The sequence below is a fragment of the Algoriphagus winogradskyi genome (assembly GCF_900182815.1).
Classification (GTDB): domain Bacteria; phylum Bacteroidota; class Bacteroidia; order Cytophagales; family Cyclobacteriaceae; genus Algoriphagus; species Algoriphagus winogradskyi.
This window is the reverse complement of sequence record NZ_FXUA01000004.1, coordinates 230,686-288,356: the sequence shown is the minus strand read 5'-3', so window position 1 is coordinate 288,356 and position 57,671 is coordinate 230,686. Positions and strand designations below refer to the sequence as shown.

The 57,671-nt window shown below is 38.8% G+C and carries 56 protein-coding genes, 2 tRNA genes and 1 riboswitch (2 of these 59 only partly in view); of the genes, 28 read left to right on the top strand and 30 right to left on the bottom strand.

Annotated features, from left to right (window positions below; genetic code table 11):
- From QOL76_RS12710 to QOL76_RS12660, 11 genes are all read left to right on the top strand, one after another.
- Window positions 1-570 carry the end of an argininosuccinate synthase gene (locus QOL76_RS12710; RefSeq protein WP_283413344.1) on the top strand. It extends 624 nt beyond the left edge of the window, so 570 of the gene's 1,194 nt are visible here — the last part of the coding sequence; the start codon falls outside the window, past its left edge; the stop codon is at window positions 568-570.
- Window positions 563-1,531 carry an N-acetyl-gamma-glutamyl-phosphate reductase gene (gene argC / locus QOL76_RS12705; protein ID WP_283413343.1) on the top strand — a complete coding sequence of 323 codons (969 nt, stop codon included), beginning with the start codon at window positions 563-565 and terminating at the stop codon, window positions 1,529-1,531. The genes QOL76_RS12710 and argC overlap by 8 nt, the downstream gene beginning before the upstream one ends.
- Window positions 1,532-1,688: 157 nt before the next feature.
- On the top strand, window positions 1,689-2,834 hold the full coding sequence (locus QOL76_RS12700; protein ID WP_283413342.1) for an aspartate aminotransferase family protein: 1,146 nt from the start codon (window positions 1,689-1,691) through the stop codon (window positions 2,832-2,834).
- A gap of 3 nt (window positions 2,835-2,837) precedes the next feature.
- Window positions 2,838-3,809: a Rossmann-fold NAD(P)-binding domain-containing protein gene (locus tag QOL76_RS12695; RefSeq protein WP_283413341.1), complete on the top strand. Its 972-nt coding sequence runs from the start codon at window positions 2,838-2,840 to the stop codon at window positions 3,807-3,809.
- A gap of 13 nt (window positions 3,810-3,822) precedes the next feature.
- A complete protein-coding gene (gene argB / locus QOL76_RS12690) occupies window positions 3,823-4,623 on the top strand; it encodes an acetylglutamate kinase (protein ID WP_283413340.1) in 801 nt (266 codons plus the stop codon).
- Between the two features lie 18 nt (window positions 4,624-4,641).
- The gene (locus QOL76_RS12685) at window positions 4,642-5,712 is read left to right on the top strand and encodes a M20 family metallo-hydrolase (protein WP_283413339.1); all 1,071 of its coding nucleotides are present in this window, start codon (window positions 4,642-4,644) and stop codon (window positions 5,710-5,712) included.
- A gap of 2 nt (window positions 5,713-5,714) precedes the next feature.
- Window positions 5,715-7,049, top strand: coding sequence for an argininosuccinate lyase (argH, locus tag QOL76_RS12680; RefSeq protein ID WP_283413338.1), 1,335 nt, complete (start codon window positions 5,715-5,717; stop codon window positions 7,047-7,049).
- Between the two features lie 110 nt (window positions 7,050-7,159).
- On the top strand, window positions 7,160-8,701 hold the full coding sequence (locus QOL76_RS12675; RefSeq protein WP_283413337.1) for a SulP family inorganic anion transporter: 1,542 nt from the start codon (window positions 7,160-7,162) through the stop codon (window positions 8,699-8,701).
- Window positions 8,698-9,345, top strand: a complete 648-nt coding sequence (locus QOL76_RS12670) for a carbonic anhydrase (protein ID WP_283413336.1) — start codon at window positions 8,698-8,700, stop codon at window positions 9,343-9,345. Before QOL76_RS12675 ends, QOL76_RS12670 begins: the two co-directional genes overlap by 4 nt.
- A gap of 94 nt (window positions 9,346-9,439) precedes the next feature.
- Window positions 9,440-9,548, top strand: a riboswitch (SAM riboswitch).
- Between the two features lie 167 nt (window positions 9,549-9,715).
- Window positions 9,716-11,020 (top strand): O-acetylhomoserine aminocarboxypropyltransferase/cysteine synthase family protein, encoded by a 1,305-nt coding sequence (locus QOL76_RS12665; protein ID WP_283413335.1) that lies wholly within the window; start codon window positions 9,716-9,718, stop codon window positions 11,018-11,020.
- Between the two features lie 8 nt (window positions 11,021-11,028).
- Window positions 11,029-12,084: a homoserine O-acetyltransferase family protein gene (locus tag QOL76_RS12660; RefSeq protein WP_283413334.1), complete on the top strand. Its 1,056-nt coding sequence runs from the start codon at window positions 11,029-11,031 to the stop codon at window positions 12,082-12,084.
- Window positions 12,085-12,128: 44 nt separating this feature from the next.
- Here the strand turns inward: QOL76_RS12660 and QOL76_RS12655 are convergent, their stop codons facing one another.
- Window positions 12,129-12,572 carry a DUF2147 domain-containing protein gene (locus QOL76_RS12655; protein ID WP_283413333.1) on the bottom strand — a complete coding sequence of 148 codons (444 nt, stop codon included), beginning with the start codon at window positions 12,570-12,572 and terminating at the stop codon, window positions 12,129-12,131.
- Between the two features lie 80 nt (window positions 12,573-12,652).
- On the opposite strand from QOL76_RS12655, the gene pdeM reads away from it, so the two are divergent.
- The 10 genes from pdeM (at window position 12,653) to QOL76_RS12605 (ending at window position 22,115) form a co-directional block, all read left to right on the top strand.
- Window positions 12,653-13,309, top strand: coding sequence for a ligase-associated DNA damage response endonuclease PdeM (gene pdeM / locus QOL76_RS12650; RefSeq protein ID WP_283413332.1), 657 nt, complete (start codon window positions 12,653-12,655; stop codon window positions 13,307-13,309).
- A 49-nt stretch (window positions 13,310-13,358) separates the two neighbouring features.
- The gene (locus QOL76_RS12645; protein WP_283413331.1) at window positions 13,359-14,249 is read left to right on the top strand and encodes a cell division protein FtsX; all 891 of its coding nucleotides are present in this window, start codon (window positions 13,359-13,361) and stop codon (window positions 14,247-14,249) included.
- A 4-nt stretch (window positions 14,250-14,253) separates the two neighbouring features.
- Window positions 14,254-14,466, top strand: coding sequence for a DUF3098 domain-containing protein (locus tag QOL76_RS12640; protein ID WP_283413330.1), 213 nt, complete (start codon window positions 14,254-14,256; stop codon window positions 14,464-14,466).
- A gap of 9 nt (window positions 14,467-14,475) precedes the next feature.
- Complete coding sequence (locus QOL76_RS12635) at window positions 14,476-15,270, top strand: undecaprenyl-diphosphate phosphatase (protein WP_283413329.1); 795 nt, start codon at window positions 14,476-14,478, stop codon at window positions 15,268-15,270.
- A gap of 1 nt (window position 15,271) precedes the next feature.
- Window positions 15,272-15,961, top strand: coding sequence for a tRNA pseudouridine(55) synthase TruB (truB, locus tag QOL76_RS12630; protein WP_283413328.1), 690 nt, complete (start codon window positions 15,272-15,274; stop codon window positions 15,959-15,961).
- Between the two features lie 88 nt (window positions 15,962-16,049).
- The gene (locus QOL76_RS12625; RefSeq protein WP_283413327.1) at window positions 16,050-16,973 is read left to right on the top strand and encodes a bifunctional riboflavin kinase/FAD synthetase; all 924 of its coding nucleotides are present in this window, start codon (window positions 16,050-16,052) and stop codon (window positions 16,971-16,973) included.
- Between the two features lie 11 nt (window positions 16,974-16,984).
- On the top strand, window positions 16,985-17,680 hold the full coding sequence (locus tag QOL76_RS12620) for a CoA transferase subunit A (protein WP_283413326.1): 696 nt from the start codon (window positions 16,985-16,987) through the stop codon (window positions 17,678-17,680).
- Window positions 17,681-17,734: 54 nt separating this feature from the next.
- Window positions 17,735-18,394, top strand: a complete 660-nt coding sequence (locus tag QOL76_RS12615) for a 3-oxoacid CoA-transferase subunit B (RefSeq protein ID WP_283413325.1) — start codon at window positions 17,735-17,737, stop codon at window positions 18,392-18,394.
- A gap of 93 nt (window positions 18,395-18,487) precedes the next feature.
- Complete coding sequence (gene gldC / locus QOL76_RS12610; RefSeq protein ID WP_283413324.1) at window positions 18,488-18,826, top strand: gliding motility protein GldC; 339 nt, start codon at window positions 18,488-18,490, stop codon at window positions 18,824-18,826.
- Between the two features lie 322 nt (window positions 18,827-19,148).
- On the top strand, window positions 19,149-22,115 hold the full coding sequence (locus QOL76_RS12605; RefSeq protein WP_283413323.1) for a TonB-dependent receptor: 2,967 nt from the start codon (window positions 19,149-19,151) through the stop codon (window positions 22,113-22,115).
- A 501-nt stretch (window positions 22,116-22,616) separates the two neighbouring features.
- Here the strand turns inward: QOL76_RS12605 and QOL76_RS12600 are convergent.
- The 3 genes from QOL76_RS12600 to QOL76_RS12590 form a co-directional block, all read right to left on the bottom strand.
- A complete protein-coding gene (locus tag QOL76_RS12600; protein ID WP_283413322.1) occupies window positions 22,617-26,036 on the bottom strand; it encodes a HEAT repeat domain-containing protein in 3,420 nt (1,139 codons plus the stop codon).
- Window positions 26,037-26,217: 181 nt separating this feature from the next.
- Window positions 26,218-26,292, bottom strand: a tRNA-Glu gene (locus QOL76_RS12595).
- 47 nt (window positions 26,293-26,339) lie between these two features.
- Window positions 26,340-26,411, bottom strand: a tRNA-Glu gene (locus QOL76_RS12590).
- A 190-nt stretch (window positions 26,412-26,601) separates the two neighbouring features.
- On the opposite strand from QOL76_RS12590, the gene gap reads away from it, so the two are divergent.
- Window positions 26,602-27,612, top strand: a complete 1,011-nt coding sequence (gap, locus tag QOL76_RS12585) for a type I glyceraldehyde-3-phosphate dehydrogenase (protein ID WP_283413321.1) — start codon at window positions 26,602-26,604, stop codon at window positions 27,610-27,612.
- Between the two features lie 6 nt (window positions 27,613-27,618).
- On the opposite strand, the gene QOL76_RS12580 is transcribed toward gap, so the two are convergent.
- The 6 genes from QOL76_RS12580 to QOL76_RS12555 form a co-directional block, all read right to left on the bottom strand.
- On the bottom strand, window positions 27,619-28,680 hold the full coding sequence (locus QOL76_RS12580) for a VOC family protein (protein ID WP_283413320.1): 1,062 nt from the start codon (window positions 28,678-28,680) through the stop codon (window positions 27,619-27,621).
- Window positions 28,681-28,699: 19 nt separating this feature from the next.
- Window positions 28,700-29,407 (bottom strand): TIGR04283 family arsenosugar biosynthesis glycosyltransferase, encoded by a 708-nt coding sequence (locus tag QOL76_RS12575; RefSeq protein ID WP_283413319.1) that lies wholly within the window; start codon window positions 29,405-29,407, stop codon window positions 28,700-28,702.
- Window positions 29,400-30,023: a DUF6134 family protein gene (locus QOL76_RS12570; RefSeq protein WP_283413318.1), complete on the bottom strand. Its 624-nt coding sequence runs from the start codon at window positions 30,021-30,023 to the stop codon at window positions 29,400-29,402. Before QOL76_RS12570 ends, QOL76_RS12575 begins: the two co-directional genes overlap by 8 nt.
- Before the next feature lie 108 nt (window positions 30,024-30,131).
- Complete coding sequence (locus tag QOL76_RS12565) at window positions 30,132-30,725, bottom strand: TIGR04282 family arsenosugar biosynthesis glycosyltransferase (protein WP_283413317.1); 594 nt, start codon at window positions 30,723-30,725, stop codon at window positions 30,132-30,134.
- Window position 30,726: 1 nt separating this feature from the next.
- Window positions 30,727-31,779 (bottom strand): arsenosugar biosynthesis radical SAM (seleno)protein ArsS, encoded by a 1,053-nt coding sequence (gene arsS / locus QOL76_RS12560; RefSeq protein WP_283413316.1) that lies wholly within the window; start codon window positions 31,777-31,779, stop codon window positions 30,727-30,729.
- A 3-nt stretch (window positions 31,780-31,782) separates the two neighbouring features.
- The gene (locus tag QOL76_RS12555; protein ID WP_283413315.1) at window positions 31,783-32,115 is read right to left on the bottom strand and encodes an arsenosugar biosynthesis-associated peroxidase-like protein; all 333 of its coding nucleotides are present in this window, start codon (window positions 32,113-32,115) and stop codon (window positions 31,783-31,785) included.
- Window positions 32,116-32,295: 180 nt separating this feature from the next.
- Here QOL76_RS12555 and QOL76_RS12550 point away from each other — a divergent pair, with 180 nt between their 5' ends.
- Window positions 32,296-32,931, top strand: a complete 636-nt coding sequence (locus tag QOL76_RS12550; RefSeq protein WP_283413314.1) for a peroxiredoxin — start codon at window positions 32,296-32,298, stop codon at window positions 32,929-32,931.
- Window positions 32,932-33,003: 72 nt separating this feature from the next.
- Here QOL76_RS12550 and QOL76_RS12545 read toward each other — a convergent pair whose 3' ends face one another.
- The 6 genes from QOL76_RS12545 to QOL76_RS21280 form a co-directional block, all read right to left on the bottom strand.
- Window positions 33,004-33,288 carry a DUF1330 domain-containing protein gene (locus tag QOL76_RS12545; RefSeq protein WP_283413313.1) on the bottom strand — a complete coding sequence of 95 codons (285 nt, stop codon included), beginning with the start codon at window positions 33,286-33,288 and terminating at the stop codon, window positions 33,004-33,006.
- Window positions 33,289-33,362: 74 nt separating this feature from the next.
- On the bottom strand, window positions 33,363-34,751 hold the full coding sequence (locus QOL76_RS12540) for a TolC family protein (protein WP_283413312.1): 1,389 nt from the start codon (window positions 34,749-34,751) through the stop codon (window positions 33,363-33,365).
- Window positions 34,748-36,103, bottom strand: coding sequence for an HlyD family secretion protein (locus tag QOL76_RS12535; protein ID WP_283413311.1), 1,356 nt, complete (start codon window positions 36,101-36,103; stop codon window positions 34,748-34,750). Before QOL76_RS12535 ends, QOL76_RS12540 begins: the two co-directional genes overlap by 4 nt.
- 5 nt (window positions 36,104-36,108) lie before the next feature.
- Window positions 36,109-37,818 carry a peptidase domain-containing ABC transporter gene (locus QOL76_RS12530; protein WP_283413310.1) on the bottom strand — a complete coding sequence of 570 codons (1,710 nt, stop codon included), beginning with the start codon at window positions 37,816-37,818 and terminating at the stop codon, window positions 36,109-36,111.
- Window positions 37,811-38,488 carry a TetR/AcrR family transcriptional regulator gene (locus QOL76_RS12525; RefSeq protein ID WP_283413309.1) on the bottom strand — a complete coding sequence of 226 codons (678 nt, stop codon included), beginning with the start codon at window positions 38,486-38,488 and terminating at the stop codon, window positions 37,811-37,813. The genes QOL76_RS12530 and QOL76_RS12525 overlap by 8 nt, the downstream gene beginning before the upstream one ends.
- A gap of 98 nt (window positions 38,489-38,586) precedes the next feature.
- Entirely contained in the window at window positions 38,587-38,985 is a 399-nt protein-coding gene (locus tag QOL76_RS21280; RefSeq protein ID WP_377918710.1) for a DoxX family protein, read from the bottom strand.
- 78 nt (window positions 38,986-39,063) lie between these two features.
- On the opposite strand from QOL76_RS21280, the gene QOL76_RS12520 reads away from it, so the two are divergent.
- A complete protein-coding gene (locus QOL76_RS12520) occupies window positions 39,064-40,602 on the top strand; it encodes a BCCT family transporter (protein ID WP_283413308.1) in 1,539 nt (512 codons plus the stop codon).
- Here the strand turns inward: QOL76_RS12520 and QOL76_RS12515 are convergent.
- Genes QOL76_RS12515 through QOL76_RS12505 form a run of 3 tightly spaced genes read right to left on the bottom strand, consistent with a single transcriptional unit; the run spans window position 40,596 to window position 41,761 of the window.
- On the bottom strand, window positions 40,596-40,970 hold the full coding sequence (locus QOL76_RS12515) for a DUF983 domain-containing protein (RefSeq protein WP_283413307.1): 375 nt from the start codon (window positions 40,968-40,970) through the stop codon (window positions 40,596-40,598). The two genes, QOL76_RS12520 and QOL76_RS12515, sit on opposite strands and share 7 nt — an antisense overlap.
- A 60-nt stretch (window positions 40,971-41,030) precedes the next feature.
- Window positions 41,031-41,237, bottom strand: coding sequence for a hypothetical protein (locus QOL76_RS12510; RefSeq protein WP_111610136.1), 207 nt, complete (start codon window positions 41,235-41,237; stop codon window positions 41,031-41,033).
- A gap of 5 nt (window positions 41,238-41,242) precedes the next feature.
- Window positions 41,243-41,761 (bottom strand): DUF4920 domain-containing protein, encoded by a 519-nt coding sequence (locus QOL76_RS12505; RefSeq protein ID WP_283413306.1) that lies wholly within the window; start codon window positions 41,759-41,761, stop codon window positions 41,243-41,245.
- A 223-nt stretch (window positions 41,762-41,984) separates the two neighbouring features.
- Between QOL76_RS12505 and serA the strand changes: the two genes are divergently transcribed.
- Window positions 41,985-43,877, top strand: coding sequence for a phosphoglycerate dehydrogenase (gene serA / locus QOL76_RS12500; RefSeq protein ID WP_283413305.1), 1,893 nt, complete (start codon window positions 41,985-41,987; stop codon window positions 43,875-43,877).
- A gap of 53 nt (window positions 43,878-43,930) precedes the next feature.
- On the opposite strand, the gene QOL76_RS12495 is transcribed toward serA, so the two are convergent.
- The 3 genes from QOL76_RS12495 to QOL76_RS12485 all read right to left on the bottom strand — a co-directional run bounded on the left by QOL76_RS12495 (window position 43,931) and on the right by QOL76_RS12485 (window position 46,697).
- Window positions 43,931-44,392 carry a DinB family protein gene (locus QOL76_RS12495; RefSeq protein ID WP_283413304.1) on the bottom strand — a complete coding sequence of 154 codons (462 nt, stop codon included), beginning with the start codon at window positions 44,390-44,392 and terminating at the stop codon, window positions 43,931-43,933.
- A gap of 6 nt (window positions 44,393-44,398) precedes the next feature.
- Window positions 44,399-45,226, bottom strand: coding sequence for an N-acetylmuramidase domain-containing protein (locus QOL76_RS12490; protein WP_283413303.1), 828 nt, complete (start codon window positions 45,224-45,226; stop codon window positions 44,399-44,401).
- A gap of 76 nt (window positions 45,227-45,302) precedes the next feature.
- Window positions 45,303-46,697 carry a DEAD/DEAH box helicase gene (locus tag QOL76_RS12485; protein WP_283413302.1) on the bottom strand — a complete coding sequence of 465 codons (1,395 nt, stop codon included), beginning with the start codon at window positions 46,695-46,697 and terminating at the stop codon, window positions 45,303-45,305.
- 216 nt (window positions 46,698-46,913) lie between these two features.
- On the opposite strand from QOL76_RS12485, the gene QOL76_RS12480 reads away from it, so the two are divergent.
- Window positions 46,914-47,576 (top strand): SGNH/GDSL hydrolase family protein, encoded by a 663-nt coding sequence (locus QOL76_RS12480; RefSeq protein ID WP_283413301.1) that lies wholly within the window; start codon window positions 46,914-46,916, stop codon window positions 47,574-47,576.
- A gap of 11 nt (window positions 47,577-47,587) precedes the next feature.
- Window positions 47,588-48,079 (top strand): GyrI-like domain-containing protein, encoded by a 492-nt coding sequence (locus tag QOL76_RS12475; protein WP_283413300.1) that lies wholly within the window; start codon window positions 47,588-47,590, stop codon window positions 48,077-48,079.
- A gap of 75 nt (window positions 48,080-48,154) precedes the next feature.
- On the opposite strand, the gene QOL76_RS12470 is transcribed toward QOL76_RS12475, so the two are convergent.
- The 4 genes from QOL76_RS12470 to QOL76_RS12455 form a co-directional block, all read right to left on the bottom strand.
- Window positions 48,155-49,822: a DUF6909 family protein gene (locus QOL76_RS12470; RefSeq protein ID WP_283413299.1), complete on the bottom strand. Its 1,668-nt coding sequence runs from the start codon at window positions 49,820-49,822 to the stop codon at window positions 48,155-48,157.
- 129 nt (window positions 49,823-49,951) lie between these two features.
- Window positions 49,952-50,530 carry a peptide-methionine (S)-S-oxide reductase MsrA gene (msrA, locus tag QOL76_RS12465; protein ID WP_283413298.1) on the bottom strand — a complete coding sequence of 193 codons (579 nt, stop codon included), beginning with the start codon at window positions 50,528-50,530 and terminating at the stop codon, window positions 49,952-49,954.
- A gap of 35 nt (window positions 50,531-50,565) precedes the next feature.
- Complete coding sequence (locus QOL76_RS12460) at window positions 50,566-50,805, bottom strand: DUF3253 domain-containing protein (RefSeq protein ID WP_283413297.1); 240 nt, start codon at window positions 50,803-50,805, stop codon at window positions 50,566-50,568.
- 9 nt (window positions 50,806-50,814) lie between these two features.
- Window positions 50,815-51,357 (bottom strand): class I SAM-dependent methyltransferase, encoded by a 543-nt coding sequence (locus tag QOL76_RS12455; protein WP_283413296.1) that lies wholly within the window; start codon window positions 51,355-51,357, stop codon window positions 50,815-50,817.
- Between the two features lie 80 nt (window positions 51,358-51,437).
- On the opposite strand from QOL76_RS12455, the gene QOL76_RS12450 reads away from it, so the two are divergent.
- A complete protein-coding gene (locus QOL76_RS12450; protein ID WP_283413295.1) occupies window positions 51,438-53,444 on the top strand; it encodes an LTA synthase family protein in 2,007 nt (668 codons plus the stop codon).
- On the opposite strand, the gene QOL76_RS12445 is transcribed toward QOL76_RS12450, so the two are convergent.
- From QOL76_RS12445 to QOL76_RS12430, 4 genes are all read right to left on the bottom strand, one after another.
- On the bottom strand, window positions 53,445-54,635 hold the full coding sequence (locus tag QOL76_RS12445) for a hypothetical protein (RefSeq protein WP_283413294.1): 1,191 nt from the start codon (window positions 54,633-54,635) through the stop codon (window positions 53,445-53,447).
- Window positions 54,635-55,864: a YaiO family outer membrane beta-barrel protein gene (locus QOL76_RS12440; RefSeq protein WP_283413293.1), complete on the bottom strand. Its 1,230-nt coding sequence runs from the start codon at window positions 55,862-55,864 to the stop codon at window positions 54,635-54,637. The genes QOL76_RS12445 and QOL76_RS12440 overlap by 1 nt, the downstream gene beginning before the upstream one ends.
- Window positions 55,865-55,964: 100 nt before the next feature.
- Window positions 55,965-57,335, bottom strand: a complete 1,371-nt coding sequence (locus QOL76_RS12435) for a glycosyltransferase family 2 protein (RefSeq protein ID WP_283413292.1) — start codon at window positions 57,333-57,335, stop codon at window positions 55,965-55,967.
- A gap of 85 nt (window positions 57,336-57,420) precedes the next feature.
- On the bottom strand, window positions 57,421-57,671 hold the end of the coding sequence (locus tag QOL76_RS12430) for a hypothetical protein (RefSeq protein ID WP_283413291.1). It continues 1,309 nt past the right edge of the window; 251 of the gene's 1,560 nt are visible here — the last part of the coding sequence; the start codon falls outside the window, past its right edge; the stop codon is at window positions 57,421-57,423.

The following is a 57,671-nucleotide window of genomic DNA, read 5'->3' as shown; positions in this document are numbered from 1 at the left end:
GAGCCTCTGGAAGTAATATTGTCATTTGAAAAAGGTGAACTTAAGGGTGTTGATGGAAAACAATTCGATGATTCTGTTGAAGCCATCCAATCACTTCAAGCTTTGGCAGCTCCTTATGGAATCGGACGTGACATTCACGTTGGTGATACAATTATCGGTATCAAAGGACGCGTAGGATTTGAAGCTGCTGCACCATTGATCATCATCAAAGGTCATCAGTTGCTAGAGAAGCACACACTTACGAAGTGGCAGCTTTTCTGGAAAAATCAATTAGCTGAATTCTACGGTAATCACCTACATGAAGGTCATTACTTAGATCCAGTGATGAGAAACTTGGAAGAATTCATGGAAAGCACTCAGACTTTCGTGACTGGTAACGTTCGTGTTCTCCTTCAGCCTTACCGTTTTACTTTACTTGGAATCACTTCTGACCATGACCTGATGTCCAACAAGTTTGGCAGCTATGGTGAAATGAACAAAGGCTATACTGCTGAAGACGTGAAAGGTTTCACCAGAATTTTGGGTAACCAAACATCGATTTTCCATAAGGTAAACTCTGACAATGACTAAAATAAAAACAGCGATCATAGGCGCGGCAGGATATACGGGAGGCGAATTACTTCGTCTGCTAGTTCATCATCCTGCTTGCGAATTGGTCTACGTACATAGCAATAGCCAAAAGGGCAAAAAAGTGTCAGAGGTTCATCCGGATCTAATCGGAGATTGTGATCTAGTTTTCACAGATGAAGTTCAAACCGAAGGAATTGACGCTGTTTTCTTGGGTTTGCCACATGGTCAGACCAAAGGGTTTTTAGAGCAACACTCCTTTTCCTCTGAGACAGTTTTGATCGATTTGTCCACTGATTTCCGCGACGAGTCGAATGGCTTTACGTATGGTCTTCCTGAAGTAAATGCTGCAAAAATCAAAAACGCAAAGAAGATCGCTAATCCAGGCTGCTTTGCCACTGGAATACAACTAGCATTGCTTCCAGCTATCGCAAAAGGCTGGGTGAAAAGCACAATTCAGATCTCCGGAATTACTGGAAGTACAGGTGCTGGGAAGAAACTTGCTGAGACATCTCATTTCAGCTATAGATCTTCAAATATGTCTGTCTATAAGCTTTTTACGCATCAGCATCTAAAGGAAATAAACCAGACTTTCAAGCAGCTAAATACAAGCTTTTCTTCTGAGATTCTATTTGTTCCATATCGTGGGAATTTCCCTAGAGGTATCTGGATTACAGCTTATTTCCCATTCGAAGGAACTCAGGAAGAAGCTGTAGCAGCTTACAAGGAATTCTATAAAGATGCTGCATTTACACATGTTTCTGACAACGACATTGACATGAAGCAAGCTGTGAACACAAATAAAGCGATTGTTTACGTGCAGAAAGAAGCGGGTCAATTGGTGATTTATTCTGCTATTGACAACTTGCTTAAAGGAGCTTCAGGACAGGCAGTTCAGAATTACAATTTGGCATTCGGACTTGAGGAGAGGATGGGCTTGAATCTAAAAAGTATAGCGTTCTGATTAGATAATAGACGTTAGACACAAGATTCAAGATTTGATAAGTGATACTTTATTATTCATCATTTCTCATTTAACATTCATTATTCTCCAACCTAGAAATTGATTTACGAAGTTCTAAACAAAGCCTTAAATCGTATTTCGTCAATCGTAATTCAACATGAAATTATTCGATGTATATCCCCTGATCCCGGTGACCATAGCAAAGGCTGATGGAGCAAAACTTTGGGACGAAAAAGGACAAGAATATATAGATCTCTATGGAGGTCACGCCGTGATTTCCATTGGTCACACACATCCACACTACGTGCAGCGTATTAAAGATCAGTTGGATCAAATCGCTTTTTATTCAAACTCAGTGCAGATTCCAATTCAAAAGGAATATGCTGAAAAATTGGGTGTGCTTTCAGGTTATCCTGAGTATGAGCTTTTCCTTTGTAATGCCGGCGCTGAAGCAAACGAGAATGCAATTAAGCTCGCATCGTTTGCAACTGGAAAATCTGGCTTTATAGCATTTTCTGGAAGTTTTCACGGAAGAACATCTGGTGCTGTAGCTTTAACAGATAATCCTAAAATCGTTGCTCCTTGTAATGCACGTGAGGATTTTCATATCCTTCCTTGGGAAGATTTAGAGGCTGTAGAAGAGGCTTTGAAATCAAATGAAATAGCTGGGATAATCATCGAAGGCATACAAGGTGTAAATGGAATTCAAGTTCCAAATGCAGAATTTCTTCAGGGCTTAGCTTCACTTGCCAAAAAATATGAGGCAAAATTGATTTTGGACGAAGTTCAGTCAGGATTTTGTCGTACAGGAAAATTCTTTGCACATCAATTAGTAGATGGAATAATTCCCGATATCATTAGCATGGCAAAAGGAATGGGGAATGGATTTCCTCTTGGTGGAATCTTGATCTCTCCTGAGTTCAAAGCCTCTTACGGACTTCTCGGGACTACTTTTGGAGGCAATCATCTCGCATGTGCAGCTGGCCTAGCAGTAGTGGAAGTTATTGAAAAAGAAAACCTTCTCGAAAATGCCACAACGCTTGGTGAAAAGCTTTTAACCGAATTGAAAGGAATCCCTGGAATCACTGCTATTCGCGGCACAGGCTTGATGATCGGTATCGATCTTGACCGTGAAGCGGGACCGGTACGATCTGAATTAGTGAAGAAATACCACATGTTCACAGGAAGTGCCGCAGGAAAGAATACGATAAGACTCCTGCCTCCTTTAAATATCGAGTGGAATCAATTAAATTCGTTTATATCCGCATTAAAAGAAATCTTAAGTCAATCCCCTACCAGTTAACTAATGGCCAATATTATCCAGCCACTACAGCACTTTACAAAATTTGAATCCTTCGAATTAGGAAACCAATTAATTGAACAAGCTTTAGCATATAAGGCAAACCCAGCCCTTGATAAGGCGAAAGGTGAAGGAAAACGCATAGGATGTATTTTCTTAAATCCATCCCTGAGAACGCGTGTATCCACGCAGTTAGCAGCTATTAACTTGGGAATGGAGCCTATTGTGTTAAATATGGATAAGGAAGGTTGGGCATTGGAGATGCAGGAAGGTGCAGTAATGAATCGCGGCACTGTGGAGCATATTAAGGATGCAGCAGCAGTTTTAGGCTCCTATTTTGATATCTTGGCTATTCGTGCTTTCCCTTCTTTGACAAATAAAGAGGAAGACATGAGTGATTTCACCTTTTCTCAGTTTGTGAAGTATTCTGGAGTTCCTGTAGTAAGTCTTGAATCAGCCACTCGTCACCCTCTTCAAAGTTTGGCTGATCAGATTACGATCAGAGAAAATTGGTCTAAAAAAACCAAACCAAAGGTTGTTTTGACTTGGGGCCCACACATCAAAGCAATTCCTCATGCAGTAGCAAATTCCTTTGCAGAATGGACGCTCGGCATGGATCATGATTTGACCATTACTCATCCTGTTGGATATGAATTGGATGAAGCTTTCACCAAAGGCGCAACTATAGAATATAATCAAAGTAAAGCTTTAGAAGACGCTGATTTTGTGTATGTTAAAAATTGGTCCTCTTTTAATGATTATGGTAAGATTCTGTCCACAGATGCTTCTTGGATGCTTACCGAAAATCACTTTGAAAATGCCAAAAATGCTAAAGTAATGCATTGCCTCCCTGTGAGAAGAAATCTTGAACTGTCCGATGAAATTCTTGATGGTCCTCGATCTTTGGTTCAACAGCAAGCAAAAAACAGAATTTTCGCCGCTCAGGCGGTAATTAGCCATCTGCTAGGAAACAAATAAAGACTTACACCCAATGAAAATAAGTATTATTAAAATCGGAGGTAATGTCATCGACTTTCCTGAAAAACTAGATGAATTTTTAGCCCTTTTTGCCAAGTTTCCAGGACACAAAATATTGGTTCATGGAGGCGGAGTTATGGCATCTCGATTTGGAGAATCTCTGGGTGTAATGCCTGAAATGGTAGACGGAAGAAGGATTACTGATCAGGAAACCTTGGATGTAGTGACGATGGTTTACGCGGGTCTAATCAACAAAAATATTGTCGCTAAACTTCAGGCGCTCAAGGTAAATGCTATTGGAATGTGCGGAGCTGACGGTAATATTATCCGATCTATCAAACGCCCAGTTAAAGGGATTGACTATGGATTTGTAGGTGATATACAGGAAGTTAATACCAAGTTGATTGATCATTTACTTTCAGGAGATTTGCTTCCTGTAGTAAATGCAATCACCCATGATGCAAAAGGCCAATTGCTCAACACCAATGCAGATAGCATCGCCTCTGCTCTAGCCACCAGCTTGGCAAAAGAACATCAGGTCAATTTGTATTTCTGCTTCAATAAAAGCGGAGTTTTGATTGACGAGAAAAATGAAAACTCTATCATTCCGCTTATTAATGAGGATATTTACGAGGAACTACGCAAGGAAAATGTGATTCACTCAGGTATGATCCCAAAATTGGATAATGCTTTTGAAGCCTTACAAAAAGGTGTAAATCATGTTTGGATCGGGAAAGCTGAAAACTTGCATTTGGCTGCTAAGGGTAAACTTTCGGGGACGACTATCGAGAGAAGTCGTTATGATCTTTATTAATAAAAATCTTAGGTAAGAATGGAATTATACGATAGTGCAGTTGAACTTCTTACTCGATTAATAGAGATTCCATCCTATTCGAAGGAAGAAAGCTCCACTGCTGAAGTTATCGAAGAATTTTTCACAGTTAGAGATATTGAAGTTCACAAATCTGGAAATAACATCTGGGCTTTTGCCAATACGTTTGATAAAAATAAGCCTACGATCTGGCTGAATTCCCATCACGACACCGTAAAACCAAACGCAGGCTATACTAAGGATCCCTTTCTGGCAATTATTGAAGATGGTAAACTTTACGGTCTTGGAAGTAATGATGCAGGAGGCCCTTTGGTTAGCTTAATTGCAGCTTTTTCGCATTTCTATGGGAAAGAGCTTCCATTTAACCTAATCATGATCGCTTCCGCTGAGGAGGAAATTTCTGGTAAAAATGGAATTGCTGCAGTGATTGATCAACTTCCACCCTGTGAATTGGCAATCGTAGGAGAACCTACCTTGATGGATATGGCAGTTGCAGAAAAAGGCCTAATGGTAATTGATGCAAAAGTCTATGGGAAAGCAGGTCATGCCGCTAGAGAAGAAGGGGTAAATGCTATTTATTTGGCATTGGATGATTTGCAAAAGATCAAAGATTTTGAATTTGAAAAGGTTTCCCAGTTTCTGGGTAAGACAAAAGTATCTGCCACGGTTATTCATTCTGGGCAGCAGCACAATGTAGTTCCTGATCTTTGCGAATTTGTATTGGATGTTCGAGTGACTGATGCTTATTCTTTGGAAGAAGCACTCGAGGAATTAAAAGCATCGCTTAATGCTGAACTTACTCCACGATCTCTCAGACTCCAGTCTTCTCATGTACCGGAAGGTCATTTGATTTTGAAAGTTGGCGAGGAACTTAGTCTCAAAACCTACGGAAGTCCTACTCTTTCGGACCAGGCTTTGATCCCCTACCCATCTGTCAAAATCGGCCCTGGTGATTCAGCTAGGTCACATTCTGCAGATGAATATATTTATTTGAACGAAATTCAAGAAGGCATAGAAGGCTATATCAAGATTCTTGAAAGCTATGCTCTTAAGCTTACTCAAACTAATTAGAAATGAAACTTTGGCAAAAAGAAACAGGAAGCAAAAAGGAAGTGGAATCCTTCACTATTGGCCGCGATCCTGAATTTGATATACTTTTGGCACCTTTTGATGTTCTTGGATCTATGGCTCATGCTGAGATGCTGTCTACGATTGGTCTTTTGACCACTGAGGAAAATGAAATTCTGCAGCGTGGACTTAAAGACATATACTTCGAAATTGAAAAAGGTCAGTTTGAAATAGCACCAGGTGTAGAAGATGTTCATTCTCAGGTGGAATTTCTACTTACTGAACGTTTTGGAGATGTTGGTAAGAAACTTCATAGTGGAAGAAGCCGAAATGATCAGGTTCTTGTAGATCTAAAACTCTATTACCGGGCAGCTATCCAAGGAGTAGTGGAAGAAAGTATTGAGCTTTTTGATTTATTGATAAAGCTAGCGGAAAAGCATAAGCGCGATCTGATGCCAGGTTATACTCATACGCAACTTGCGATGCCTTCCTCTTTCGGACTTTGGTTTAGTTCTTTTGCCGAAGGCTTATCAGAAGATTTGGGTTTGCTGAAAGCTGCTTTTGATCTGGCTAATAAAAACCCGCTGGGTTCTGCCGCAGGATATGGTTCCAGTTTTCCATTGAATAGAACAATGACAACGAAACTGTTAGGGTTTGCTGATCTTCACCACAACGTGCTCAATGCCCAAAATAGTAGAGGAAAAACTGAGCGCACATTGTCTTTTGCAATGGCTGGAATGGCTGGCACACTGAATAGAATGGCTTCTGATGTATGTATTTTCATGAATCAGCATTTTGCCTTCATAAAATTCCCGGATGATTTGACTACTGGTAGTAGTATCATGCCTCATAAAAAGAATCCTGATGTTTTTGAGTTGATACGGGCAAAAACGAATCAGATTCAGTCAGTTCCAAATGCTGTCTCGATGATACTTACAAATACTACTACAGGGTATCACAGAGATTTACAATTGCTCAAAGAAGAAATATTTCCTGCTTTGGAAAGCCTTAAAGCCTGCCTGGGTATGACAACCTTTATGCTCAAATCTATTCAAATTAAAGAGAACATTCTTGCAGATCCTTTTTATAAACATCTATTCTCAGTAGAAGTAGTTAATGATTTGGTGTTGAAAGGAATGCCTTTTAGAGACGCTTACAAGCAAGTGGGCTTGGATATAGAATCAGATAATTTTGCCCCAGACCAAACCAAGTTGAATCACTCTCATGAAGGAAGTATTGGAAATTTGAACCTTCAAGAAATCGAGACAAAAATGAAAATGGCAGTGGAACAGTTCAATTTCAATTCCGTTCAGCAAACCATCGAAAATCTTTTAAAATAAGTCTTTTGACAGTTTTTATATGATAAATTAGAATGAATCGATACAATAATTTATTTTTAGGCGAAGTATAGAACAAAATTCTTTTTCCAGATACCCACAAACCCTATAAAATGAATAACCTTTTTGGTAGTAATCTCAAATATGATTTGAAAGCCAGTTTAGTGGTTTTCTTGGTCGCTTTGCCACTTTGTTTGGGGATTGCTGTTGCAAGTGGTGCTCCACCAATGTCAGGTCTAATTGCTGGCATAGTCGGGGGAATAGTGATAGGGAGTCTTTCTGGTTCTAATGTAAGCGTGAGTGGCCCTGCCGCAGGATTGACAGTAATCGTACTTGATTCTATCAACAGCATGGGTAGCCTACCACTCTTTCTTGGCACACTCGTAATAGCAGGATTAATTCAGGTTGGACTAGGACTAGCAAAAGCTGGGGTAATTGGCTATTACTTTCCACACTCTGTAATCAAAGGAATGCTTACTGCAATAGGTTTAATTTTGATTTTAAAGCAGATCCCGCATGCTCTTGGCTACGATGTGGATTTGATGGGAGATCAAGCGTTTTTACAAGCAGATGATCACAATACATTTTCTGAGATTTGGTATGCTTTCAAATACAGTAGCTTCGGAGCTATCCCTATTGTATTAGTAGGTTTAGCAATTTTAATTGCTTTCGAGAAACCAAAACTTAAAAATCATAAAATTTTCGGCATTGTTCCTGGAGCATTATGGGCAGTTATCTCCGGAATAATAATAAATTATTTGTATGGCATTTGGAAGCCTGAATGGCAATTAGGCGGAGAGCATTTAGTGAGTATTCCTGTGTTAAACGATTTAGGAGAAATAGGTAATTTGCTTACATTTCCTGATTTCTCAATGATAGGCGAAAGCACCTTTTGGATAGTGGCTTTGACCATTGCAATAATAGGAAGCCTTGAAACTCTCCTCAGTATAGATGCTGCTGATAAGCTTGATCCAATGAAAAGAACCAGTCCGCCTAGCCAAGAATTATTTGCACAGGGTGTCGGAAACACTGTTTCGGGATTAATTGGAGGTTTACCAATCACTGCAGTAATTGTAAGGAGTTCAGCTAACATCGCTACTGGAGCAAAAACCAAGTTATCTGCAATCTTGCATGGTGTATTGTTAATGATTTTAGTATTAGCCATACCTACAACTTTAAATTTGATCCCGCTGAGCTGTTTGGCAGCTGTCTTATTTGTCGTAGGATACAAACTCGCCAAGCCAGCTATATTTATAAATATCTATAGAAATGGCTTGGATCAATTTATTCCATTTATCGTAACTGTCGTTGCTATTCTATTTACTGACCTTTTGGTGGGAATTGGTATAGGGATGGTCTTTGGGTTGTTTTTCGTAGTGAAGACAAATTTCATTCGCGCTGTAACCTTGACCGAGTTGAATGGTAACTATTTACTAAAGCTTCAAAAAGACGTGTCATTTTTGAATAAAGCATTATTGATGAAGTTATTGGAAAGAATCCCTTCTGGCTCCAAACTGATTATCAATGCTCAAAAATCACAATTTATAGACCACGACATACAGGAAGTTTTAAATGACTTCATTGCCTCATGTCCAGACAAAAACATAAGTGTAACGATAGAAGGATATCAATATAAAATTCACGAAACAATATGAACCCGTACGAAAAACTCTTGATACAAAATAAGGCATGGTCAGCAGATCAGAAGTTGGCTGATGCGAATTTTTTTGGAAGACTAGAAAAGCAGCAATCGCCTAAATTCCTTTGGATTGGATGTTCTGATAGTCGAGTTCCAGCTAATCAAATTACAGGTACAGACCCAGGTGAGATCTTTGTACACCGCAACATCGCAAATATGGTTGTTCATACGGATGTTAACCTACTTAGTGTATTGGAATACGCAGTTGTAGTTCTCAAAGTAGAGCACATTATTGTTTGTGGCCATTATGGTTGTGGTGGAATTGACGCCGCATTAGGGAATAAGAGCTATGGAATTATCAACAAATGGCTACTAAATATCAAGGAAGTTTATAAAACTTACCAGAAGGAGATCGATGCTATTGAAGTGCATGAGGATAAAGTGAATAAATTAGTAGAGTTGAATGTGATCGAACAATGCCAAGATTTAATCAAAACATCTACTATTCAGAAAGCTTGGAAATCAAGAAATGCACCAACAATCCATGGATGGGCCTATGGTCTAAAAGATGGTTTGGTAAATGAACTGGTCAATATCGAACCTGATCTTAACAGTATCAATCCAATCTTTAGATTTGACGCTGAGGAATTAGATAAATAAACTTCAAGTTTTTTGGTCAGCGAAAGAGAAAAAATTTTGATTTCTTAATCGCTGACCCTTTATTTGCATCATCCTTTCACTTTTTAAGTGCTCGGATTTATAAAGAAGAGGCGAGAGACAGGCTCATAGACCCTCTGGCAACCTGGAAAGTCCAAGGTGCCAATTCCTGCCAAAAGAGCTATTCTCTTTTGGAACTATAAGTTCATATCACAATGCACTCAGGATACTCCCCACAAATTTCTATTTCAACGTTAACCTTGATAAAGCGCTTAGCTTTATTTATGTGTTGACTCATTTTCGCCAATTTCGAAATATTTCGATGTTGGCATTTTAATGTACATAATTTTTCAAACCATAAATCCTTAATATCATGTCTAAAAATCTTCACTTCGACACATTGCAAGTTCATGCTGGTCAAGAACCTGACCCTACAACTAACTCTCGTGCTGTTCCTATTTATCAAACGACATCCTATGTCTTCAATTCAGCTGAGCATGGCGCCAACCTCTTCGGATTAAAGGAATTTGGCAATATCTATACTAGGATCATGAATCCTACCACAGATGTCTTTGAAAAGAGAATTGCCACTTTGGAAGGTGGCGTGGCTGCGGTAGCGACAAGTTCTGGTCAAGCAGCACAATTCTTAGCGTTAAATAATATCATGGAGGTAGGCGATAACTTCGTTTCTAGCCCATTTCTGTACGGAGGAACATTCAATCAGTTTAAAGTTGCTTTCAAACGAATCGGAATCGATGCAAGATTTGCAAAAGGTAAATCTCCGGAAGATTTTGAAGCTTTAATTGATGAAAACACAAAGGCAATCTATCTGGAGACTATAGGAAATCCTGAGTTTAATATTCCTGATTTCGAGGCTATTGCTGCAGTAGCTAAAAAGCACGATATCCCTTTGGTGGTTGATAATACATTTGGAGCTGGCGGTTTTTTATGCCAGCCTATAGCTCATGGAGCTAATATTGTCACCTCTTCTGCGACCAAATGGATTGGTGGACACGGCACCTCAATTGGAGGAGTTATTGTTGACGCGGGGAATTTTAATTGGGGGAATGGCAAATTTAAACAGTTCTCTGAGCCTTCTGAAGGATATCATGGCTTAAATTTCTGGGAGGTTTTTGGTGAAAATAACCCTTTAGGATTACCAAATATTGCATTTGCAATACGAGCCCGAGTAGAAGGACTTCGTGATTTTGGTCCAGCAATCAGTCCTTTCAATTCTTTCCAATTACTTCAAGGGATAGAGACGCTCTCCTTAAGAGTCCAAAAAACAGTTGATAATACCTTGGCTTTGGCTAAGTGGCTGGAATCACATCCATCTGTACAAAAAGTTAACTACCCTGGATTACCCTCTTCGCCTTACCACGATTTGGCTAAAAAATACTTGAGAAATGGTTTTGGAGGTGTTTTGAGTTTTGAACTGAAAGGTGATAAAGAGCAAGCTTCTGCATTGATTAATAACCTGGAATTAATCTCTCACCTAGCCAATGTGGGCGATGCTAAAACCCTAATAATTCAACCATCCGCAACTACGCATCAGCAATTATCAGATGAAGAACAGCTTGCTGCAGGTGTTACGCCGTCCTTACTAAGAATCTCCTGTGGAATCGAACACATAGAAGATATCAAGTCGGATTTGCAACAAGCATTCGATAAAATCTAAACCAACAAATGAATCTTAAAAGTCAGTACGCTTCGATTACCATGACCCAGGAAATATTTCATTCTAGTTTGCCTCTACATCTGGAATCAGGAGAAGTTCTCCCAGAATTTGATCTTGGCTATACCACCTATGGGCAGTTAAATTCTGATAAATCAAATGTGATTTGGGTCATTCATGCGCTTACCGGAGATTCAAATGCTTCAGAATGGTGGAATGGTTTGATAGGAGAAGATAAATTCTTTGATCCTGCAAATCATTTTATCATCTGTGCAAATCTTCTAGGATCTTGCTATGGCTCCACTCAGCCATTCAGTGAGAATCCCCAAACCGGTAAACCCTATTATTACGATTTTCCTCAAATGACCACGCGGGACATGGCGCAAGGTCTGGAACGCTTAAGGATTCATTTGAAAATAGAAACCATTCATACTCTGATCGGCGGGTCTTTAGGCGGACAAGTTGGACTTGAATGGGCTTATGAATTAGGAAGAAAGCTTAAGAATGCAATTATTCTTGCGTCTACCTCCAAATCTAGACCTTGGGTGATTGGCTTTAATGAAACCCAACGTATGGCGATAGAATCGGATTGCACTTGGGGTGAATGTAATGAAGAAGCGGGACAAAAAGGGATGGAAACGGCAAGGGCTATCGCGATGCTCACTTACAGGCATCCGAATGATCTAGCTACAAAGCAGGCAGACCCGGAAAATAAATTGGATAATTATCGCGCTTCTTCATATCTCCGTTACCAAGGTCAAAAGTTAGCTAAGCGTTTTAACGCACTCTCCTACTGGACTCTGAGCAAAACAATGGATTCCCATGATTTGGGGAGAAATCGTGGTGGCTTGGAGCAGGCTCTGGGCAATATTGAAGCTAATGTATTGGCAATTGGAGTTGACTCTGACTTGCTTTTTCTACCGGAGGAATCACAATACATCAGTCAAAAGGTGAAAAAAGGTATATACAAGGAAATCACCTCAACAGCTGGTCACGATGCTTTCCTGATTGAATTTGAGCAACTTTCTTATATTCTGAAGTCGTTTTATCTGCAGCAGAAGAATTAATAGGATTAAGTAATTAGAAAAAAAATAAGGAAGAAATCTCTGCCTTATTTTTTTACTCTATTCCATTCTACAGTTCGACTCACCCAGGAATCTCCTAAGAATCCTTTGACTTCAAGAATATCTTTCTTTTTAAGCTGTAGTTCACAAGTATAGCTCAATCCTGATTCTGGATCATATATTTCGCCTTCAGACCATATTCCATTTTTATATTTTAAGCCCTTCAAAATCGTGAGTCCCATCAGCGGCCGATTTCTTAGGCTAGTGTCAGAATTTACTATATCAGTAAATGGTTCCGGATTTCCCTCTTCATGTTGGATCCAAACCAGTTTACCAATCATTTCATTTTCATTTTCCATAATTTCAATCTGAGCTGTCTTTTCAGTATTGAACCACACTCCTATTATTTTTGATTTGGATTGAGCGCGTACACTTTCGTTTCCTAAAAGGATTAATAAAACGATCATTGAAGCGTATTGACAAGTTTTCATAAAAAATTGGTTTGGTAAACTTATAATTGAGCTAGTTTTGAATTTATCCAGTTATACCCTAAAACCATACCCAAGTATTCATGCATCCGAGTATTTCCTTTTCTGGTACTGTCCTTCATTTACTACCTGGGAAAGCAATTTGGATTGAGGAGAGCTCAACTTTACTCATTGCAGATGTTCATTTTGGCAAAGCCTCTCATTTTCGTAAATCGGGGATTCCTATACCAGAACCAGTGCATATAAATGATTTACAGGGGATTAAGACGCTAATTGAAAAGTATTCTCCAACTGATTTTTACATTTTAGGTGATTTATTTCACAGTGAGTGGAATGAGCAATGGGATCTGTTAACCAACTTTCTTTCAAATTTTTCAGAAACTAATTTTCATCTGATTAAAGGAAATCATGATGTTCTTTCACCAATTGCTTACAGACAATCCTTATTTAAGATTCACGAAAAACCAGTCGATCTGGGGAATTTATTTCTCACACACGAACCTGCTGCTCAAATCCCAGAAGGCAAATTAAACCTCTGCGGACACATACACCCTGGAGTCCTCCTACGTGGAAAGGGAAGACAGTCGATCAGAATCTCTTGTTTTCATTTGAGTGAAAATCAACTAATACTTCCGGCATTTGGTAGCTTCACAGGTCTTGCTTTAGTGAAGAGAAAACCAAAAGATCAAATTTTTGGAATAAGTGGAGAAAAAGTGATTAAAATCCTTTCTCGAGAATAGATTGGCAATATCCTTGGGGAAGGTTACTTTTGAGCAGAAATCATAATTTATGGCCAATTATCCAAGAAAGAAAAAGACACTAGGGCATTTCAAATTCGGAAGTGTTCTATTTAGCACTACCCTGTCACTTTTTATAGTAGGTCTTTTCGGAGTGATTTTGATTCAGGCAAAAACACTGACAAGTATGATCCGGGAGAATATCGAAGTTCAGGTGTTTTTGGAGAAAAATCTGGAGCAAGAAGAACTTGATGCCATAAGCGATAACTTATCAAAACGCTCATTTATCCTTCAAAAAGGCGATACTCTGAATTTAAAGTTTGTATCTGATGAGGAAGCTGCAGCGACATTTATTGAAAGTACGGGAGAAGACTTCACCAAATTCTTAGAAGACAATCCACTTCGAGACAGCTTTGTGTTAACAATTGCAGAAGAATTTCAGACTTCAGAGCAATTGGAAGCTATTGTAGCAGAAATACAGACTATTCCAGGTGTATTTGAGGTTTCTTACATGACAGATTTAGTAGATTCCATCAACAAAAACCTACTGAAAGTAAGCTTAGTAATGGGTGGTTTTATATTGATTTTGATTATCACTGTCGTGATGTTGATCAATAATACCATACGGTTGGCTTTATTTTCTCAGCGTTTCCTGATTCGCTCAATGCAATTAGTTGGAGCTACCAGAGGATTTATAAGAAAGCCATTTTTATCACGAGCATTTTTATTTGGGTTGATGGCAGGAGGATTTGCATCCGTCATTTTATTTGGCTTGGTGAAATACACTCAAGCCAATATTGAAGGGTTTGCCATGCTCCAAAACCAGCAATTGTTATTAATCCTATTCGGAATTTTAATAACTGTCGGCGGAATTCTATCTGTACTAAGTACCTTGCGAGCTGTAAATAAGTATTTAAATATGTCTTTGGACGAACTTTATTAAGATAATGAGCAAATCATCCTTCCCATTTTCCCGCAAAAACTACAAGCTGATGTTTATCGGTATTGGATTAATAATTTTAGGATTTATCATTATTGGGCTTGATAGTGATCCTCATGGAAATGGCGTTTTAGGTTTAACCATCGGTCCAATCGTAACACTAGCTGGATTTATTTTTGAGTTTTACGCGATTTTTGCCAAAACAGAGAGTAATAAATAAAAAGTAAGCGTGGAAATAATTGATGCGATTATCCTTGGAATCATTCAAGGTTTGACCGAGTTTTTGCCTGTATCCTCAAGCGGTCATTTAGAATTAGGTAAAGCAATTCTTGGAGAAAGTAAAATGCCGGCTGAAGGCCTGATGTTTACAGTTGTTGTTCATTTTGCCACCGCATTAAGTACGATTGTGGTTTTCCGAAAAGACATAGCCCAAATCCTAAAGGGATTGTTCAAATTTCAATGGAACGAGGAAGCACAATTTGTATCTAAAATTGTATTATCCATGATCCCTGCTGCCATAGTCGGGGTGGTTTTCGCAGAGGAATTGGAGACTTTATTTGAGGGTCAAATTGTCTTTGTAGGTTGTATGCTTGTATTGACTGCAATACTGCTCTATTTGGCAGACAAAGCAAAATTCACCAACCAACCGGTGACATTCGGCCAGGCACTCATAATTGGAATTTCTCAAGCTATCGCAATTCTACCTGGCATTTCCCGATCTGGAGCGACCATATCAACATCTGTTCTTTTGGGTATTGATAAAGGTAAAGCAGCTAGATTCTCATTCCTGATGGTTGTCCCCTTAATTTTGGGAAAAATAGCAAAGGATATTCTGGATGGTGGACTTTCTCTGGAAACTGAAGGGATTGGGTACCTGAGTGCAGGATTTGTAGCTGCTTTTGTAGCTGGAATTATTGCTTGCACTTGGATGATTAAATTAGTGAAAAACAGTAAACTCAGCTATTTTTCTATCTACTGCCTGATTGTAGGTGTGATAGCAATTATCGCTGGATTATATTTATAGAATGCAAGACCAACCTTACGGAGAAGTATTTTTAATAGACAAACCTATAGAATGGACCTCTTTTGATGTTGTCAGAAAAGTTCGGAATGCTCTGAAAATCAAAAAAGTGGGTCATGCCGGCACACTTGATCCCTTGGCAACTGGTTTACTTATCGTTTGCGCAGGCAAAATGACTAAGCAAATCGATTCTTTTATGGGGCAGGAAAAGGAATACACCGGGACTTTTGTAATTGGGGCTACAACAGATTCATTTGATCTTGAGCAACCCATTATCCCCGTTGCAGATCCATCACACATCACCATAGATCAAGTAAAAGTTGCTGTAAAAGAACTTACAGGTGACATAATGCAAATCCCTCCTATGCACTCAGCCATTAAAGTAGATGGGAAGCGTGTATATGAATCAGCAAGGAAAGGCAAAGAAGTGAAAATGGATCCACGTCCTGTGAGTGTAAGTGTATTTGAAATTACGAAGTTTGAAAACCCCATTGTAGAGTTTAGAATAGTTTGCTCTAAAGGAACCTATATCCGGAGTTTGGCTAGGGATCTTGGTGAGAAATTAAACGTAGGAGCATACATGAGTTCGCTTTGCAGAACCAGAATCGGTAACTTCAAGCTGTCTGAAGCACATGACCTTTTATCTTTGATAGAAGAAATCAAAGCGAGAACAACGGGAAGTGAGCCTGCCTGACGTTAACAGGTGCGACGTAGAACATCGACGAGATATGAATAATTAATTATTAGATACGATGTGATCTTAGGTAAATAATGATAAACTCATGAAAATATATGAAGGTTTAAGTGATTTCCCGAAGCTCTCCAATGCTGTAGTAACAAGTGGGACGTTTGATGGAGTGCACCTTGGGCATCAGAAAATCCTTCACCGAATCCGGGAGTTGGCGCGTTCTGTCAACGGCGAAACTGTTCTGATTACTTTTTGGCCTCACCCTAGGCTAGTACTTTATCCTAACGAGCATAATCTTAGACTATTAAGCACATTTGAAGAGAAAGCAAAGCTGCTTCGGCAATTTGGAATTGACCATTTAGTTACAATACCATTTACCAAAGAATTTTCCCAGCTGAGTTCTCAAGATTTTATCGAATCAGTACTTATAGATACTATTCAAACCAAAAAACTAGTAATCGGTTATGATCATAGATTTGGAAAAAACCGTGAAGGGAGCTTCGAATACCTAAAAGCTCATCATAAACAGTACGGGTTTGATTTGGAGGAAATATCAAGAAAGGATGTAGAAGACATCGGTGTTTCCAGTACTAAAATCAGACATGCCTTAGAGACTAGTGATGTAGCTACCGCTATTAATTACTTAGGCAGACCATATGAATTAAATGGCTTAGTTATCAAAGGACAGCAGATTGGCCGATCCATAGGCTTTCCTACTGCCAATATCCATATACCAAATGATTACAAACTTATCCCCAAAGATGGCGTTTATGCTGTAGAGGCTTTGGTTAATGGATCACTTTACAAAGCCATGCTTAATATTGGAAATCGACCTACAGTGAATGGAACAAAAAAAACTGTTGAAGCTAACCTTTTCGATTTTCAGGGCGATTTGTATGACAAACAAATCACTATTTATATTAAAGCATTCCTTCGCGAAGAGAAGAAATTTGATGGATTGGAAGCTTTAAAACAACAACTTTTTCTAGATCAGAGAAATGCCAAGAACTTACTATAAACCCAAAATATATGATCAACAAAACTGTAAAGAATGCACGTGAAGCAGTAGCAGATATCCCCAGCAACTGTATGCTGATGATGGGAGGTTTTGGCTTGACAGGCATACCGGAAAACTGTATTTCAGCTCTTTTACAAAGAGATATTTCTGGTTTGACTATTGTATCAAACAATGCTGGGGTGGATGATTTTGGAATCGGGCTTCTTCTCAAAAAACACATGGTAAAGAAAATGATCTCAAGCTATGTGGGAGAAAATGCTGAGTTCGAGCGACAATTACTCAGTGGCGAATTAGAAGTGGATTTGATACCCCAGGGCACTCTAGCAGAACGTGTCCGTGCAGGAGGAGCAGGAATCCCCGCATTTTTCACCCCCGCTGGAGTGGGAACTGAAGTAGCAGAAGGAAAAGAAATCCGGGAATTTGATGGAAAAATGTACTTGCTGGAAAGCTGGTTGAAAGCAGATTTCTCTATTGTGAAAGCTTGGAAAGGTGATACAGCAGGGAATTTAATTTTTAAAGGAACAGCGAGAAATTTTAATCCTATGATGGCTGCTGCCGGAAAGATTTGTATCGCGGAAGTGGAAGAACTTGTAGAAGCCGGTGAACTCAATCCGAATGAGATTCATACTCCTGGTATATACGTTCAGCGTATTTTTCAGGGAAAAGATTACGAAAAGAGAATTGAGCAAAGAACAGTCTCAAAATAGCTTTCTTAAAGTTTACCTTCTCGAAATTACCCAGAGCCCTAAAACAAACCCAAAATGCTTACAAAAGATCAAATAGCCCAAAGAATCGCAAAAGAAGTGAAGAATGGGCAATACATAAATTTAGGAATAGGAATCCCCACACTCGTAGCTAATTACATTCCGGAGAAATTGGAAGTAGTGCTACAGTCTGAAAATGGCTTATTGGGAATTGGACCTTTCCCTACCGAAGAGCAAATCGATCCAGACCTGATCAATGCAGGCAAGCAGACCGTTACCATGGCAAAAGGCTCTGCCCTTTTCAATTCAGCAGAATCTTTCGCTATGATTAGGGGCGGGCATGTTCACTTGACGATCCTTGGCGCTATGGAAGTTTCCGAAAATGGAGATATTGCCAATTGGAAGATTCCAGGGAAGATGGTTAAAGGAATGGGTGGAGCAATGGACCTAGTCGCCTCTGCTGATAATATTATTGTCGCTATGCAGCATTGCTCTCGAACTGGAGAATCCAAATTACTTTCTGAATGTACTCTACCAATCACTGGTATACGCTGCGTTAAAAAAGTTGTAACCGATTTAGCAGTTTTGGAAGTGTCAGAAGATGGAGGCTTTATACTTAAAGAAAGAGCTCCTGGAGTTTCTGTAGAAGAAATCAAGATGAAAACTGCAGGTAAATTAATAGTTCAGGGAGATATTCCTGAGATGATTTTTGAATAAAAGCAGTAAAAATGAACTCCAGATGCACTCATGAAGTTAACCTGATTAATTTTGTAAAATCAACACGGGATTCTAAAAGATTCAAAACATATTATGAAAAAATCAGACATTAAGTTCGAAGTAGATTTAGACGAAAACAGCTTTCCAAAGACAATCAAATGGGACGCTTCCGATAAAGAAGGCAATGGCCTTGAAGACACTAAAAGCATTAGCCTAAATGTCTGGGACAATCAAAATCACAGTACACTTCGCATAGATTTGTGGACTGAAGAAATGTCAGTGGTAGAAATGAAGCGTTTTTATATAGACATCTTAGGAGGAATGGCACAAACTATATTAAATAGTACTGCTGACGAATACATGTCTGAAGAAATTAAGGACCTATGTGATCGCTTGGTTAAGCATGTTAACGAGGAGAACAAAAGTCAGTAAGGAAGCCCAATTCCGAATTGAAAAACCCAGCAGATGTCTGGGTTTTTTTATTTTTTATTTTGAGAGGTAAAAAAAAATCCATTTTTGAATTTCTAACAAAACAGGTGAGTAGTTTAAGTATTAACAATAAAGTCAATAATAATTTTTAGATTTTTAATTGGATGACTCAGTTTCCAGATTTAACACTATTTCACAATTTTTGATTCACATCAAATTCTGAATATTTTATATCAATTATTCATTTATTAGGGTAATTTTCGCGTTCTACTTAATGAATTAGCACCCTTAATTCATAAACCCACAACAATAAATAAAATAGCCTATGAGCAATTTTACAATTAAAGCCAGGACAATAGTGTTCTTGTCGGCACTCTTGGTTTCCCTTTCATTTGGTTCCGCTATTGCTCAGACAATAGTCTCTGGTACCATAACAGATGCAGATACCCAAGAGACCCTCGTTGGTGTCAATATCTTGGTAAAAGGAAAGGTAATTGGAACAATTTCTGACCTTTCAGGTAAGTATTCTCTGAATGTAAATCAAGATCCTCCATTAACCTTGGTTTTCTCTATGGTAGGATACAATACGCAGGAAGTTGATATTACATCAGCACAATCCACTGTAAATATCCAACTCGAAGAAACTGCCATCCTTGGACAGGAAGTAGTTGTTTCTGCTTCCAGAGTTGAGGAAGGTGTATTACAATCACCAGTTTCTATTGAGAAAATGGATATCATCGCAATCCGTGATGCCCCACAAGCGAGTTTCTACGATGCAATTAATAATTTGAAAGGCGTAGAAATGAGTACACAGTCTCTCCTATTTAAATCATTCAATACCCGAGGATTTAATGCAAATGGAAATGTGAGAACTGTCCAGTTAATCGATGGAATGGATAACCAAGCCCCAGGATTGAATTTTTCTGTAGGCAACATAGTGGGGATCTCAGAATTAGACCTTGAAAGTGTTGAGCTCCTTCCTGGTGCTTCTTCTGCGCTTTATGGTCCAAATGCTATCAATGGAATATTATTAATGAATTCAAAAAGCCCATTCCTGTATCAAGGACTATCTGCCAGCGTGAAGACAGGGATAATGGACGAAAGTAGTAGATCAACACCATCAACTGGCTTTTATAACTTCAGCGCTAGATATGCAAAAGCGATAAGCGATAAGTTTGCCTTTAAGTTAAATTTTGAATATCTGAAAGCTGATGATTGGCAAGCAAACGACTTCAGAGATCAATCCTTATTGAATGGCTCTACTATTGAAAGTGGAAATACACTAAATAATCCAGCCTACAATGGCGTAAATGTCTATGGAGATGAGACCAACGTAAACATGTTTTCTGTAGCCCAGTCCATGGTTGCAGTTGGAGCACTTCCACAAGCTGCTTTAGGACTTATACCAAGCACTGCAGTTTCAAGAACAGGTTATATGGAGAGAGACATCGCCGACTATGGTACTAAATCAGTAAAGCTAAATGCTGCTCTGCATTACAGAATCAACGATAATATCGAAGCTGTACTTCAGGGTAATTTAGGTTTTGGTACAACAGTTTATACTGGCGCAGACCGATATTCACTGAAAGATTTCACGATGGGTCAATATAAGGCCGAACTAAGAGCTTCTAATTGGTATTTAAGAGCTTATACTACTCAAGAAAGATCTGGTGATGCATTTGCGGTAGGTACAGCAGCTCAAGGAATTAATGAGGCGTGGAAAGCAAGTACTCAATGGTTTCCAGAATATGTAGGAGCTTACGCTCAGGCGGTAGGTGCTGGCATGCCAGCAGCCCAGGCACATCAAGCAGCTAGAGCTTTCGCAGATCAAGGTAGATACATGCCGGGAACTGCTGAGTTTAACAATGCACTCAAAGCAGTTACTTCAAGACCTATTCCTGGTGATCAAAATGGAGTTGGCGCTAAGTTCGTAGACAGCAGCAATCTGTACCATTTTGAGGGTTCATATAATTTTACTGATCAAATCAAGTTTGCTGAGTTTGTAGTAGGTGCTAACTATAGAATTTATGATCTGAACTCGAATGGGACAATTTTTGCCCTGACAGAAAACGGTGAGGAATACAACATCCAAGAATATGGTGGATACATTCAAGGCTCTAAAAAGTTATTAAATGATAAATTTAAATTAACGGCTTCTGCGAGATATGATAAAAATGAAAATTTTGCAGGCCAATGGTCTCCGAGAATTTCAGGAGTTTTCACTGAAGGAAATCATAACTTCCGAGCTTCTTATCAGACTGGTTTCCGTATTCCAACCAATCAAGATCAATACATAGATCTAAATACCCCTCAAGCGAGGTTAATCGGTGGATTACCTTTCTTAGCAAACCGCTATAACCTGAACACAAATAATGGTTATACACTGGCAAACGTCACCAATTATGGTGCGGCAGTTCAGCAGACCGCCCAAGATCCAGCAGTCTTACAGCAGGCAATTGCTATCGTCACTCAACAGATCCAAGCAGGACAAATCCCAGCATCTGAAGCAGAGTCTGCAATTGCACAAACTGTTGGGTTTCTAGCCGCACAAGCTAATGTTGGGCTATTGCAACCTTATGATATCAAAGAATTCAAGCCTGAAAGAGTAAAATCCTTCGAAGTTGGTTATAAAGGAATCTGGGGAACCAGACTGTTGGTTGATGCATATGCTTATTTCAACAGATTCGAAAATTTCAATGGTAGCCAGGTTTTAGTACAGGATGCTTCTGAGGCAGGACTTGCTGGCCCAAATCCTATTACTGGCTTAAACTTAATAGGCTTAGGCTCAGGTGGAAGAAATATTTACTCAATGCCTGTGAACAGAACTGAGGTCATCAAATCATGGGGTTGGGCAGCTAGTTTAGATTACAAACTCGCGAAAGGATATACCGTTGGTGGGAATGTGTCATACAACACTCTTTCCAACTTAGATGAATTAGCTGAAACAGGCTTCCAGCCTAGCTTCAATACTCCTGAGTACAGATATGTGTTGAATTTCGCAAATAGAGAAGTAATCGACAATTTAGGATTTGCAGTAGCGTACAGATGGCAAGGAGAATTTGCTTGGCAGTCATCTTTTGTCAATCCAGGAGTGTCTAGCCAGCAATTATCTGTAATTCCTGCTTATGGCACATTAGATGCTCAGTTGAGCTATAAAATTAAAAGCATGAAGTCAATCCTCAAAGTAGGTGGATCCAACCTTTTCAGTAAGGGATACACCCAAGCTTGGGGCAACCCGACTATAGGAACTATGTATTTTGTTAGCTTAACTTTTGACGAATTCTTGAATTAAGATTTAACAAAAACCCAAGTTAATGAGGAGCTATTTCGAGATTTCGGAATAGCTCTTTTTTTTTACCTTATGAAACTATTCACGATCAAATACCCTAGTAGAATAAAAGTTTGAATCAAATCATGACATAGCAATAAGTCTTTCATTGTGCCAGATTGGCTCTTACCGTAGCTTCACGCTTTATTTCATCTGTTCGGATAATGTGTCTGGTAAACACCTTAGAGTGCTTCCCTCCTTTGCCTGCCACTACAACTATTGAGAGCAAACTAATATAATTCTATAGTCAGCATCCTCCCTCTTCAATAAAGTATTAGCGAAGATCACTCCGTCATCCGGACGAAGAAAAAACGTTACTATTCTCTTTGGCCCATCTGCTTCAATTAATAGACCTTTCCTTGGAAATCAGAAGTATGAAGCTGAAACTTACCTACTGCAATAAAATAAAAGGGATCCCCACACATGTGGTGATCCCTAATGGTAGTTTAATAATAGGAAGGTTTCTTATTCCCATTCTTTAGTTAAGGTACTTAAGAAACTCACTAAATCTCTAATTTCCCTTTTAGACAGCAAACCTTTCATGTCAGGCATACTTGAAGGAGAATTTATTCGCTCGGCAATACTGCTATTCAATATTAAAGTATCTGGCTTAGCTCCTACCTTTATGAGTAATCCATTTTCTTTTTCTTCCATCAAAGTACCATTAACTACAGTACCGTCTTTCAACTCTAGTTGGACAAAACCATAGCCCGGAGCCAGACGCTTACTTGGATCGATCAATGCTTCCAGCAATTCAGTCTTGGTAGCACGATTTGCGACCCCGTTCAAGTGGGGACCAGCTACGCCACCCATATCATCATATCCATGGCAGCGGATGCATTGAGCAGTTTGATTTTGGAAAAAAATATTTCTGCCGGCACGCACACTTCCGCCATCCAATGCCCCGCTGTATAAAGCAACTAGGTCACCGCCAGTCCTTTCTTCTTGGATCTTCTGGTATTTAGTTTTCAAATCAGCCGAACCTGTTTCTTCTATTGCTTCCTCTAACTCTATCATCACTTCACTTGGCAACTTATTTTTTGATAAATCATCCAAAAGTGTAGTCCAAAGTGGGAGTTCAGCCGAGTTTTCTAGATTTCCTAAACTTAACAAAGCAGCTTGCTTTTCAGCAGTAGTTCTATTTTGAATTACATCTTGGAGCAAGCTTACCATTAGATCTTGAGAAATATCTGTCTTGGTTAATAAATCTAATCCAACCACACGGACAGCTCTGGAATTATCTTTCATTGCAATCTCTATTGGTGTAGATATTGAACTTGGGTTGGCAACAGAAAGTGCAAGAATTGCCGCGACACGAACATTTTCGGATTGATCATTTCTTAGCAGGGCAACTAGTTTAGGTTCTGCATCAGCAATCTTCAATTTTCCAATTGCTTTTACACTAGCAACTCTGATGTCTTCATTTTTATCATTCAAAGCACCAATAAGTGTTTCTTTCACTGAAGATTGTATTGGGGCTAGATCTCTTTCCACTTCACCTCTATTTCTTCCATCTACCCGATCAAGCACCGATGGCTTAGCCCAAGTACCCAAGGCGGCAATAGCCTCAGCTTTTAGAATAGGGCTAACTTTTGGCATAGCAATGTAGGCTTTCAGATTGTCCAAAGTTCTCTGGGTACCTACTCTCAGGTTAGCACTTATTGCTCTTCTTATTAGCGGCTCGTTTTCGAACTTGGTAGTCACTAACAAATCTCCCAAGGCTGGTAAAGCACCTTCAATAGAAAAATCATCGTTGATTGCTCTAGCAGCTTCAGTGACGATATATTCATTATTATCATCTAAGAAGGTTGCAATCCCTGGATCAGCCATCCTACGTAGTGCTAAAACAGCACCTAGACGAACTGCATCAGAAGGGTGTGATGCAAGAGCGAGAATAGGCTCCTTCTTATTGATTCGTGCCAAAGCTAAACTTGCAGCATGCCGTAGAAATGCATCTTCATCATTATTGGCTTCCAATACTCCGATCAAGCCTTTAATAGCCGGTTCATAAGCTATTCTTCCTAAAGCTTCAGAAGCAAAAAATCTTACTCTGATTTCGGGATCCGTCAATAAAGGCAAAAGAACATCACCAGATTTAGCATATTTTATATCTCCTAGCCACTTAGCAGCTTGTGCACGAATCTCAGCATCCTGGTCCTTTAAAAGAGGGATCAGAGCATCTGCATAATCCATTTTCTCCATTCTAGCCAGTTGACTAATACCAACGATACCATGGATTCTTGCAAACTGATTCGATTTCTGAGCAATCGCCTTCTTGAAAGCAGCCATTCCTTTATCACCTCTTTTGGCTAATTCAAATTGAGCTTTTCTCCTGATTCTCATATCCTCATCACTTAGATACCCAAAAAGAGCATCATCGGTAAGTGTTTTGAAATCAGTTTTCATTACCTGAGCGGTGATTTTTCTAGCTTCCCAATTCGCGCCTGCTTCGTCTTCAATTTTCCATATACGACCGTAATTTTTGGTATTCCAACCTTCAATCCAATCAGCGAAATATAAAGATCCATCAGGTCCAAAGTCTAGCCCAGTTGCCAGCACTCCAGACATGATATTCTCTGTTTGAGACATTTTGAATGAAGCCCCATCAGGCTCAAGTTTAAAAGCATGAATACCAGAGCGGGTAGGATTACCAACAAACGAAGCCACAAAGAAGGTGTTCTTCCACTTTTCAGCCAGAGCTGTTCCAGGATTAAATACCATTCCTGTCGGGCCATTGATATAATTCTGGATTGGTGGAGTTATATAGGCAGCCTGTCCTTCATGTCTTGGGATATAAAGCTTCTCATCCATCCATACTTTATAAGTATTGTTATCTGGATCACGGTATTTTCCGAATTGCCAGTTAGTTCTCCAGCCCGTATCTGAACCGTTCACCAGATAAACTAATCGCTCACTTTCTCCAGGATGATCTCCATCATTATCAACTGAAATCAGGTTGTTATATGCATCAAAAGTAAATTCATGGGTATTTCTTACCCCCATTGCGAAAACCTCAAAATCACTTCCATCCGGATTTGATCTGGCCACTACTCCTCTATTGGGATACTTCCATTCGGTACCATCAGGACCAACACCATTGAATCCGATATCTCCAATCCCCCAATAAATTCTACCATCTGGGCCAACTTCTAGTCCTGACATACCATGACCACCAAATCCGACGTGGATACCATAGCCATGTGAAATAGAAACTTTCTCATCCATGATTCCATCACCATTCTTATCACTGAGTTTCCATAAATCCGGTCCTACTCCTACAAATAGATTATCGTCCAATTTTAGCAATGCACCAGCGACATCATTTGTAACATCACTGAAATCCTGTACCATAATTTGCGAATAATCAGCTAAGCCATCCCCGTCTTTGTCTTCCAGCCTAAAAAGTTCCTCTCTTTCTACTGTCATATCCCGCCAATCATGCGATCCATCACCGTTCACATCAGCTAGCCAAGTGTTCTTGTCAGACATTTCTGGCGACAGCGTCTTCTGGAGAAAGGCCCTTTTATCTTCAATAGTTTGAAGGCTGATTGACTCAATTTCCCATTCTTGATGACCTCTAATATCAAACTCAGAATTTTTCTGTCGATTGGTTCGGGTATAATACAGATTTCCATCATCTGTTACCTGAATGGAAATAGGATCGTAGACAAGTGAGTCCACAGCCCAAAGGGATAGCTTTAATCCTGGGCTTAATGTAGCGTTAATTCCACCTTCGGCTGCTTGTACCATTGGCGCAATTTCTTCTTTAGTCAACGTGCGTTCCCGCAGATCAACTTCTTCAGTTTTACTACAAGAAATTAATACTGGGATGGCTGCAGCCAATAGTATTTTGGCGTAGTGAAGTTTAATTTTGGGTTGAGACATAGGTTAATTTTATTATTCCATTCTTGAAAGTAATAAAATTAAAAATGGCTTTTAAGCCATTAATCAAAAAGGCTAATAAAACAAAATCCCGACCAGAGATCGGGATTTTGTTCACTTTAACCACTAACAACCATAAAACAAAAATAAGATAAGACTAAGCTGCTATAAAGCTCTTAGGTCTTGGTAGTCGGTACGGGAATCGAACCCGTGTTTCATCCGTGAAAGGGACGTGTCCTAACCCCTAGACGAACCGACCATACTTCAATAAAAATATCACAACTTCCTGAAATTCAGGCGACAATGTAGTCGGTACGGGAATCGAACCCGTGTTTCATCCGTGAAAGGGACGTGTCCTAACCCCTAGACGAACCGACCATTAATACCCTTCGAAAACGTGCTTTTCTGAATGGTTGTGCAAATATAGAAGGTTAAGTTTTTAAAAACAATTTGGCTTCAAAAATTTCTTCTGATTTGTGCTAAAAACCTGAGTTCAAAGGAATAAAATTTTCTTTGAAGGGTTTGCTGTTGATTTTCCTATTTTTGAGCTCCAATCATACTACAAGCAATGAAAGTAACCAAGGATATCAGAATAGCTATTAACGGTTTTGGAAGAATCGGCAGGTATACAGCCAAACTTATCTTAGAAAGAAGTGGGTTCAAATTGGTTGCAATTAATGATTTGGCCGATCAAACAGCCATTGCGCATCTACTAAAATATGATTCCATACATGGAAAATCTTCAAGTAAAATTGAATTACAGGACTCAATCCTAAAAGTTAATGAACAAGAAATTCAACTTTTTGGAATAGCTGATCCTGAAAAACTACCTTGGGAAAGTTTGGATATTGACCTAGTTGTAGAATGTACAGGAAGATTTACGGCGCGGTCTGGTGCAGAAAAGCATCTAATCGCAGGGGCGAAAAAAGTAATTATTTCCGCTCCTTCATTGGACCCTACCATCAAGATGGTTGTATTGGGGGTAAATGATTCTATTTTGACAGGTGATGAAAGAATTGTTTCAAATGCTTCTTGTACCACAAACTGCCTGGCTCCAATGGTGAAAGTACTCGATGATAATTTTGGTGTAGTCAAAGGTTTTGCATCTACTGTACATTCGTATACCAATGATCAAAACCTACATGATGCACCACATCGTGATCTGAGAAGAGCTAGAGCTGCTGCCTATTCCATTATCCCTACGACAACTAATGCGGGAAATGCTTTGGATGAGATATTACCTCAGCTTTCTGGAAAGATCGAAGCATCTGCAATGAGAGTTCCCGTTCCGGACGGTTCATTGACTGATATGATAGTGGAATTGAAAGAAGAGGTAACAGAAGATCAAATAAACACAGCCTTTAGAGAAGCGAGCAAAGGATATTTAAAAGGACTCCTAGAGGTTGAAGATTCACCTATTGTATCTATAGATATCATTGGGAACCCGCATTCCTGTATTATTGATGCTGCCTTGACGTCAGCCAAAGGAAAAATGGTGAAATTAGTAGGATGGTATGATAATGAAGCGGGCTACGCCAACAGATTGGTTGACCTAGCCCGCTTACTATCTGGAAATTGAAAGATGTTATGCTTTTACCCGATTTAGAGAAAGCAGTTTTACGATAAAATTTGGAAGGTTCTTAGTATTATCACGTTTGTTTAAGTGTAGATACCAGCCAAGCTTCTCCATGATTGGTACTTTGTATGTTTCCACCATTTCTATCCAAGTCCCATCTGGATCTTCCAAATACGAGAATCTTCCGGCTGCTTTCCCCATGTCAAATTCATTTCCACTATCTACAGTAAGTTCTATTCCATCTTTAGCAAGTTTTTCTTTGATAGCACCCATGCCATTTACATCAAAGCACAAATGGATAAAACCCAGGTCTCCCCAGTTTCTGTTTTCGAACGCTTTATTTCTAGGCTGACCTTCGGTCTCTATCAATTCGATTTGAGTTTGACAGAATAGTTTTCCAAATGCTCCTGTCATCACTGAAGAGCCTTGTAGGATAACTCTCCTGTAAGTCGTAGTTGCTTCTCCTACTTGAGCAAAGTCTTCCCACACACCGGTTTTATCACAAAGAATTTCAGTTTGCATCAAGTGCTTCTGATAGGTGGGCAAAGATGAATCAATAGATGACACTCCGATCACCACACCTAAAACTCCTCCGGTAAGATCTTTATTCTTGCTGAACCATGAGCCGTTTTCTATCAACTCAAACATATTTCCGTAAGGATCTTTAACGAAAAAATGCCAAACTCCCAGTGGATTTTTAACCGGCTCGCCGAGCATTTCGGCTCCTACGCTAGTGAGATGGGCATGAGTTTTATGGATATCGTGACAACGCATTTTCACTGCCAATATTCCTAAATCCTTCCATGTAAGTTCATTTTCAGGTACCAAAGGTTCTTTTGAGGTATATTGCCAAATCTCAAAACCTCCGCCACCTTGCATATTTAGCGCCAAAATAGCATGCCTACTTTCTACCTTCCCTGAGGTGTAGCGAGTCATTAATTTGGCTTCAGCACTATCTTGGAAGATTGGTACATCCATCTTAAAAGCCTTTCTATACCATGCCCATGCTTGATTCGCATCTTTTACACCTATCCCTACTTGCTGGATTCCATTAATTGTCGCTTGATTCATTCAACTACTGTTATACTTATTAATTTTTACGGCTTAAAAATTTTAAATATAAACTTTTGATTGAAGCTGGCTTAACTTTTAACAAAAAAAGAGAGAAAGCAGTAAAATTAGCAAGCTGTACTTTTAGCCAACCATTTTCCCTGTATTTGCGGGCAGAAACTGTCATCGTGTACGGAAGAACATGAAAATCAGATTTTTGACGGATCCGACGGACGAGCTCAAAGTCTTCCATAATATGGAATGATTCATCAAAACCATTCAATTCATTAAAAAATGTTTTTTCAATAAATAACGATTGATCTCCACCGCCAGATAAAATACTGTTGAATTTGGTAAACCAGGAATTGACTTGCAAGAGTTTAGTTTCATTATCAAATCTATAACGAAAACAACCCACGCGTTTTCCTTCACCTAAACTACTGTGAATTACCTCCGCAAAACCCTCTATAGGCCTAGTATCGGCATGAAGAAAATATAAAATATCACCTTTGGCTTTTTTGGCTCCTAAATTTAATTGCGTAGCTCTACAGCAGATAGGCGAATGAACTATGGTCGCACCATTTAACTTAGCAATTGCCACAGATTTATCTTCTGACCCTCCATCTGAAACTATTATTTCTAATAGTCTTCCCTTGCCTTCATTAGTTAGAATGGGAAGCAATTCGGTTAGATTTGTTGCTTCGTTTAAACAGGGAATAATTACAGAAATCCTATTTGTTTCAGTCAACTCTTCTTTTGATCGAATAATTCTTGATGTTATTTTCCAGTACTACTTTTTGTAACACCCCTCCTTCGTAATAAAACCGATTCATACTTCCATTTACATCGATTTCATAAACACCTTTTTCTATTTCACGCACTTTAGTCAGCATTCCAAAATTTTCAGAGATCAGCACGTCACCAGGTTTTGGCTCATGAAAATACAGTCTTGCAGTACTTCCTTTAATCACCTGATTGATAGCCTCTTCATTATGGAATTTATAGGAATTGGCATCCACATCATAATGATCCTTATTCCATGATATAGTGGTTAAAAAATCACCTCTATTAGAATCTGAATTAGTAGTTGCATTCATTAATTGACCATTAGCATAATGGGCCTTCTGGAGAAATTCTACATGGATTTTACCAAAAAACCAAAACTCTACGTTACTGTGGATTTGATAATCCTCTCCTGTGGCTGAAGTAGTTTTATCAGCTTTCATTGTCCCAATTGTAAATCCAGCAAGGACAATATCATAGGTATTCGTTTTAGTTTGGCTGAAGCCGTCCACACACAAACCTGCTATAAGCAAAATGAATATTCCTAGAAAACGAACTGACTTGTGGGTTTTTGATAACATACTGATGGATAGAATTATTGGTATGACTATGAACTCTTTTGAACGAATAGAATCTGAACAAAGATTGCTGGACTCCTTTGATTTAACTCACTACAAGGGAAAGGTAAATTAAATTTTATCCTTAAACCTCTCCCAGTCTTCCTCAAAATCCACATCAAATAGTGTTGGAAGTTTTGAATAAGAGATAAAATTTCTCTCTAAATAATTCATAGAAAGAGATGAAACTTCTGCAGTGCTCCAAGGTATGCCTTCAAATAAGCCTGGAATAAATCGCTTCATCCCGATAAGGTAATATCCTCCATCATGTGCCGGCCCTATGACCACTTCCTGAGTATCCAATATATCAAAAGCTTCAGAAAGCAATTCTGGAGTTAGCTCTGCACAATCTGTACCTATTATTAATATTCGATCAAATTTTTCTTTAAATAGTTGATCAAAGGCATTTTTCATTTTTTCACCAAGATCATTTCCTGACTGAAGTTCAAATCTGTAACCCTCTGGATACTTGGAAAGATCTTGCTCTAAGAAGTTTGAAAAGAAAAGGATTTTCTGAGCTGGATTTTTTGAGGCTACTTTATGAGTGTAGTTCACCAATCTCTGATAGGCATCGAAAGCTTCTTTATTCCCAATACTACGAGCAAGACGTGTTTTAACTTTGCCTAACTCTGCATTTTTTTGAAAAATAATAATACAGTCTTTCATCCTAAGCAGTAGTTCCTCCGCAACTAGACCCCGCACCTGCCGTGCAACCAAAACAGTGATTTTTTACGATTATTTCACGAGCAGTAAGTGATTGTTGATTCCAGTCTCTTATGTGTCGGGAATCTTCTGATGTTACTTTTAGCTCAAGCATTTGATTAAAATCACAATCATATAAATAGCCATCCCAACCTACAGAAATAGTGGTTCTACACATCACTCCAGCTGCTGCAACTGGATTATAGCTTTCTATCAGCTTTTCCATATATCCTTCATAATTATTGCTTCGAAGCAAATACTCCAAAAAACGACTGATTGGAAGATTGGTGATAGTGAAAAGTGAATTGAAAGTGATATCAAATTTATCAGAAAGTCGCTTTTTGAACTCAGCCTCCAAGCCACTTTGAGCAGCTGGCATAAAAGCACCAGATGGATTATAGACCAAATTCAAAATCAAACCAGACCCTTCTACTCCATATCCCTGTTCATTAAGCAATTTGAGCGCTTTGATGGATTTATCAAAAACACCATCTCCCCGCTGGGAATCTGTCTTCATCGCAGTGAAATAGGGCAAAGACGAAGCTACTTCCAGTTTATGCTTTCTAAAAAACTCGGGCAGATCATGGTACTTAGGATTTGCCAGAATAATAGTAAGGTTACACCGGACAATAATTGTAATCTCTAAAGATATAGCTCGTATTTGCTCTACAAACCAACGGAAATCCGGATTCATTTCAGGTGCACCACCTGTCAGATCTATTGTATTTATGTGGTGATTTCTTATGACTTCTAGACATTCATTCATCGTCTCACGAGTCATAATTTCTTTTCGATCAGGCCCTGCATCTACGTGACAATGTTTGCAAACCTGGTTACACATTTTTCCCAAATTAATTTGAAGGATTTCAATTTGGGTAGGTTTTAATGGAAATAAATTTGAATTCTCAAGTTCAGAAACAAATCGATCTCCTGAAAAGCTAGGCATATTGCTTTCCAAAATTTGAATTTCTTCTTCTGAACTCGAGAGTCGGTGATGTTGGGCTTTGAGTGACTTCATGAATTACATGGAAATTTCCTTCACTTTATTCATCATCTGCGTAGCGTGAACTAGCGAAGCTCCTCCCCTAATCGCTGCAGCCACATGTACTGCTTCCATCATTTGTTCTTCATCGCAGCCCTTTTCCATGGTATCTGTGGTATATGCATCGATACAATACGGGCATTGTATAGCATGAGCAACGGCAAGAGCAATTAATGATTTCTCTCTGGCTGTCAACGCCCCTTCTGCGAACACCTCTCCATAATAGTCGAAAAACTTATCCGCAAGGGGCTTTTGAAATTCACCTATTTTACTAAAATTTTTGAGATCCTCTGGGTTGTAATATGTTTTCATGGGTGTTTTGGTTTTAGTTTATCTACGATGTAAAAGCTATTCTTGGACTTACAACTCTCATTATTCTAAATGGGTTTACCTTCTGGGAATTTTTCACAAAGATTTTAAAAAACACGAACTGAAAGCATCTATGAACGTTATATTGAAGAATCGAAACAAAACTTTTAAACAATAAACAAAATGGCATTACGACTAGGCGACACGGCCCCAAATTTTACGGCCGATACTACAGAAGGGCAAATTGATTTTTACGAGTATCTGGGTGATGGTTGGGGAGTTTTATTTTCCCACCCTGCGGATTATACCCCAGTTTGTACCACAGAACTTGGTGCAGTAGCGAAGCTTAAAGATGAGTTTACGAAGCGAAATACTAAGGTTCTTGCATTAAGTGTAGATGGTTTGGAAAATCATAAAGGATGGATTTCAGACATCAATGAGACGCAAAACACCACTGTTAATTTTCCAATTATCGGAGATCAGGACAGAAAAGTCTCTGAATTGTATGATATGATTCATCCTAATTCAAGTGAAAACTTTACTGTACGATCCGTTTTCATTATCGGAAATGACAAGAAAGTAAAGCTCATCATTTCTTATCCAGCAAGTACCGGCAGAAACTTTGACGAGCTTCTTAGAGTTATAGATTCTCTGCAGCTCACGGCTAACTATTCGGTGGCTACTCCAGCTAACTGGCAGCAAGGTGAAGATGTGGTAGTTTCTCCGGGAATCAAGACAGAAGACATTCCTTCTAAATTTCCTAAAGGACACAAAGTAATCAAACCTTATCTAAGAATGACACCGCAGCCTGATTTATAATCGGCTGTTTATCAGTTAAAAAAGGCTTCCTATTGGAAGCCTTTTTTGATATCTATCTGAATCTAATAGAGTTCAAGATTCTATTAATAAGAATTTTGCTTTAGCAGCACCTTCTCTAACGGATTTGGCCTGTTGGTAGGCTTCTGAGTTATACCAAGCCTCAGCTTTTTCTTTATTGGGAAACTGCAACATTACGAGTCGCTCATGATTCCATTCTCCCTCCAGTACTTTTACTGGATTTCCTCTCAATACAAACTTTCCACCAAAAGCAGAAACTGTCGCCGGGGTGAGTTGCTTGTAAGCATTGTATTTTTCTGGATCAGTGATATCAACTTCCACTATTACAAAGGCAGGCATAAAATCAGATTTTTGGTTTCTATCTAAAATACGTTAACTATCTAATACTGGATTTAGCATAGCGAATATCTAATTTACTCAAATCCTACACCGGCAGCAAATCTGGTCTTGGCATAGGTAATTTTTCTTTTAGATAGTAATTCATTCAAGGTAACACGGGAGCTAAATACAGAAACTTCTCTGCTATTGACTAAAAACAGGCTACTTTCACCTATCTCAAACCTTCTCAATTCCCCTTGAAGTAACATTTGTAATGCAGCTACATTTCTAGTGTATGTGGCTATTTGATTATTTATAACACTCCAACAATTAAGTTCATTTTCAAGTTTTGTACGAAGCTGAAGTTCTTTCAAGTCCCTGGAATTTTGCTTAAAGTCTATTTTGGCCTCCGCCAAACGCATTCCTCCCCTCGCCTTTCTCCACATCAATGGAGTATAGACGGTCAATCCCCACTTATAATTATTTTCAAAAAATCCTGCCTGATCAAATTGATTAAGGTTCTCGGTAAGAAAATTATACTTCAGTTTTACTACAGGTATAATCTGTTGAGCCTTAAGACGTCTTTCCACGTCCAAACTAGCTAATTCAAAATCAGCTAACAATAATTCTGGGTGATCTGCAATCATAATCCGCAACTCCTCCTCATTCAGAATCAGAGGCTGATCCGAGAATAATTCCTCTGGCTTAACTTGAACGTCCAGTGCAATCGGATTACCTGTTTCATCCCAAAGAAAATTATTGAGATCCTGTGTCCTCATGAAAAGCTCATTCTCGGCCTTTTGTAGATTGTATTCCCTGTTCAAAAGTTGTGTAGCAGCCTCAACAGTATCGATAGCTGGAAAATCTCCTTGCTCGAAACTAATCTTGATGCCCCTAAACCTAACCTTTGCCAGTTCTACACCTTCAGCTTGCAATTCCCTATTTGCAAAAGCCAAGGACCAATTCCAATACGCACCAGTAGCCTGTAGATATAATTCATTTAGAAGCCTTTGGCGCTCAGATTCAGTGGACTGCTGATAGATCTGAGCCTTTCTTAAGCCAGCCCTTCTATCATCCAATATCAATCCTTGACCAAGGTTGATCGAGGCTCCAGCAGAAAGCAATCCTCCGGTTGGAACAGAGTTTTCAGGATTTAGGTATTGACCAGAATTCTGCTCAAAAGCCCCGTTAATTTCTATACCAGCCCATGTTGGGATAGAAATTCCTGCTTCACGTTTATCGTAATAGGACTTTTCATCAAAGCTTTTCTCATCTAGATTTCCGTAAAGTAAAGGATCAAAACCACCCCTTGCGGTTCGAACTTCCATATCTCCCATGGTAAGCATAATATCTGCCTGTGCGGAAATAGGATGGTAGGATTTCACCCATTCCATATAGTCCTCAAACCTCAAAGTGTCAGAATCTTGAGCATAGGTGATTAATCCAAAGATTAAAAGTAAGAAAGTAAAAAACGATCTTTTCATTTCTGTCCTTTTGCTATTTGTTCTTTCTCTTTTCTGGTGTAGAAATCCGCAGGGAAGCCGTTCAATTGACGCCAGAGTTCATACCAAACCGGTACATCATTAAGTAATGCAATTCCATCTGCCCCAGAACCTACACGCAAGACTGATGGCCAAGGCTCTTCTTCTGGATCTTCGGCCACCAGAACTCTGAATTGATTGGACTTACCAGCAAACTGATCTACTGCTACGATCACACCTCCAAAAGTACCATTGGAAATTCTAGGCCATCCCGTAAATACAATCGCTGGCCATCCATCAAATATGAATCGTACTTTTTTCCCTACTTCCATCAATGGTAAATCCACCGGAGAGATAAACATCTCTACTGCGAGCTCACCATTTGAAGGCACAATATTCACAATTTGATCACCTTCTTTGACGGTCTCGCCAAGTCCTACTTGGATAGCTTCCGCGATAAAGCCATCCTGGGGTGCCAAAATATGCCTAAATCCAGTCCTTGCTTCATAATTGGAATATTGGTTTTCCAGCTTTGTAGCAGACCCTTCGGCATCGTATTGACTAGATTGAGCTGTGAACATATCAGACTCTGCCTTAGATAGCTTGTCTCTGAAGTCGTTATCAATTGCATCGAGCTCCAATAAAGCTGAGATGTAAGAATTTCTACTACTCAACAAACTGTTTTCTGCTCCAATAACGCTAGCCTGCACTTCCTGAAACTTCAACCTCCGGGTTTCAAGATCAGTCAGGGATCGTAACCCCTCTTCGTAAAGTTTTTCGGCTCTTCCCAATTGTTTCACGCCGATTTCGTAGTTCACCTTAGCCTGTTCAAACCTAATACTATCAGACTCCACTTTCAGTTCAGCCATTTCTAGTTTATTTCTGGCTTGCTCCTTTCTTAGGATATTATTCCGCTTCAGCGCTTCAATCTGACTTTCCAAAGCTTTTACTTTTTCCTTGTAAGAAAGGGCTGATAAGTTTTTGGCTTGCACTTGAAGCTGGGTTCTAGGCAAGAGCAAGGAATCGAAATACTCATCTTTCACTTCTGTGATACTAACTATAGTATCACCTTTAGAGACAAAAGCACCTTCATTCACATACCATTTTTCGATTCTTCCGGCAATTACCGATTGTATAGTTTGTGCTCTATGCTCAGGCTGTAGCATCGTCACGTATCCTTTGGATCGAATGTACTGGGTCCAAGGAAGAAAAAGGATAAGAAATACAACGCAGCAGGATACAAAAAGAATTCTAACTCTTCTTTTCTTTTGCTTACTTGCCACAGTCATTTTGAGGCTTTCTGTATGCTCGAAATGACTTCTATCCAAGATTTTATTTTCAGAGATATTTAACATTTTTCTTAAGCGTTAGTGTTTAAAAAATTTTGATATCCCGATTGATTTCCCTGATAAATCATAGTACCATTATCCATAACAATTACCTGCTGGGCTGATTTGATGACATCTACATCTTGGGTGACCATAAGTAACGTCCAGTCCCCTTGAAATAAGTAAGACTGTACTCTATTCTTTACTTCTTCATCAAGATGCAGTAAGGCATTTTCCAAAATCATAGCTTTAGGCTGACCTACCAATGCCCTAGCTAGCATAATTGCCTGAGCCATTTTTCTGGATAACCCCCTTCCCTCCGGTAATAATATAGTGTTCAAATCATCTGGCAATTGATATATAAACTCCTTTAAGCCAACTAATTCAATAAGAAATTTCAACTGTTCAGGATCAATTTCTCTCCCTACCAAAATGTTTTCAGCGATCGAACCGTGAAATATCTGCTGCAATTCCATACAATCCCCCACTACTGTACGATACTTATCCAAATGAATCAAGTCAAGAGAAAGATCATTGATTTTAATGGTACCCTTATAGGTCTGATAAAGGCCAGAAAACAATGCTAGCATAGCACTTTTCCCACTACCGCTTTTTCCTGTAATAGCTGCTTTGACTCCAGGTTCTATTGTAAGCGTGACACCATTCACAATAGGTTTACTCACATCTCTCGGCTGAAAAACCAAGTTTTCCATTGCAAGTTTAATCCCGTTTGACTGTTGTGTAATATCCTTCTCAGACTCTTTGTGGTCTTCCAGCTCGATATCCATGACCTGACCGAGTTTCTCCGTAGCAACTAACGTATCATATACTGTTTCTAGAGAAAGTATTAGTTTCTCCACCGCGTTAACGACCATTAGGATAATCACCTCTGCAGCTACGAATTGACCAATACTGATTTGATCATTGATCAGCAACAAGCTACCAGCTATTAGTAAGCTAGTAACTATCAATACTTTGAAGCCTATCAAAACTTTATATTGAAGGATCAAAACAGAAAAATGATTCGATCTAAAATCTATGTATCGTTTGAGTAATTTATCTACGCGAAGAATAGGCAACTTAGAATTTCCACCGACCAGTTTAAATGTATTTAGGGTTCTTCCTATTTCCTCCAGCCAGTAGGCAGTTTCATATTTATAAGTAGATTCTTTCAAGGCAGTTGCCATTCCTTTTGGACTGGTGAAATAGAAAATAGTAATTAATATCAATACCAAAACGATTCCAAATAGGATAAATGTAGCGTGATAAAAGGATAAGAGTATGAGTCCAAATATCACCTGAATCAGAGCAGTAGAATATTCCACCAAAATTTTTGAAACTCCTTTTTGAAGATTAACTGTATCGAAGAAACGATTTACAATCTCTGGTGCATACGCTCCATGCAGAAGCTCCGACTTAACTTTTGGTAATCTGTAAGCCAAAGAAAGTCCTGATTTCGCAAAAATTCTTTGTTGTAATTTCTCCGTGATCTGTAATTGCGAGATCTGCAAAAATCCTCCGAAGGCTATCCCTGCAGCAACTACCAAAACGAGAATTACCCATGAAGTAGTGATTCTCCCCCCAAGTACGAAGTTTAATATAGCCTGAATACCCAATGGTAGAGATAGCGCTACCAATCCATTCAATATTGCGTAAAAGTAAATTGAATATACTTCTTCCTTTTCCTCTTTCAGCAGATTGAAAAATCGCTTCATCGGAGTGGTTGTCTTTGTATTATTCATTGGAAATTGCCTTTAATATTAAATCTTCAAAAAAGACCAGACGGTTTTTAGAATCCAAGGATTGTTCCGTCATGCCCGGTAAATGCTTGGCGTTAAATGCATGGAGTAAACTTGCCTCCATGACTGTGTATGCCAAAGTCTTTGGATAGGGATAGGTTGGGTTTATTTCATAAATCAATTCAGAAATCCGCTCACCGAAATTATAAACTTGAGCAAAAATCCCATTTTCATGCTCTACATCTACCGTCTTGGTCAAGTATCCTTTGAGTGATTCATTAACTACTATGCTTCTTAGGTTTTCTGGGTCTAAATGTGCATTTCTCATGAAAAACGGTCCATTGACTATAAGTTTCATGGCAATGGTAAGTCGGGCCTTGCTGCTTTCCAAATTTGCTGTAGCATACACATAATTGACTTCCATCCAAGCCCAATACCAGGCAGTAAGATACAGCAACAACATGTGTTTATTTTCGAAATACCTATAAACAGCTGCTTCAGTTACACCAATATGCACTGCCAATTTTTTAAAGGTAAAATTTTCCATACCTAAGTTGCGGATGAGAATAGCTCCCTCCTGCACTATGGAACTACCCAACTCAGAGCTGAATGGTTCCTTAAGGTATAGATTATCATGCACCTCCATTTTTATGTTATTCAACAAATTCTCCATAAAAAAAACTTTTTGACTATCCTGATAACGCCGTATTGAGAAAAAAGTTAACAAATCTTTCAAAAAGTTAGTATTACTAACAAGACTTAGAGATTTCACTAATTTTTGGTAAGTATATACCTCTCAGAAGTGTATAAATACGCCCAATAAATCAATAAAGGATGGATAATTACAAGCCGAAACCACCCGGTCCACGACGGCAAACAAAGTCCATTATCAACACAAGAATTGAGTTGAATGAAGTAAACATGAGCTGGAATGAATGCCAACAGCATTACAATGATACCCCAAGAAGCTAGCGATCTTGATTTTGGAAAAAATAGACCTATACCAAAACTAACTTCACATATCCCTGCTACAAAATTTAATGCGTAGTGAAAGGGAAGATATTCTGGAATCAATCTCAAGTAACCATCTGGATTAATAAAATGATTAAGACCAGCTAAAAGGTAAAAAATGGCCATTATATAAAGAGCACTTGATTTAATTTTATTCATACGGAAAGCAGTTGATATTTAAACACAAAATATTCACTCATTTTTGTAAGAATTCGAAACCTGGTATCTTCCTGATTCATGACAAGAAATACTACATTTTTCAGTTTTAATGTTCGCCCTTGGGTCTTTTGGCCACCTTTTATTCTATTAATAGTTGCTGTTACCAGTAGCATCATATTCCCGAAATCCTTTATTGCAGTATTTAAGAATTTACAACAACTCATACTTAGCCACTTTAGTTTAGGATTCAGCTGGGTTTCCTTGCTCATGACTTTACTTACGGCAGTTGCAATATTTTCACCTCTTGGAAACTATAAAATCGGTGGTCAAAATGCGATTCCAAGACTGAAAAGAATCAGCTGGTTTGCAATAGTCCTATGCACAACCATAGCTGTTGGTATCTTGTTTTGGGGAAGTGCAGAACCACTCTCACATTATTTGTTTCCGCCGGAATTCAAGGGGTTTGAACCTAATTCAGAAGCTGCTAAATCATTTGCTTTAGGAGCTTTATACTTTCATTGGGGATTTACCCCTTATGCAATTTACGCCGTTCCGGCCCTAGTTTTTGCATTGATGTATTATTCCGGCAAAAGCAATTTTAGTCTAAGTATCATGCTGAGGCCTATTCTTGGCTCTTACCCCAATAAATTCTGGGTAGCGGGTTTGGATATGTTTAGCCTATTCGCCCTCGTAACTGGTATGGCAGCAGCTCTAGGAGCTGGGATATTAAGTTTATCTGGTGGTTTTTTAGCTTTTTTTCCGCAGCTAGACCCTACTTTTCTGACAGTAATAATTACTTTGGCAATCCTATTAACCTTCATAATTTCCGCTTCGACGGGCATTGAAAAAGGAATTAAAAACCTATCCCTGTTCAATCTTGGCTTCTTTTTCCTGATCGCTATTCTATTTGTGATATTTGGGGAAAAGGCCCATATATTTAATTCTATAGGAACTGGTTTTATCGAATACTTTTCAAATTTCACTGATCTAAGTCTTCAATTGAGTGGAGCTGGAAATAGTTGGACTTACGATTGGTCCACTTTCAATTTTGCCATGTGGATGGCATGGGCTCCAATGACAGCACTTTTCCTAGGGAAAATAGCCATAGGTAGAACAGTCCGAGAATTTCTACTAGTCAATTGGTTTTTACCAGCTCTTTTTTGCCTGATTTGGATGGGGATATTTGGAGGAACTACGGTTGATTTCGCTTCTAATGACTCTGAGGTTTACAAAGGTTTATTTTTAAACTCAGGCCCTGAATCTATTATTTACCAGGTTTTTGAAGACATGGGGTATTTCAAAATGTTTGCCCAACTCTTTATCCTTGGCATATTCATCTCCTATGTCACAGCTGCAGATTCCAGTACAGATGCCTTGGCGAGCATTAGTATGAAAAAGCAAGATGGAGATCCATTTCGCTCAGATACTAATCTTAAAGTGATTTGGGGAGTCCTAATCGGCTTCTTATCTTGGGTTATGATTACTTTTTCAGGAATTGACGGGGTGAGGATCTTGTCAGTTATTGGAGGATTACCTGCACTATTTTTTCTACTGTTAGTATCAGTTTGCCTGATATTAATTCTGATTTCCCCTAAAAAATATTTAGGAAATCAGTAGCCTCGGTATTTCAGCTTACCTACATTATACAGATATAAAACTTTCGAGTATCGAAGCATCAAGGGTAGTAAAATTACATTTGAAATAGCTACAGTGGTGAGATACATCCAAACCTCCGGTCGCTCCATCAATACATTCAAAACCACCATAGTTGTGATTACCAACGCCACTGAGAATGCATAGCTGACATACATTGCACCATAGAAAAAATCCGGCTCTGCATGAAAATTTGCCCCACATACCTCACAAGACTTATTGACATGAGACAATTTGCGATAGCTATATAAAGGAACTGAGAATAAATCTCCTTCGTGACATTGTGGACATTTTGCCTTTGCAATAGCCTTAATAGTACTTTTATTACTCATATCTGGTTTTAATGAAAATAGAATGGTTGTCAAAAAGGGAATTCACGCTGGCCATTTATTCTATCGATAAATTTCATCGATATCGTAGTCTTTGCCTATTCCCCACTGTAATAACTCTTCTATCGTGTAAAATTCCAGAGTATCTAGATCCTTCACTTTGAAATTAGTACCTCTCAGACGGGAGATAATCTCCAATTGTCTGATTTCTCCCATGTTGATTAATTGGTATTTTCTACCTACACGCAGGTTATCAAGCGCTATTGGCATATAACTTAAGCTTTATCTTTAATCACAACTCCAACAGCCTCAAAGGTAATTTCACGCTTAGGTTCGGTAATAGCAGCTACTTCTTCTTTACTCATGCCTCCATCCTCAGCGTAGTGTCTTAAGGTCTCAACATCTGTCTCAGTCAATACTGCTACTCCTTCCAAAATGATAGGATAACCCTGAGATGTAGTCGGAACAAAGAAACCATAATCCTTAAAGGTTACTCGCATGCTTTCACCGTTTGGAAGATCCATAGTAAGCCAACAGCCTTTTTTGGTACATACCTCCTTTATCTCACCAGCAATCTTACCTTCAAAGTTTCCTTCCTTTTCTACAACTGAAATCATTTCTGCTGGAGAAACTACATCAGCAAGTTCTAGATCTGCTCCATAGTTTCCAGGGATTTCTTTAGCAGTGCTTTCTTCTGTAATTATTTCTTCTGAAATAGAATCAGCTTTTTGATTTTGACAGGAAGTATTTAATACAATTCCTAGGCTAAGTATAACTAAATATGATTTCTTCATGGTAATAATGATTTGTTCCCAAAAATACGCTTAAGAATTGGAGAGAAAAAGAATAAGATAAATGTTTGGCAAACTAATAGCAATTCGGAATTCCTGCCTATTTAGCCTATCTATTACAAATAAATCGATTGCGAAAAAGATTTGAAACAATTTTTTCAATAAAACTTCGATTTTTTTAACAATCCTGTAATTTTACACTCGAATTAACCTATTGACCCTGCACATGCCTCATCCAACAAAGTTTATCATTGATTTTGACAGCACATTTACACAAGTAGAAGCTTTGGACATACTAGGAGAAATCAGCCTATTAAATGATCCAAAAAGAGAAGAAAAATTAAAAGCCATAAAGGATATCACCGATAAAGGAATGGAAGGTAGTGTAACCTTTCGTGATAGTTTGATCCAACGGATTGATATCCTCAAAGCAACCAAATCCCAAATCTCGGATTTAATAACTGCCTTGAAGCAAAAAGTCTCCAAGTCCTTTGAGCGAAATAAGGAATTCCTTCAGGAAAATGCGGACAATATCTACATCGTTTCCAATGGTTTTAAGGATTTCATAATTCCCATTGTAGGAGATTATGGAATTCACCAAGACAATGTTTTTGCCAATGAATTTGTCTATGATGATGCGGATAATATTGTAGATTTCAACAGAGAAAATCCTCTTTCCCAGAATAATGGAAAGGCCGAAACCATCAAAAAAATCAATCTTGAAGGAGAAATCTACGTGATTGGTGATGGTTATACGGATTATGAGATCAAGAAATCAGGCCTTGCCAATAAGTTTTACGCATTTACTGAAAATGTAAACCGTCCTAAAGTAACCAAAGAGGCTGACCACATTGCACCTAGTTTGGATGAAATCTTATACGTCAATAATTTGAACACAAAATTCTCTTACCCAAAAAGCAGAATCAAGGTATTGCTCCTTGAAAATGTCCACCAAATCGGTGTCGATTTACTCAAAGAAGAAGGTTACGAAGTAGAAGTTGTAAGCTCTGCAATGTCAGAGGAAGAACTTTGCGAGAAGATCAAAAATGTTTCCATCATTGGTATTCGATCCAAAACTAATATTACCCGTAAAGTTTTGGAAAACGCGAATCGATTGATCGCGGTTGGAGCTTTCTGCATAGGAACCAACCAAATTGATTTGGAAGCGTGCCAGGAGAAAGGTATTGCAGTTTTCAATGCGCCATTCAGTAACACCAGATCTGTAGTGGAAATGGCAATCGCTGAGATCATTTTCCTAATGAGAGGTTTTGCAGATAAAACTGCCGCACTGCACCAGGGCAAATGGGATAAATCAGCAACTGGAAGCTTCGAAATCAGAGGTAAAAAATTGGGAATTATCGGTTATGGTAATATTGGCGCCCAACTTTCAGTCCTAGCTGAGAACATGGGGATGAACGTATTCTATTACGATGTAATTGAGCGCTTGGCACTGGGAAATGCAACTAAAATCGAAAGTCTGGATGAGCTTCTAAGCACCTGCGACGTGATTACCTTACATGTGGATGGTAGAAAAGAGAACGAAAACATCTTGGACAGATCGAAAATTGCCTTGATGAAGAAAGGAGCAATATTACTAAATCTAAGCCGTGGACATGTCGTGGAGATACCAGCTCTAAGAGATGCCATCCTTTCCGGTCATCTTGCAGGCTGTGCAGTGGATGTTTTTCCTGAAGAACCGAAAAATAACACAGAACCATTGACTTCAGAACTCATTGGTCTTCCAAACACGATTCTGACCCCGCATATTGGTGGTAGTACCTCTGAAGCTCAGGAGAACATTGCGCGATTTGTACCAGGGAAAATCATGGAATATATTAATACCGGTAATACGTACAACTCAGTAAACTTCCCGAATATTCAGCTTCCTTTCCTACAGAACGCTCATAGACTAATCCATATCCATTTGAATGAGCCTGGCGTATTAGCTAAAATCAACCAGGTCTTGGCAAACTTCGAAATTAACATCGTTGGTCAATACTTGAAGACAAACGAGAAAATCGGTTATGTGATCACAGATATAGATAAGGCCTACTCCACCGAGGCGATTGATGCGTTGAAACAAATTCCAGGAACAATCCGCTTTAGAGTTCTTTACTAGGATTTTTGCATTCTTATAACCAAAAAGTCCCGCATTTACGGGACTTTTTTGGTTCAAGCTGTTTTATATTCCTTATCCAGTAATCTCCTGTGATAATTGATTTGGCCTAGATGATAGCCGAAGTGCCCAAATAGATGAATCAGGAAAAAATTGTAAGACATTTTACCGCCAAGTACTTCCAACGGATAATCCTTATCTAACATGCTCTCATCCAGACCTTCCAGGCTGGCGGTCACTACATTTTGAAGTTTCTCCAACATAGCAACTAAATCAGCTTTTGGAACATTCTTCCCAGCAAATTCAAACTCTCGATCTCTAGTGTAGTCGAATCCGCCTATCTCTTTTCCTACAAAATGAGACATATTTCCTATCAAATGAAGGCAAAGGTTGCCAGCTGAATTGGTAATGTTGTGATCAACTTTCCATAGATTTTCTTCCTTGGAATAGGCGTTGATTTCTAATTTCAATCGCTCAATATCCCGCTCAAAAAGTTGAATTAATTCTTCAAGTATCATAAGTTTTTATTGGCTATTATATTTAATGTAGGCCTTAGCCATCTTTTCGTCATATTTATTTGTAGCATACGCTGGGCCATTGTAGCATGCGGCGAATTTCGCCCAATTTTTCTCCTGCAAATAGGCCAAACAACCATTTTTCAAGATGTATCGACCAAATACTTCTAGGTGATTTCGCTCGTGCTTGTACATTTCATCAACAAATTGCTGGACGGACGGATAACCAAGCGAAACCGCGTGAAATCCCATTACCTGATAGCTTCCCCAAGATGCAGAAGCTAAAGCTGCCTCTCTGAATCTGGGATCAGGAGAAATAGAAGCTGCCTGCTCTAGGCGCTCATATTCCCTAGAACCACCTAAATAGTGCTTTTTATTGTAGCTTTTATACAGCACATTTTCATTAGAACTGTTGACAAAATCCTCTGGATTAACTCCCCTTGCTTTCAACTGCCTCCAAAAAATATGTCCCTCAAACAAAATCTTTGGCCTTCCATCGATAAAAAAGCCTTTCCCTGAGCTTTCTACTTCATTTACAGCTTTGACAGCTGCTAGATCTACTTGATATCTTTTTGCAAAATCTATCAAATCTTGCTCACCAAGAAAAATACCACCAAACACATCTGCAGGTTTGGTCTTATCAAACAGCATCGTCCATGTTTTGATTCCCACCTCACCATCCACAACGAGGAGATTTTTGCTCTGGAAATCCTTGACAGCTACTTCTGTCTCAACTCCAAAATAACCGGAAGAAGGCGTATCGTAACCGATCTTTCTAAGGAGCTCCTGTAAAAATGATACAGAGGAACCCCTTGATTTGAGTTTTATGTATTGCATTGCTATGAGGTTTAAAAATAAAAAGTACTTCAATTTAATTGAAGTACTTCATAATAACAATCGCTATACAAATCGCTTATTCTGGATCTATCACATTTTTACGTCTTCCAAATTTACCGGGCTTTGCCTGATTAGGTTCAGAAGTTGTTTTTGGCTCAACTGGCTTTTTTGCTTCTACTGGTTTAGGATTAGCATCCTTTGGCGCTTCAGAATTTGAATTTTCTCTTCTAGGAAAAGGCTTTCTATTTCCTCCAGATCCTGATTTTTTGTTTTTATTAAAACCGGATTTCTTTTTTGACCCAAAGTCAGATTTCCCTTTTGAAGCAGTTCCGGTGTAAGTAGGACCAGCTTCGAAACCCTCAGGTAATGGCATTTGGGTGATTTTCATCCCAATCAGCTTTTCAATATTATCAAACTTATACTGATCCTTAGGATTTACGAAAGTAATCGCTTCACCTTCCATATCGGCTCTGGCTGTACGTCCTACTCTATGCACGTAGTCCTCAGGATCAGAAGGCGTATCGTAATTGATTACCAATTCGATTCCTACCACATCTATTCCTCGGGAAATGATGTCTGTACCTATCAAAATTTTGACAGACTTGTTTTTGAAAGCAGACATAATCTTCTCCCGCTCTACTTGCTCTAGGTCTGAATGGAAAGCTTCAATTTCAAATTGCTTTCTTAATACTTTACAGAGGGACTTTACCTTATCCTTAGTAGAGGCGAAAATTATTACCGCTTCGTAAGCTTTTTGAGAAAGTATGTTTCTGACCAATTCCTCTTTCTGCGTATCATATACAGAATACATAGACTGGGTAACTCCCTTTGCCGTCTTTCCTATCGCAATAGATATTTCAGCAGGGTTGTTCAAAAACTTCATGCTAAACTGCCTGATCTTCGGAGGCATGGTAGCAGAGAATAAAATAGTCTGACGATTCTTTGGGAGGTAATTGACGATTTTCAGGATATCATCCGAAAATCCCATATCCATCATACGATCAGCCTCATCCAGAATCAGATGTTCTAGAGTTGACAAATCTATTTTACCGCCAGCAAGAAGAGCAATCAAGCGACCAGGAGTAGCGACAATGATTTCAGCTCCTGTTTCAAGAGCCTTCTTCTGTTGCTCCCAGACGATGCCGTCTCCTCCTCCGTAAATCGGAATAGAGCTAATACCTAAGAAGTAGGCAAATCCTTGAATTTGCTGATCTATCTGAATGGCAAGTTCACGAGTTGGTGCGAGAATAAGTGTATTCAATGTGCTCGTTCCATCCTTACTTATTTTATTAAGTATAGGTAGAATAAATGCAGCTGTCTTACCGGTCCCAGTCTGGGCACATGCGATAAGATCATTGTTTTCCATAATGACCGGAATGGCCTTTTCCTGGATTGGAGTTGGTTTTTCAAAACCCATTGCGTCAAGTCCTTCTTGGAGCGAGGTTTCGAAATTAAATGATGAGAAGTCCAAAATGTGGTGAGTGAAGTATTGTAAAAAGCGACGTTATCTTTTACGTCTGCTCAAATATAGCCCCTAATTGTACAGAAACACAAATAGTTGAGTTTTCTAAAGCACAAAGACTGCTCAGGATTGCCATGTAATGCGGTTGAGTTCATACTAGAAAGCCTAACAAGTGAATTTGTATATTCAATTGGGAAAGAACAATATGCCTAATTATCTTCAAGAATGAAAAAGACAATCCTTTCAGCGCTAATAATAATCACACTTTGCTCAAGTGGATTAATCTCAAATCAGACGAATATTTTGATTATTGGGGATTCTATTTCGATTGGATACACACCTTTCGTACAGGAATATTTTAAGGGTAAAGCTGTAGTGGCCCACAATCCTGGAAATGCGCAACATACGGGCACTGGGCTGGAAAAAATTGACGAATGGCTAGGTGATAAAGATTGGGATATAGTGCAATTCAACTGGGGACTTTGGGATCTAGCATATCGACATTCTGATGCAAAAGCATATGGAAATCGGGATAAAATTAATGGAAAAGTCACTTTTACAGTTGACGAGTATGCTGCAAACCTGGATTCCTTAGTTACTTTAATCAAGTCTAAAACAGATGCAAAGTTGATCTTTGTCACTACCTCATACGTGCCTGAAGAAGAAGCAGGAAGATTCTCTTCTGATCCAGAAAAGTACAATGCTGCTGCAATGGCTGTTATGAAAAAGCATGATGTTGGTATAAATGATATCTATAAAAAGTCTGTCAAAATACACAAGAAATATGGCATAGGCTCAAATGACGTGCACTATTCCCCTGCAGGATATAAAAAGCTTGGAGAAGCAATTAGTCGCCTTCTCGAAAAAGAAATCAAAGCAATCCATTAATCACATCAACTATGTCGATAAAACCTGCTATCCAAATTCTGGATGAAAAAAAGCTCCTTGGGATGCGAGTTCAAATGAATTTTATAGGCAATAGAACCCAGGAACTTTGGCAGAAATTTATGCCTCGAAAAAACGAAATTGAAAATAAGGTATCAGAGGAGCTGTATTCAGTGGAAGTCTATCCATCCCTCTCCTACTTCGATCAATTCAATCCTGCTACAAATTTTGAAAAATGGGCTGCTGTTCCGGTTTCAACTATTGATAATTCACCTACTGGATTAGAAAGTTTAATTATCCCCGCTGGATTATATGCGGTATTTTCATTTAAAGGAAGAGACAGTGAAGCGCCTGCCATGTATCAACATATTCTAGGAAATTGGCTTCCAAATTCAAAATATCAACTTGACAATAGGCCTCATTTTGCTGTAATGGGAGAAAAATATAAGAATAATGACCCGGATTCTGAAGAAGAGTTTTGGATACCAATAAAACCCAAAGTATAAGGAATGTTCTTTAATTAAAAAGTGCTCAAGATTTACATCTCAAGCACTTTTTAATTATTCTCTGCTATAGGCAGTTTACCCGAAAAGCTTCTCCAAGATCTTATAGGTGATCAAGTAAGTTGGCCTTACTCCTTCCATTCCCAAAGCACCTGAAGCCAGCGTACTTCCAGTCTCCAGCGGATTATCTGAAGCGTAGTAGGCGTAAAGCACTTTTACATTTGATCGGATTGATCTTCTGATTTTTGAAGCCGATTGTATTGCTTTCTGGTAGTGAGCTCCTTCCATCTCCAGACCAACTGCTTTCCAGGAAGACTGCATAAAGTAGGTTAGAATATCTTTGTTTTGAAGAGATGTCCCTAATACCGAGATCATTGGACCTTCATATACACCTAACCCAAAACCTTCAAAATCGGCTTTCTTCAATTCATTTTTGAATGGGTAATTATCCGCTGTCCCTTCAAAAACGTGTGCATTTGGAATCATAAGATCTCCTTTTCCACCATATAAAATCCCAGCTTTTCCCATGATAGAGGTAGAGACCACGTCAAGCGGAATAGACTTACCATCCTTCTCGTAAGGCTTAAGTAGCTCGTCAAAACATTCATATGCTTGCTCTCCGAAGGCATAATCCATCACTACGAATACCGGTCTTTTATCCTTTTCTACAGGTAATTTCACACCAGGAATCAACTCATCTTTCTCCAACAACGCAGAATCTATAATCTGGGCGCCAATATTGGTTCCTGACTCATCTGGCAGGTTGATAAATCCATGTTTTGCGGCATATTTATCAATTGCGTCACCCTTGTTATTTTTAGCTTTAACCGAAATATCCATTACCACTTTTTCAAGTGCTTCGTAGTTTTTCAGACCTAATAACTGAGGAGCGTAGATTGTATTCACTACCGAGTGAAGATTCGCAGAGATAATGTGGATTGGCCGCTTTAGTAAGTCATGCTCATCTAGCGCAATCTTAATTCTCCTTGCCCACATTTCCCCGTATACGTGGTGCCCGATGCGTTCTCTCAGCGTAGTGGAAAATGAAATCTCACGATCAAGATTTTTAGTTGCCTCCTCCTGTGCCAGTTTACCCATATGATACACAATGGAAAAAAGACTATTGGAATTACTACTTTTCTCAAATTTATCAACCGCCTGAATGGTCTCTTCGTAGGTTCTTCCAATCAGGTGACTTAGATAAGCACTTGCAGCTTCCCTTTCAAACTCCTCTCCCGCGGCTTCTTTCTGTACAAATTCCTCCAGCATCAGCCAATTAGTAGAAATCTTCCCTTTTGGATCAGTGCTATTGTTGTAGATTTTGTTGGACTCTATGTACAAAAAAGTCAAGTGTGTCAGTATATCATAAATATCAGAACGACCTCGGGTCATTTCCACATACATGATATGCTCGTCCAGTCGATAGCAATTCCGCTTACGCTTGGCGGGTACGATAGCCTCCAGTTTGGACGTTTCGTAGCCCTCCCGACTGATCAGGCGCACAAATCTACATTCTTCTATCCCTCTCGGAAGTCGCTCCATCACATAGAGCAGGCCGTCTAATTCGATCTTTTCATTGTCCGTCACCAATCCATAGATCTCAGGACTCAATACTCGTAAGGCATCCACCAGACTTTCACCTGATACTCCCATCGGTTTGTAGCTGCCTCTAGTAAAAAGGTGCCTCATTGTAATGTACAATCGCTCGATCGCGGCTCTGGATTCGTGTGCTCGGGTTCTCTTCATGTGCTTATAAATTCTTTAAATTGGCCACATGGAATCTCGCTTTTAGGATAATTATCCATCAAAATATCGCTCACGATATGCTCGATTTCACAAGTGCAAATGGGTTTTGCAAGGCAAAAATAGTAAATACTATTTTAAGAGCTCGGTATAAATTTTATTCAGCTTGTCCACTTTTGGTTGAATCACAAACTGACAATACGGTTGAGTCCCATTACGATTGTAGTATTCCTGAAGATAATTTTCAGCTGGGTAAAAGTTAGTAAATGCAGTAATCACTGTCAGAATTGGACTATCAAATACCTTATTATCATTTAATTGACTCTTGATGTCCTTCGCCAATTGCTCCTGCTCAGGAAAATGGTAGAAAATACAAGATCTATACTGAGGGCCTAAGTCACCACCTTGTCTATTCAAGGTCGTAGGATCATGTGTGGCCCAAAAAACCTCTAAAAGCTCTTTCAGGCTAATTAGTCCAGGATCAAAATAAACTTGAATTACTTCTGCATGCCCAGTAGTCCCGTTGCAAATAGAGGCGTAAGATGGATTTTCAATTATGCCTCCAGAATAACCTGAAACTACCTTGTGAACTCCTCTCAACCTCTGAAATACTGCTTCAGTACACCAAAAACAGCCCGCTCCAAGGGTGACTAAATCCAAGCCTTCGGGAATATCAATTTCTGTGGTAGGCAGCTTCAATGTATTTTTCATTCTTCGGAAGACGCAAAAGGAGAAGCTTCCCAAAATTATTTAATGCGCGATATTTTAAGCTCAGCTTCCGTTATCAAATCAGCCTCTGAATATTTCTCTGCATCGCAGACATTAAGAAGTCCTTCTCTATGCAATGCCATGGCTTCCTTATTGATTTCAGGTAAAAATTGATCCCAATCCTCGGGATACATTTGTTTTACAACTTCAGAAGAGCTGAAAATATCATCCTTTTTTCTCCTGAGCATATCCAATATGGCTGTTCTGAGAACTTCCATTGTAAAGATTTAATTACATACCATCACGAACGCAGGCGGTATATTTTTAAGGGTGAAGCTAGTATTCACGCTGCTGAAATGTTTTTTGAACAAATTCTTCAAAAGATAAGAATAGCAAATCTGAATAAACTGCCCACTTTGGCTTAGACTTATTTTTGCCTGAGAAAGAATCTGGTCTTTTAACTCTGGACTAAAAAAACTAAACGGTAGGCTTGAAAGCACATAATCCGCTTTCCTCCCTTCTATGTACCTACCAATATTCTCAGCAGAGTCATTAATTATTCTCACATTTTTCTGTGGAAATTCCTTCTCCATAGATTCGCAGAACGACTTGCTTATTTCGAATACCAAGAGTTCGGCATCAGGAGCTAATTTGCTTACTATTCCCTTAGTAATACTTCCATCACCGCCACCTAGTTCAATTATCAATTTGGCCCCCTTAAAATCAACATGAGTAAGCATTTTTTTTACTAATGTCTTTGAACTGAATGTTACAGCTCCAGTAGTACCAAGATTAGAGTACAACTCCAACAACAAACCCGATTTACCCATATAATATTTGATTCTCCCCTTGAAGATACCTGATTTTGCCCTATCTTTTCAGTCTTCACCCAAAAATTTAACGCACAAATATGGCCCAAAAGGCTGAAATTCGATCAACCCTTCCTGCAAAAATTCAAACTACTCTTAGCAATTTCTGGAGTATGTCCCTGATTTTCTCCGCTTTAATGCTTTTGTTGAGAGTAGCAGAATTAACATTAGTTTTTCAAACTCATGCGATCCGTGTGAGTTTTCGTGAGGTAATAGGCTACAGTTTGTTTGAGGATATTACTTGGATTCTCTATTTCTTAGGCTTGCTATTAATATTTCATGTAATTAATAGTTTGATCTCTGTTAACTTTGCCAAGTGGTTTACCAGTTCATGGTTAGTTACGGCTCTACTCGTTCAAGCAGCCTTACTTTTCTACTTCAACAAGACGTTCGTTCCACTGGGAAAGGATCTTTTTGCCTATAATATAAATGACCTTGTCTTGACAGTTAGGTCCTCTGGAGTACTCAATGCTTGGACAATTGGGGGCTTATTAATAGCATTCCTTATCATACTTTACATTTTTTCCTCAGCTAGTAAATATATCCAATTTAGTACCAAGGTATCTGCAGGCTTTACTATAGGCACCTATTGGTTTCTGATTTTGTTCTTTTTCATTCCTATATCAGATTCCCAAAACTTAGATGAAATCAAGGCTAATATTCAAATGAATAAATCTAAATACCTCTCGGAGCAGGCATTTGATTACTTCATGTATACCAATGAATATTACTTTGACTTTTACCTCAGATCGATTAATGATGCGCTTTTTGTAAAGAAAGAATATACTGATCCTGTTTACCCTTTTTTACACCAAGCTGATTATCCTGATGTCTTGAGTCCTTATTTTGATAGCCTTACTTCAGCTCCCGATATCGTTTTTGTACTTATAGAAAGTTTAGGAAAGGCATATTCTGGTAAAGGTGCCTACCTAGGTAGCTTTACACCCTTTCTCGATTCGCTTGAATCCCATAGTTTAGTCTGGACTAACGCTGTATCTTCTACTGGTAGAACATTTGGCGTACTTCCAGGAGTATTTGCAGGGCTCCCTTTTGGAGAAAGAGGTTTTCAGGAATTATTTGAGGATTTCCCTAATCATGAGAGCTTGATTAGTGTCCTCAATGATAATGGTTATGAATCCACTTTCGTCATTGGTAGTGACGTAAATTTTGATCACCAAAAAGAATTCCTTGAGTTCTCTGATGTTTCGCAAATAATTGACATTGACGATTTTGACTCAAAATACAATCAGATGCCACCTGCAAATGGTTTCACATGGGGTTATGGTGACAAGGAAATTTTTACTAATGGTCTCAACTTCTTCCCAAGAGAAACTGAGAATCCTCAGCTGGGGATATTTCAAACTATCACCTCACATGACCCCTATTTAGTGCCTGAGAGGGAATTCTATTCAAAAAAATTTGAAGATCATCTAGAAAACTATCTTAATCTTACAGAAGCTAAAAAGGCAGAATACAGAGATTATCAAAACATCTACATGACTGTACTTTATGCAGATGATGCCATAAAAGACTTTATCACCGCCTACAGCAAGAAACCTCAGTTTTCAAATACCATCTTTGTCTTCACAGGAGATCACCGGTTACCAGAAATTCCCATGGCGTCCAGATTAGATCGCTTTCATGTTCCATTAATTATTTATTCCCCACTTATCAATAGACCAACTTATTTTAAGGGAATGATTAGCCATTTTGAAATAACGCCTTCCTTATTGGCTTTTTTAAATGCGCAGGTGGAGCTAAAACTTCCAGAAGAGGAAATCTGGTTAGGTCAGGTTTTAGACACTTCTAAGGTTTTTCAATCAAGGATTGCAATGCCGCTGATGCGAAATAAAAACCAGCTTATGGAGTTTTTGGATGGAGAATACTTCCTTTCTGATGATCAGCTATTTGTAATCACTGATGGATTAAATATAGATCCAATAAATGACCAAAACATCAAGAATAAACTAACGGGGGAATTCGAGGATTTTAAGAACAAAAACAACTATACTACTCAAACACGAAAGTTATTACCGACTGAAAAATAGCTAGTTAATACCTTTTTTATTGTAAGTTTTAGTCAGGGCTTGAGACAGAAGCGGATAATAATAATTCCAATAAAAGCTTTCACGATCATTGAAATTCGTAACAATGTGTAGGCCTCGCCATAAACTGGGAACTCCTTGAAAGCGAGGCGAACCCATGGAGTTTTTCATATCTGAAAAATCACCTGAAAAATAGTAGTACTGCCCTTTACCTACATCTTTAACAACTGCAGCAGGGAAAAACCTTGGCAACCCCATTTCCCGAAGTTTTTCTTTACCGATTTCAGAGGGATCTATATCGTAATAAGAAATAACCTGGTAATCACGTTCTATCAAAACTACGTCAAACCAATCAGGATAAGGCACCACTTCAGGAAGCTTGAATCCATGTTTATTAAGACGCTGGGTACGTATTTTAGGAATTTCCCCAAAATAATCCACCTCATTTGAAAAAATCTCAACTCTGCCATTTTCATGTACAAACACAATTCCAGGGCCTGCAGGCACCCAGGAATTTTCATGTTGGGCTAAGTATTGATTAATAAACCAGTTCGGGATATTTTCATTGATTGTTGTATCCATTTGATCAAAATATCGCCCGATCCATCCCGTCCATTTTAAGCCCATCAAATTCTCAAACTCTGTTCTAATACCTACGGGAGTTGGTGATGCCATGGTATTGAATTCCGCTATGATCGTTTTACTTTGGGCAGCTACCTCTCGGAGCAAATTGATATCCCCCCGATTTAACCCACCATAAATCTTCTTTGAGAACTCTTCAGCGTTTTCCTTATTGAAATCATTTTCAAATACTCCATAAGTATCCGAATAAAATAAAACATCAAGATCATTAGCCTTTTTTACTATCTGTTTTTCAGTTAGTTGCTCCAGATCTTTGAAAGTTCCAAATGAAGCTGTGGTATCTGGGTAAAAACCAAGATAGTCTTTATCCTTTTGATAAAATTCCCCTGCCGAATTTTGAAACTTCATGTGTTCTAAAGTCCAAAAAATTGACTGATGCTCCTGGTAGCTATCTAATGGAACGGTCTTATCTACTATTAAAATCTCTAGCTGTTTTGATGGGTAAAACAACCAAAATAAATAACTGATTAATGGAATAAATACCAATATGAAAACAAAAGGAATAATCCTTCTTATCATCACTAGAGACTCCTCTGTAAATATCTTTTTCATTAAAATCTATATTCAATTCCTAATGAAAGATTCAGGTTGTTTCTAAACCGATCTGGTCCCAATTCATCACGGCTATATCCCGTAAAGCCATAAATCATAAAGCGGTCTGTAATCAATTGCTGGTAGCCTATTCTTGCTCTGTAGGAGTTCAAAAGCTGAGTAGGGTCTCTCGTTTCTTCATCAGGCGATACACCTGAGCTTAGCTGTAGGGAGAAAAAGTCCTCACCGGTTTTAAAATAATACCTTGCTTGTAAATTGGCAGAGGTTCCCAAACTATTTCCAGTGCCGGGGATCAGATTGGAACGAAGGTTAAACCACCAATTCCCCACATATTTTCCCAGTGAAGCTGTATAGATATAGGTTGGGTCCGCAAATTTCAAGTAGCGAAATCCCCCGTCAATTTCCCAAGCTTTTGGTAGGTTGAAATAAACAGAAGCTCCTAATCGGAAATCCGGGAAGAAACTTGCTGAAGACCCTCCTACATTGAGGTAGGCATAAGCCTTTTTCCCCAAGGATGGATAAGCATCCAATTCAAATAAAGTCCCGTTATCGTCAAATCTGGAAGACTGCGTCACTCTTCCTATTAGCGTTCCGGTTAATTTCGTTTGCGTTCTTGCATAAAATGAAAACGTATTCCACGGCGAAATTTCACCCTCAAATGTGTCGTAGTCATAAGTGACCCCTACTGCATTATTTCTTCTCAAACGCTGTAAGGTCTGAAGGTAATCAAGCAGACTTTCATTTTTATATTTCTTCTGAAAGAGATTTTCTGCTATTTTGTAGGCTTCATTATAATCTTCTTTATAGTATAGTAATCTAGATTCCTTATACCTCAATCCGTCAGGAAGTGGAGAACCCAAATTTTCTCTTGCTTTTCCTAAGACTATGTCTGCTTTATCATATTGTTCAGCCCAAGACAAATTATCTAAGTAAGCAGAATATCCATCCTCATAACCTGGAGAGGCACTAATTGCCCGTTCCAGATAGATAGACGCTGAATCATTTTTACCTTCCCAAGCATAGCTTCTACCTACCAAAATCAGGATATCAGCATACTCAGGATATTTGTCAAGTGCTCTAAAAGCAATCTTTCTACCTTCTAAATATTTTCCGTCCAAAATCAATGTTCTGGCCTCCAATAGTAACTCATCGGGATCAAATGAATCCTGAGCCTTGGTAATGACAGCAAAAGCCATGAAAGAAAATAATAGAATAAGCGCCTTTTTCATGCGGTAATGTTGTTATTATGAATCACAGTCTGGCCCTTTTGGAAGCTGCTATTGCATCTCACATAAATAATATTTCTTTTCCAAAGGCTTGATTGCATATTTAAGAATTAAGGGTGGTCGGCTCGATGTTCTTTTTGTCGTCTGATTTTTTGAAGCCTGTTCGGATCATTTGACCCCAGCCACCTTTTCCTTTGATGAAATCCCAATGACCACCTAATCCCCAGTAGACAATCTTTGGATGGATAAACATAGGCTCTAGAAATATCGTCAAAAGCAGTTTATTAAGATCCTTTTTGTCCTTGTAATTATTGTATGAAACCTGCTCATATAATATACTGAAAGATGAAACGAGAATAGACAACAGGTACAAAACGATAAAAAGTGCTATAAAATAGAAGGCTGAAAAATCTCCAATTATAATCAATACAAGCGTATACAGAACACCAAGTAATTCTAGCACTGGTGCCATTTTTTCATAGATATTCCAATATGGGTAGGAGATCATTCCCATAATTCCATAGTTAGGATTTAGTCGTGTTACCCGATGTAATTGCAAGGTTTCAATTGTTCCTCGTATCCAACGATTCCTTTGTCTGGATAGGATTTCTTCTTTCTCAGGAACCTCCGTCCAACAAAGGGGATCTGGTACAAAACCTACCTTGTATGGAATTTTACGTTCCTCCATGTAGCGTCGCATTCGCACCACCAACTCCATATCTTCGCCAACTGTCTTAGGAAAATACCCTCCAACTTCTACGACTAATTCTCTATTGAAAAACCCGAAAGCTCCAGAAATAAGCATCAAGCCATTCACTCGAGTCCACGCCATCCTGCCCATCAAAAATGCTCTACAATATTCTATGACTTGGAATCTCCCCAGAAGTGTAGTCGGAACTCTATAGTTGGTCACGGTACCATCTTGCACATCACAATTATTAGCAATACCAATAGCGCCACCCACAGCAATGACTTTTCTGTTAGTTTCTTCCATAAATGGCCGAACCATACGCGTCAGAGATTCATGTGATAGAATGCAATCCACATCTATACATGCCAAAATCTCCTTGGATGACACATTAATTCCTGCGTTCAAAGCATCAGCTTTCCCACCATTTTCCTTGTCGATGACTACAAGTCTATTAAATGAGCGGTTTTTAGATTTGTAAATTCCCCGAACAGTCGCAGTGTCAATTTCTTCGAAATAGGCAAAATCAGTGATTTCCAATTCAAAAGCCCCAATTAACTTGCTCAGTGTATCATCTTTTGAACCATCGTTGATAATGATCACTTCAAATTTCCCATAATGCAGCGAAAGCAAACTTTTGACGTTTTGAACTATATTCTCGCCTTCATTATAAGCAGGAGCCAGAATAGATACTCCGGGTGCAATAGGTGATGTAATAATATCTTGATAATCTGCAAATCTATTCTTCCTTCTATGATCTCTCATTTCTAGGGCACTAAGAATCATGATTAGTAGATAAAGAACTATTACAGAGAAACTTAGGAGAAAAAATATAACCCCACAAATCTCCAATATAAGATAGAATAAGAAACTATACATCTTGCAAAATAGGGTCTGAGAGGTGGCTATTAATAGCTTGGTTTTCTTGGGAAATATGCTCTGCTACGAACTGTGAATACAATTCAGCATCTAACCCTTGGAGACTTTTTAGCAAAATCATTTTCAATCTAAATCCAGGCTCTGATTCTAATATTTCTAAAATTAGCTTTGCAGAATTCTTATCTCCGATTACTCCTGCCGCGCGAGCGGCCATTGACACCAGCTGATTATTATCGGATTTCA

Excerpts from the sequence above, each read along its gene's own strand:
- argC (WP_283413343.1), top strand. The coding sequence starts at position 563 with ATGACTAAAATAAAAACAGCGATCATAGGCGCGGCAGGATATACGGGA.
- QOL76_RS12700 (WP_283413342.1), top strand. The coding sequence starts at position 1,689 with ATGAAATTATTCGATGTATATCCCCTGATCCCGGTGACCATAGCAAAG.
- QOL76_RS12695 (WP_283413341.1), top strand. The coding sequence starts at position 2,838 with ATGGCCAATATTATCCAGCCACTACAGCACTTTACAAAATTTGAATCC.
- argB (WP_283413340.1), top strand. The coding sequence starts at position 3,823 with ATGAAAATAAGTATTATTAAAATCGGAGGTAATGTCATCGACTTTCCT.
- QOL76_RS12685 (WP_283413339.1), top strand. The coding sequence starts at position 4,642 with ATGGAATTATACGATAGTGCAGTTGAACTTCTTACTCGATTAATAGAG.
- argH (WP_283413338.1), top strand. The coding sequence starts at position 5,715 with ATGAAACTTTGGCAAAAAGAAACAGGAAGCAAAAAGGAAGTGGAATCC.
- QOL76_RS12675 (WP_283413337.1), top strand. The coding sequence starts at position 7,160 with ATGAATAACCTTTTTGGTAGTAATCTCAAATATGATTTGAAAGCCAGT.
- QOL76_RS12670 (WP_283413336.1), top strand. The coding sequence starts at position 8,698 with ATGAACCCGTACGAAAAACTCTTGATACAAAATAAGGCATGGTCAGCA.
- QOL76_RS12665 (WP_283413335.1), top strand. The coding sequence starts at position 9,716 with ATGTCTAAAAATCTTCACTTCGACACATTGCAAGTTCATGCTGGTCAA.
- QOL76_RS12660 (WP_283413334.1), top strand. The coding sequence starts at position 11,029 with ATGAATCTTAAAAGTCAGTACGCTTCGATTACCATGACCCAGGAAATA.
- QOL76_RS12655 (WP_283413333.1), bottom strand. The coding sequence starts at position 12,572 with ATGAAAACTTGTCAATACGCTTCAATGATCGTTTTATTAATCCTTTTA.
- pdeM (WP_283413332.1), top strand. The coding sequence starts at position 12,653 with ATGCATCCGAGTATTTCCTTTTCTGGTACTGTCCTTCATTTACTACCT.
- QOL76_RS12645 (WP_283413331.1), top strand. The coding sequence starts at position 13,359 with ATGGCCAATTATCCAAGAAAGAAAAAGACACTAGGGCATTTCAAATTC.
- QOL76_RS12640 (WP_283413330.1), top strand. The coding sequence starts at position 14,254 with ATGAGCAAATCATCCTTCCCATTTTCCCGCAAAAACTACAAGCTGATG.
- truB (WP_283413328.1), top strand. The coding sequence starts at position 15,272 with ATGCAAGACCAACCTTACGGAGAAGTATTTTTAATAGACAAACCTATA.
- QOL76_RS12625 (WP_283413327.1), top strand. The coding sequence starts at position 16,050 with ATGAAAATATATGAAGGTTTAAGTGATTTCCCGAAGCTCTCCAATGCT.
- QOL76_RS12620 (WP_283413326.1), top strand. The coding sequence starts at position 16,985 with ATGATCAACAAAACTGTAAAGAATGCACGTGAAGCAGTAGCAGATATC.
- QOL76_RS12615 (WP_283413325.1), top strand. The coding sequence starts at position 17,735 with ATGCTTACAAAAGATCAAATAGCCCAAAGAATCGCAAAAGAAGTGAAG.
- gldC (WP_283413324.1), top strand. The coding sequence starts at position 18,488 with ATGAAAAAATCAGACATTAAGTTCGAAGTAGATTTAGACGAAAACAGC.
- QOL76_RS12605 (WP_283413323.1), top strand. The coding sequence starts at position 19,149 with ATGAGCAATTTTACAATTAAAGCCAGGACAATAGTGTTCTTGTCGGCA.
- QOL76_RS12600 (WP_283413322.1), bottom strand. The coding sequence starts at position 26,036 with ATGTCTCAACCCAAAATTAAACTTCACTACGCCAAAATACTATTGGCT.
- gap (WP_283413321.1), top strand. The coding sequence starts at position 26,602 with ATGAAAGTAACCAAGGATATCAGAATAGCTATTAACGGTTTTGGAAGA.
- QOL76_RS12580 (WP_283413320.1), bottom strand. The coding sequence starts at position 28,680 with ATGAATCAAGCGACAATTAATGGAATCCAGCAAGTAGGGATAGGTGTA.
- QOL76_RS12570 (WP_283413318.1), bottom strand. The coding sequence starts at position 30,023 with ATGTTATCAAAAACCCACAAGTCAGTTCGTTTTCTAGGAATATTCATT.
- QOL76_RS12565 (WP_283413317.1), bottom strand. The coding sequence starts at position 30,725 with ATGAAAGACTGTATTATTATTTTTCAAAAAAATGCAGAGTTAGGCAAA.
- arsS (WP_283413316.1), bottom strand. The coding sequence starts at position 31,779 with ATGAAGTCACTCAAAGCCCAACATCACCGACTCTCGAGTTCAGAAGAA.
- QOL76_RS12555 (WP_283413315.1), bottom strand. The coding sequence starts at position 32,115 with ATGAAAACATATTACAACCCAGAGGATCTCAAAAATTTTAGTAAAATA.
- QOL76_RS12550 (WP_283413314.1), top strand. The coding sequence starts at position 32,296 with ATGGCATTACGACTAGGCGACACGGCCCCAAATTTTACGGCCGATACT.
- QOL76_RS12545 (WP_283413313.1), bottom strand. The coding sequence starts at position 33,288 with ATGCCTGCCTTTGTAATAGTGGAAGTTGATATCACTGATCCAGAAAAA.
- QOL76_RS12540 (WP_283413312.1), bottom strand. The coding sequence starts at position 34,751 with ATGAAAAGATCGTTTTTTACTTTCTTACTTTTAATCTTTGGATTAATC.
- QOL76_RS12535 (WP_283413311.1), bottom strand. The coding sequence starts at position 36,103 with ATGTTAAATATCTCTGAAAATAAAATCTTGGATAGAAGTCATTTCGAG.
- QOL76_RS12530 (WP_283413310.1), bottom strand. The coding sequence starts at position 37,818 with ATGAATAATACAAAGACAACCACTCCGATGAAGCGATTTTTCAATCTG.
- QOL76_RS12525 (WP_283413309.1), bottom strand. The coding sequence starts at position 38,488 with ATGGAGAATTTGTTGAATAACATAAAAATGGAGGTGCATGATAATCTA.
- QOL76_RS21280 (WP_377918710.1), bottom strand. The coding sequence starts at position 38,985 with ATGAATAAAATTAAATCAAGTGCTCTTTATATAATGGCCATTTTTTAC.
- QOL76_RS12520 (WP_283413308.1), top strand. The coding sequence starts at position 39,064 with ATGACAAGAAATACTACATTTTTCAGTTTTAATGTTCGCCCTTGGGTC.
- QOL76_RS12515 (WP_283413307.1), bottom strand. The coding sequence starts at position 40,970 with ATGAGTAATAAAAGTACTATTAAGGCTATTGCAAAGGCAAAATGTCCA.
- QOL76_RS12510 (WP_111610136.1), bottom strand. The coding sequence starts at position 41,237 with ATGCCAATAGCGCTTGATAACCTGCGTGTAGGTAGAAAATACCAATTA.
- QOL76_RS12505 (WP_283413306.1), bottom strand. The coding sequence starts at position 41,761 with ATGAAGAAATCATATTTAGTTATACTTAGCCTAGGAATTGTATTAAAT.
- serA (WP_283413305.1), top strand. The coding sequence starts at position 41,985 with ATGCCTCATCCAACAAAGTTTATCATTGATTTTGACAGCACATTTACA.
- QOL76_RS12495 (WP_283413304.1), bottom strand. The coding sequence starts at position 44,392 with ATGATACTTGAAGAATTAATTCAACTTTTTGAGCGGGATATTGAGCGA.
- QOL76_RS12490 (WP_283413303.1), bottom strand. The coding sequence starts at position 45,226 with ATGCAATACATAAAACTCAAATCAAGGGGTTCCTCTGTATCATTTTTA.
- QOL76_RS12480 (WP_283413301.1), top strand. The coding sequence starts at position 46,914 with ATGAAAAAGACAATCCTTTCAGCGCTAATAATAATCACACTTTGCTCA.
- QOL76_RS12475 (WP_283413300.1), top strand. The coding sequence starts at position 47,588 with ATGTCGATAAAACCTGCTATCCAAATTCTGGATGAAAAAAAGCTCCTT.
- QOL76_RS12470 (WP_283413299.1), bottom strand. The coding sequence starts at position 49,822 with ATGAAGAGAACCCGAGCACACGAATCCAGAGCCGCGATCGAGCGATTG.
- msrA (WP_283413298.1), bottom strand. The coding sequence starts at position 50,530 with ATGAAAAATACATTGAAGCTGCCTACCACAGAAATTGATATTCCCGAA.
- QOL76_RS12460 (WP_283413297.1), bottom strand. The coding sequence starts at position 50,805 with ATGGAAGTTCTCAGAACAGCCATATTGGATATGCTCAGGAGAAAAAAG.
- QOL76_RS12455 (WP_283413296.1), bottom strand. The coding sequence starts at position 51,357 with ATGGGTAAATCGGGTTTGTTGTTGGAGTTGTACTCTAATCTTGGTACT.
- QOL76_RS12450 (WP_283413295.1), top strand. The coding sequence starts at position 51,438 with ATGGCCCAAAAGGCTGAAATTCGATCAACCCTTCCTGCAAAAATTCAA.
- QOL76_RS12445 (WP_283413294.1), bottom strand. The coding sequence starts at position 54,635 with ATGAAAAAGATATTTACAGAGGAGTCTCTAGTGATGATAAGAAGGATT.
- QOL76_RS12440 (WP_283413293.1), bottom strand. The coding sequence starts at position 55,864 with ATGAAAAAGGCGCTTATTCTATTATTTTCTTTCATGGCTTTTGCTGTC.
- QOL76_RS12435 (WP_283413292.1), bottom strand. The coding sequence starts at position 57,335 with ATGATTCTTAGTGCCCTAGAAATGAGAGATCATAGAAGGAAGAATAGA.